Source organism: Caenimonas soli, assembly GCF_013155545.1.
Classification (GTDB): domain Bacteria; phylum Pseudomonadota; class Gammaproteobacteria; order Burkholderiales; family Burkholderiaceae_C; genus Ramlibacter; species Ramlibacter soli.
Map to the genome: position 1 here is coordinate 110,137 of NZ_JABJVV010000001.1, position 56,674 is coordinate 166,810.

Genomic DNA, 56,674 nt, shown 5'->3' on the forward strand with positions numbered 1-56,674 from the left:
TGCGGGTCGGAACGCTCGACGAGCCCGATCGACTGCCGCCGGACATCCACATCTACACCGAATCCAAGCAGCCATGGGTCATCCTTCCACCGGGCGCACCGGCAGTCCCCCAGTACTACAGGGCGTCAGAGTTCTGGCCCAAGGAAAGTCTTGAACGCCGCGCGGCGTTGGTGGCCAGGTCACAGCCTTGAGCACCGATGGAAAGAAAGCGTCAATGTGCCCCTCGACTCCCAGTCGCGCTCGTCGCAGTGTTTTGGCGCGAGTGGTGGCCGGTACGGCGCTTTTGATTACCGGGCGCCTTGCCTCGCCCTCGGAACGCTCGGACCCATTACCCAAGCCAGAGCCACGTTGGTTTGAAGCCGCTGCGTCCATGAAACGTCTCGCCGAATCGTGGGGCGACCAGCCGTATGGCGCCGTGTTGGTGGCAAATGGAGCCATCATTGGCGAAGGCCCGAGCCGAGTGGTCCAACGAGGCGATCCAACGGCCCACGCCGAAAGAGAGGCAATTCGCGATGCACAAAGACGGTTGGGCCGCACGGATCTTGCAGGCAGCGTCCTGTACTCGACCTCTCGGCCATGTCGCCAGTGCGAGGCCGCTGCCGCCGAAGCACGAGTTGCACGAATGATCCACGGCGCGGAACTGAACGACTCGGGTCAACCAAGGCCCTAGCCCCACGGTGCCCGACAGCAATCCCCAGAGAGATAATAGCCATGGACTTCCTCTTTCGACGGAGGCGACCATGGCGTTGTTCGTTGTGCGGCATCAACATGCGGCCGAGCGCTGCCCCGCTCAGGATCCCTATATGGGGGCCATGCTCCTGAATCACCTGAGCCGTCCCAATGTCAGGCAGCACGGGGTGGAGATCAAGGGCGAGGCGGTCGTGCAGGGCGAGCACACCTTGTACTTCATTGTGGAAGCTGAAGACGAGGGGTGCCTGCGCGAGTTCATGCAGCCGTTTCAGATGGCCGGCAGCCTGGACATCTACCCCGCCTCGACCTGTGCCCGCGTGGTCGCCAGTGGCGGTTGCGGCGCTGCGATGCCGGTAAGCGACTCGGTGCCGGCGCTGCATCCGGACGAGGCCTGCCAGCAGGCGATTGAAGCAGGGCTGGTGGTCCATCGCGCGCATCCGCTCAACTGCGAGACTTCCATCCCGGCGCTGCTGGGCGGCGTGGTCATGCCAAACGCCCACTTCTACGTTCGAAATCATTTCCAGATTCCCAATCTCGATCCGGCTACCTTCGAGTTGAAGGTAGCCGGGCTCGTCGAACGGCCGCTGAGCCTGAGCTTGCGCGATCTCCACACGATGCCGTCGCAATCGCGGATCGTGACCCTTGAATGCGCCGGCAACGGCCGCACGCTGTTTCAGCCACCCATCGAGGGGGAAAAATGGAACCTGGGCGCCGTCAGTACAGCGGAGTGGACCGGCGTGCCGTTGAGGGAAGTGCTGGATCGGGCGGGTGTGCGGCCGGGCGCGCTCGAGGTCCTGTTCCGGGGCGCGGACGGCGGGACCGTGGAGGGCCGCCCAGGCCCCATCCGCTTCGAGCGCAGCCTGCCGCTGGATCAGGCCCGTGAAGCCGACCTGCTTCTCGCCTATGCGATGAACGGCGAGCCACTGCCCATCCAGCATGGCTACCCCGTGCGCCTCGTCGTTCCCGGTTGGTACGCCGTGGCGTCGGTCAAATGGCTGACCGAAATCCAGCTCATCGACCGGCCCTTCACCGGGCACTACCAGGCCGACAAATACTGGTATGAATCGGAGCGCGATGGCCAGATCGTCCGCGAGCCAGTCATGCTGCAGCAGGTGCGGGCTTTGATCACCGAGCCCGCGCTTGAGCAGCAGGCCCCTCGTGGTGAACTGGCGATCCGCGGCGTGGCCTGGTCTGGGGCGGCTTCGATTGCGCGCGTGGAGATCAGCGTGGGCGGCGGAAGCTGGCAGGCGGCCCATCTCGTCGGCGAGCGCAAGCGCCATAGCTGGCAATGGTGGGAACTGATCATCCGGGTTCCGCAGCCGGGTGTTGTCACCCTGCGCGCCCGGGCCACCGACCTTGCCGGTCGCACTCAGCCCGAGCAAGCCGAGTGGAACCGATTGGGCTATGGCAACAACGCCATACAAGAGGTGCCGGTTCGGATCATATGAAGACCAAGGAGAACGATCATGGCAGTGCTAGTCACGGCGGAAGTGCAAGGGCAAACCCAGCAGGGCTACGACGGCATGTTCTCCGTTCTCGCGGACAGTCTCAAGCAAGCCCCTGGCTTCATTCTTCACACCGCATATCCCGTTGAAGGGGGGTGGCGGGTCATTGAGATGTGGGAGTCGAAGGCGGAGGCGAATCAGTACTTCGCGAAAAACGTTGCCCCCAACCTGCCACCCGGAATTCATCCCAAGCGCACGGTGCAGGAGCTTCACAGCCTGCTCATGCGCTGATCAAATCCCAAGCACCCACCAATGCTCACAGTCGCCGTCGCCTGCGTCATGCTCATCGCGTTGACGACGGTGATTCACTATGAGGTTCTCCGCGCCTTGAACGCCGGCCTGCCTTCGCTCTCCATTCCCGATCGCGCCAAGCTGCTGGTCGTTATCTTCTCGACCTTTCTTGCCCATGCGATCGAGATTGGAGTCTATGGGCTGGCGTTCTTTGCCTTGGTCGAATACACGGGGGTTGGAAGCATCGGCGGCCCCGCCGGATTCTCGCTCGCCAACTGTCTCTACCTGTCTGCCGAAACCTACACATCGCTGGGATTCGGAGACATTACGCCAGTGGGTCCCGTGCGCTTGCTTGCCGGGGCCGAAGCATTGAATGGTTTGCTATTGATTGGCTGGTCCGCATCGTTCGCCTACATCTCGATGGAACGGTTCTGGAGCGCCGGCGGATCCGGACGAAAATGATGTCTGACGCTTTGAAGTTCTTTCGAGTTCGACCATGCTTGCTGCTGGCCTCGTTTGCGTGGGCAGGCTGCGCGGCTGCGTGGGCCGGCACGCTGGAAGGTACGGCTGCCTATCGCGAGCGCGTCGCCTTGCCGCCCGACGCTGTCTTCGAAGCCGTGCTGCAGGACGTCTCGAAAGCCGACGCGCCGGCGGAATTACTCGGCCGGACGGAAATCGATCCTGCGGGGCAACTGCCATTCCGTTTCCAGATCGCATACGACGACGCGGCCGTGCGCCCGGGACGGCGCTATGTGGTGCGCGCCACGGTCCGGCACCAAGGGCAGGTACTTTTCACGACCGACCGGGCCTATCCTGTACTCCAGGGTGCTGCCAACGCGCCGCTCACGCTGCGGCTGGTATCCACAGGACGCCGTCCATCCCAGCCCGCACTCAGCGAGGCTCGCCCGGCGCTGACTGGAATGTTTGCCTACATGGCCGATGCCGCGACGATCTCTCTGTGCGCGGACGCCCAGCGGCTGCCGGTAGCGATGGAGCTGGACTACAAGGCCCTTGAGGCCGCGTACTTGAAGGAGCGCACCCAGCCGGGCCAGGAACTGCTCGTCAGCCTCGAAGGGGAGATTGCTCCGCGCGCGTCCATGGAGCCCAATCAACCGCCACGGCTCAGCCTCGTGGTGGAACGCTTCATCAACGTCTGGCCGCGTGAGAGTTGCGGCAATCCGCAGGTTGAGAGCCCGTTGCGCGGCACTTACTGGAAGCTGGTGCGCTTGGGCGAAACGCCCGTGCGGGTGGCCGAGAAACAACCTGAACCGCACCTGATCCTGGCCAACTTGGATCTGCGCATTTCCGGCAGCGGCGGCTGCAACGGCCTGCGGGGCAGCTTCGAGCTTGACGGTGACAAGCTGCGCTTCCGTGGCGTGGCCAGCACCAGGATGGCCTGCCTGGCCGGCATGGAGCAGGAGCAGCGCTTCCTGAAGTCGATGGAGAAGGCGCAGCGCTATCGCATCAGCGGCAGCCACCTCGACATGCTGGACGCGGCCGGCACGGCGATAGCGCGCTTCGAGGCCGTGGCGTTGCGCTAAACACAAGACTGCATGCCGCCCTTTCGCGTTGGCCTAATTTCAGACACGCATGGCCTGGTTCGGCCGCATGCGAAGGTGTTTCTGCAGGGGAGCGACATCATCATTCATGGCGGCGACATATGCGACGCGGGTGTGCTCGCGGAGCTTTCTTCTATCGCGCCTGTCATTGCCGTGCGCGGAAACAACGACAAGGGCGCGTGGGCTCAGGAGCTTCGGGAAACCGAGCTTGTTCAGGTGGGCGAGATCTTCATTTATGTGATTCACGATCTCGCCGAACTGGACATCGACCTGGAGGCCGCGGGCGTTCGGGCCGTAGTATCTGGCCATTCGCACAAACCGCTGATCGAGGAGAAGGGCAGGGTTCTTTACGTCAACCCGGGAAGTGCTGGCCCTCGCCGGTTTCGGCTGCCTATCAGCGTCGGTGAGATCACAATCCGGGGCATGTCGGTGTCCGCAAGTGTGATGGAGTTGGAGTAGGAGATTTGGATGACCATACAGCTTGATCACTTCATCGTCTCGTCCCGCGACAAGGCCGCTTCGGCAAAGCTTCTGGCCGAGCTCCTGGGCGTCCCGTGGGGGGAGGCTGCGGCGGGGCCGTTCACTGCCGTGTACCTCAACGATGGGTTGACGCTGGACTTCATCGACACCGACGAGGATTTCCCGGTCGAGCACTTCTGCTTTCGCGTCGACGAGCAGGAGTTCGACGCCATCCTCGCGCGCATCAAGGCCGCGGGCATCAAGTACCGAAGCACGGTGCGCGGCCCTGTCGACATGAAAGTCGATACCCAGTTCGGCGGCCGCGGGATTTACTGGAACGAGCCCGAGGGACACCAGTGGGAGATGTTGACCGTGAGCTATGCGCGGCAGCCAACTTAAAACTTCTCGAACCAAAGGCGAGCCAGATCAGTCTAAGAGCAGTCCAAGTCCGAAGGAGGGCGCCATGCGACCAACCCACTGGCTGATGACCTTGACACTCGGATTTCTGCTTTCGGGCTGCGCCGGCATCAGTACCGCGCCATCACCAGAAGAGCGACAGGCTTTGGCCCCAGCCGGTAAGCTCCGTGTTGCGCTCCAGTTAGGCAGCCCACATAACGTCGTACGTGACCCTGTGTCAGGGGAGCTGAAGGGCGTGGCGTTCGACCTGGGGAAAGAGTTGGCCCGGCGTATGGGCGTTCCGTTCGAGCCGGTCATGTACCCGTCGGTTGGGGCCCTTCTCGACAGCGGAAAGACCGGCGCTTGGGATGTCGCCTTTGTCGGGTTCAGTCCTGCGCGGGCGCAGGAGTGGGACTTCGCGCCGCGGCACCTGGAAATCGAATTCGGCTACCTCGTCCCTGGAGGTTCTTCCATCTCGACAATCGCTGATGTGGATAAGCCCGGGATTCGCGTCGCCGTGCAGGAGAGGTCCCAGCCGGATGTCTTTCTTTCTCGCACGCTGAAAAACGCCACGGTGGTCCGGGCACCCAGCCTCGCCGGCACATTGGAAACGGTGAAATCCGGGCGCGCAGACGCGATCTTCAGCATCAAGCCCAGCCTCTTCGAGGCGTCGAGCCAATTACCCGGCTCTGTGGTCCTCGACGGCCGGGCCGGACTCGATCCGCACGCCATGGCCATGCCGAAGGGACGGAACCGTGGCCTGGCCTACGCGCGGGGCTTCGTCGAAAGCGCAAAGTCCGAGGGGCTGGTCAAAGCGGCAATAGAGAGGGCTGGAATACGTGGCGCCGTTGTGGCTGCGCGTGAATAAGCTCAAAGCGGCAAGCCTACATAGTTCTCGGCCAGCACCGTTGAAGCCGCCTTGGAGCCGACCAGGTAGTCCAGCTCGGCCTCCTGCAGTCTCTGCCCGAAGTCGCCGGTTTCCGGAAACTTGTGCATGAGCGAGGTGAACCACCAGGAGAATCGTTCGGCTTTCCAGACGCGGCGCAGGCAACGCTCCGAATAGTGGTCGATGCCGGCGCTGCTGATATCGCGGTAGTGTTCGATCAGCGCCGAGGAGAGGTATTTCACGTCCGAGGCCGCCAGGTTCAGGCCCTTCGCGCCCGTAGGCGGCACGATGTGGGCGGCGTCGCCCGCCAGGAGCAGCCGGCCGAAGCGCATCGGTTCGGCCACGAAGCTGCGCAGCGGCGCGATGCTTTTTTCCAGGGAAGGGCCGGTGACCAGGTGCTCGCGGGCTTGCGGGTCCAGCCGGGCGCGCAGCTCGTTCCAGAAGGCTTCATCGGACCAATCCTCCGCCTTCTCGTTGGAGGGCACCTGTACGTAGAAGCGGCTGCGCGTGGCGCTGCGCATGGAACAAAGCGCAAAGCCGCGCTCCGTGTTGGCATAGATCAGCTCATGCGACACCGGTGGAACGTCGGCCAGGATGCCGAGCCAGCCGAAGGGGTAGACCTTCTCGTAGGTCCTGAGGGCGCCGGCGGGCACGCTGGCGCGGCTGACGCCGTGGTAGCCGTCGCACCCGGCGATGAAATCGCATTCGATTTCCTGCGCCTGGCCGTCCTTGACGTAGCGCACCTTGGGACGGGTTCCTTCGAAGTCGTGCAAGGTCACGCTGTCGCCGGCGTCATAGATCGTGGTCAAGCCTTCGGCCTTGCGCGCGTCCATGAGGTCGTGCGTCACCTCGGTCTGGCCATACACGGTCACGGTCTTGCCGCCGGTGAGGGTGCGCATGTCGATGCGATGCCGCGCGCCCTTGAACAGCAGCTCGATACCGTCGTGCACGAGGCCCTGCTGGTGCAGGCGCTTGCTGACGCCGCATTCGTCGAGCAGGTCGGTGGTGACCTGCTCCAGCACGCCGGCGCGGATGCGGGCCAGCACGTATTCGGCGCTCTGGCGCTCGATGATGATGTTGTCTATGCCGGCCTTGTAGAGCAGCTGGCCGAGCAGCAGGCCCGAGGGGCCGGCGCCGATGATGGCGACCTGGGTGCGCATGAAGTGTCTCCGGTGATCTGCCTTCAGCTTAGGCGGGCACAGGGTTTTCAGCCAGGGCGCGCGCGCGGCGCTGTGCGATGATTGCCCGAGCTGCGCGATCATCGCGCAGCCCTTCACAATGACGATCGCCAAAGCAGACTTCATCGAAGGCATGGCCAAGGGCATGGCCGTGCTGGAGAGTTTCGACACCGAGCGCCAGCGCCTGAACGCGACGCTGGCCTCGCAGCGCGCGGGCATCACGCGGGCGGCCGCCCGCCGCCACCTGCTGACGCTGACGCACCTGGGTTACCTGGAAACCGACGGCAGCTACTTCTGGCTGGCGCCCAAGGTGCTGCGCTTTTCGGGCAGCTACCTGGCGTCGGCCCGGTTGCCGCGTGTGCTGCAGCCCACGCTCAACCGCCTGGCGGCGCAAACAGCGGAGTCATTCTCGGCCGTGGTGCTCGATGGCGACCAGGTCGTCATCGTGGCGCGTAGCGGCTCCACGCGGGTGCTGGCCTACGGTTTGCATCTGGGCGCGCGATTGCCCGCCCATGCCACGTCCACCGGGAGGGTGCTGCTGGCCGCCAAGGGCAAGGCCGATTTCAATGCGTGGATGAAGGGCAGGGAACTGCCACGGCTGACCGCGCACACCACGGTGGAGCCGCGCAAGTTTCGGGCACTGATAGAAGAAGTGCGCACGCAAGACTTTTGCGTGGCGAGCGAGGAACATGAACTAGGTGTCCACGCCCTTGCGGTGCCACTGCGCAACATGCAGGGCCTGACCGTGGCTGCCTTGAATGTCGTTGCGGCGCCGCACCGGCTGGAGATGCGGGCGATGCAGCGCGATCTGCTGCCGCTGCTGCTCGAGGCGGCTCGCGAATTGCGCCCTTTGTTGTAGGTCCTTATGCGTCAATGCGCATTAATTAACAACTATATAGTCGTTGGGGTTTTAAGGCTTGGTCCCAAAATGCGTCTTTTCTCAGACAGAAAGAACAACGATGGCCACTTTGCGACTGGGCGACATTGCCCCCGACTTCGTCCAGGATTCCACCGAGGGGCCGATTCACTTCCATGAATGGGCCGGCGATTCGTGGGCGGTGCTGTTCTCGCATCCGGCCGACTTCACGCCCGTCTGCACCACCGAATTGGGGAAGACTGCGGCGCTGTCCGGCGAGTTCGCCAAGCGCGGAGTCAAGCCTATCGCCGTAAGCGTGGACCCGCTGGAATCGCACGGCAAATGGGTCAAGGACATCAATGAAACCCAGGACACGACGGTGAACTTCCCAATCCTGGCCGATCCGGACCGCAAGGTGGCCATGCTCTACGACATGATCCACCCCCATGCGCTGGCCAACGCCACGGTGCGCAGCGTTTTCATCATCGACCCCAAGAAGGTGATCCGCACGACGCTGACCTATCCGGCGAGCACCGGGCGCAATTTCGACGAGATCCTGCGCGTGATCGACTCCCTCCAGCTGACCGACAGCCACAAGGTCGCGACGCCCGCCAACTGGAAGAACGGCGACGACGTGGTCATCATCCCCAGCCTGCAGGACCCGGCTGAGCTCGCCCAGCGTTTCCCCAAGGGATTCAAGGCCGTCAGGCCCTACCTGCGCATGACGGCGCAACCGAATAAATGAGCAACCGAGCAATGAACCTCAAAATCAAGACCTTATTGGCCGGCTTCGCGCTGGCCGCCAGCGGCATCGCCGGCGCCCAGCAAACCTTGCTCAACGTCTCCTACGACGTGGCGCGCGAGTTCTACAAGGACATCAACGCGGCGTTCGTGCCGGCCTACAAGAAGGCCACGGGCAAGGACGTGAAAATCGACCAGGCCCACGGTGGCTCCAGCGCGCAGGCACGCGCAGTCGCCGACGGCCTGGATGCGGACGTGGTGACCATGAACACCACCACCGACATCGAGTTCCTGGCCGAGAAGGGCGTGGTGGCCAAGGACTGGGCCAAGCGCTTCCCCGACAATGCCGCGCCGACCACCTCGACCATGCTGTTCCTGGTGCGCAACGGCAACCCCAAGGGCATCAAGGACTGGGACGACCTGATCAAGCCGGGCGTGCAGGTGGTCGTGGTCAACCCCAAGACCGGTGGCAACGGGCGCTATACCTACCTGGCCGCCTTGGGCTACATCAAGAAGAAGGGCGGCACCGACGCCCAGGCGCAGGAATTCCTGTCCAAGCTGTACAAGAACGTGCCTATCCTGGCGCGCGGCGGCCGCGACGCGACCACCGCCTTCCTGCAGCGCAATACCGGCGACGTGCTGGTCACGTTCGAATCGGAGGTCGAGTCCGTCAACAAGGAATTCGGCAAGGACAAGGTGGACGTGATCTATCCGTCCATCAGCATCATTGCCGAGAACCCGGTTGCCATCGTCGAGCGCACGGTGGCCAAGAAGGGCACGGCGGACCTGGCCAAGGCTTATCTGCAGTTCCTGTACTCCGAAGAAGGGCAGGAAATCGCCGCCAGGCACTCGATCCGCCCGCGCAACCAGGCGATCGTGAAGAAATACGCCGACACGTTCAAGCCGATCAAGCTGTTCACGGTGCAGGAGCTGTTTGGCTCGCTGTCGGAAGCGCAGAAAGTGCACTTCAACGACGGCGGCCAGTTCGACAAGATCTACACAGTGAAGTGATGCGATGACTGCTGCGAGTTTGGGGGTGCCGCTGCCCGGCGCGGCCGTGCCCACCAGAGGCGGGAGCAAGAAAGTCTTGCCCGGCTTCAACCTGACCCTGGGCTACACCCTGCTGTACCTGAGCCTGATCGTGCTGATCCCGCTCTCGGCGCTGGTGCTCAAGACCTTCACGCTGAGCCTGGACCAGTTCTGGGCAGCCATCAGTTCGCCGCGCGTCCTGGCGTCGTATCGGCTGACGTTCGGTGCTTCGCTGATCGCTGCCTTGGTCAACGTGGTGTTCGGCCTCCTGGTGGCGTGGGTGCTGGTTCGCTACAGCTTTCCCGGCAAGAAGATCGTCGATGCCCTGGTCGACCTGCCGTTCGCGTTGCCCACTGCCGTGGCCGGTATTTCCCTCACGGCGCTGTTGGCGGGCAATGGCTGGATCGGCCAGTACCTGGAGCCGCTGGGCATCAAGCTGGCTTTCAATCCCAATGGTGTTGTCATCGCGCTGATCTTCATCGGGCTGCCGTTCGTGGTGCGGACGGTGCAGCCGGTGCTGGAAGATACCGAGAAAGAGCTGGAAGAAGCCGCGATGTGCCTGGGCGCGACGCGCTGGCAGACTTTCGCCAAGGTGATCTTTCCCTCGATCGCCCCGGCGCTGCTCACGGGCTTCGCCATGGCGTTTGCCCGGGCCATCGGTGAATACGGCTCGGTGATCTTCATCGCCGGCAACATGCCCATGGTGTCGGAGATCACGCCGCTGATCATCATCGGCAAGCTCGAGCAGTACGACTACGCGGGCGCCACCGCCGTGGCCGTGGTGATGCTGGTGGTGTCCTTCGTGCTGCTGCTCATCATCAATGCGCTGCAAGGCTGGCAGCGCCGGCGATCGGGGGGCCAATGAGCTCCCTCACCACCAAACGGGTGGTCACCACCGAAGCGCCATGGGTGCGCTACACCCTGATAGCCGTGGCGCTGGCGTTCCTGCTGTTGTTCCTGGTGCTGCCGCTGGCTGCGGTGTTCGCCGAGGCGCTCCGCAAAGGGTTCGGCGCCTACCTGGAAGGCCTGCGTGAACCCGACGCCTGGTCGGCGATCCGCCTCACGCTGATCACGGCAGCCATAGCCGTTCCCTTGAATCTGGTGTTCGGCATCGCGGCGGCCTGGTGCATTGCCAAGTTCGAGTTCCGTGGCAAGGCATTTCTCACCACGCTGATCGATCTGCCGTTCTCGGTCTCGCCAGTCGTGGCCGGCTTGATCTATGTGCTGATGTTCGGCGCGCAGGGCTGGTTCGGCCCCTGGCTGGCGGAGCACAACATCAAGATCATCTTTGCCGTGCCGGGGATCGTGCTGGCCACGATCTTCGTGACCTTTCCGTTCATCGCCCGCGAGCTGATCCCGCTGATGCAGGCGCAGGGCAACGACGAAGAGCAGGCCGCCATCGTGCTGGGCGCCACCGGCTGGCAGACCTTCTGGTACGTCACCTTGCCCAATATCAAATGGGGCCTGATCTACGGCGTCATTCTGTGCAACGCGCGGGCCATGGGCGAGTTCGGCGCCGTGTCCGTGGTATCGGGCCATATCCGCGGCCAGACCAACACCATGCCGCTGCACGTCGAAATCCTCTACAACGAGTACCAGTCGGTGGCGGCGTTCGCGGTGGCCTCGCTGCTGGCGCTGCTCGCCCTGGTCACCCTGGTCATCAAGTCGGTGGTGGAGTGGCGCCATGAGCGCGAGATGAAGGCCGCGGCGGAGATTCCGCCGGAACGGCCGCTGGCCGTCAAGGAAGCAGTATGAGCATTGAAATTCGCAACGTCAGCAAGAAGTTCGGCGATTTCCACGCCTTGCGCGACGTATCCCTGGACATCGAATCGGGCGAACTGATCGCCTTGCTGGGCCCTTCGGGTTGCGGCAAGACCACGCTGCTGCGCATCATCGCCGGCCTGGAAACGGCGGACACGGGCAGCATCCTTTTCGCGGGGGAAGACACCACCGACGTGCACGTGCGCGATCGCCAGGTGGGCTTCGTGTTCCAGCACTACGCGCTGTTTCGCCACATGACGGTGTTCGAGAACGTGGCCTTCGGCCTGCGCGTGAAGCCGCGCGGCCAGCGCCCGAGCGAAGACCAGATCAAGAAAAAGGTGCACGACCTGCTGGGCCTGGTGCAGCTCGACTGGTTAGCCGACCGTTTTCCGTCTCAGCTCTCGGGCGGCCAGCGCCAGCGTATCGCCCTGGCCCGGGCCCTGGCCGTGGAGCCCAAGGTGCTGCTGCTGGATGAACCTTTCGGCGCGCTCGATGCCAAGGTGCGCAAGGAGCTGAGGCGCTGGCTGCGTCGGTTGCACGACGAACTGCACGTCACCAGCATTTTCGTCACCCACGACCAGGAGGAGGCCCTGGAAGTCGCCGACCGCGTGGTGCTGATGAACGCGGGCAACGTGGAGCAGATAGGATCCCCGCAGGACGTCTGGGACCATCCGGCCAGCCCCTTCGTCTATGGTTTCCTGGGCGACGTGAACCTGTTCCATGGCCGCGCCCACGAAGGCGAGGTGCACCTGGAAGGGATGCAGCTGCAGTCGCCCGAACACGCCGACGCCCAGAATGCCAAGGCTTTCGCCTATGTCCGCCCGCATGACCTGGACGTTCGCCGCTATTCGCCGGGCGAAGGCGTGGATGCGTCGGGCCGGCCGCGCGGCATCGTGGTCCAATTGAGCCGGGCCATCGTGGTCGGCCCCATTGCCCGGCTGGAACTTATTCCCGCGGATGACAACAAACCAGCGGGAGACAATCAGGATTCCATCATCGAAGCGCAGATTCCTGCGCAGCAGTTCAAGGAGATGGGATTCCGCGAGGGCGAGACGCTGGTGGTGACGCCGCGCCGGGCCCGTGTGTTTGTGGAATAGGCGAGGAAAGATCTTGATCCAATGGTTTGATACCGCGCCGCGCCGCGTGCTCGCGCTTGTCAGCGTGGCCTGCGTGGGCATGCTTGCTTTCGGGCTTTATCTGCAGCACGTGGTGGGCCTCGAGCCTTGCCCCATGTGCATCGTGCAGCGCTACGCCCTGGTCCTGGTGGCGCTGATATCGGGCATCACGGCCTTTGCGCGTGGCCGCGGCGCGTTGCTGGCGGGCAGCGGGCTCATGCTGCTGGTCTCGGGTTTCGGCGCTTTCGTGGCGGCGCGCCAGAGCTGGCTGCAGTGGTATCCCCCCGAGACCGCGTCCTGCGGGCGCGACTTCTACGGGATGATCGAGACCTTCCCGCTCAAGCGCGCCATCCCCATGATCTTCAAGGGCAGCGGCGACTGCACGAAGATTGATTGGACCTTCCTGGGCGGCTCCATCGCCAACTGGTCGTTCCTGTGGTTCTGCTTTTTCGCAGTGGTGGCCTTGGTCCTGCTGCTGCGGCAGGGCCGGCGCCGTTCCGCTCAGCACTCATACGCCTGACGGGTAGGTTTCCGGCGGCTCGGGGTTGGCCCAGACGTGCCCCCTGTCCAGGGGTTCCAGGGCGCTGGTTTGGTCGAGGTGGATGACGGCATCGAACTGGTCCGCCAGCCGGGTGTGGAAGTAGTGGCTTTGGCGCTCTGTCTCCGGCCGGTAGATCACGCCGATCGCGCGTTGCAGCCTGCGTTCGGAAAGCAGTGGCCTGAGCGAGGTGTTTCCCCTCAGCGGCAACAGGAATCGAGCGGCGCCGGTCTGGTGGAAAACGTCCTCCCAGCTGCCCGCAAGACCCGCGCGCACGCGCTTGCGCTGCGGCGGTTCATCCCATTCGGCGGCAGCCGTAACCCAACCTCGATGGGTGCTGAAGCCGACCAGCACCGCATCGCCGCCGTAGTGGTCGCGGGCGAGCTGGCCTACGTTCCATTCGCCGATTTCGCCCAACTCCGTGACGCTGGCGTCGCCCAGGTGCGAGTTGTGAGCCCACACGGCGATGTGCGCGGGCGTCCCGCTCGCGCCCAGATGTCCATCCAGGGCCCGTAGCGTCTCCATCATGTGGCTGTCTCGAAGATTCCACGATGACACGCGGCCGCGGAACATGTTGCGGTAGTACACCTCGGCGTTGCGCACCAGGCGGGCGTTTTGTTGGGCGCAGAAGACTTCATCCCGCTCCAGCCCCCGTGTCGCCGGCATGTTCGCGGCCAGACGGTTCATCTCCCGCAGTTGCTCAGCGGCCTCGTCCTCGCAGCTGGCGGACAGGCCGATACTCGCGCCATTGCCATAGGCCTGGCTGTCCTCCTTCGCGTGATCGAAACAGGCGTAGCGCGCCCGTGCCCTGCGGGCGGCCTCAGGGTCGGTGCGGTCGAGATACTCCAGCACCGCCTGCATCGAGCTGAACAGACTGTACAGGTCTATGCCGTAGAAGCCCACCTGTTTTTGCCGCCCGTGACCGGCGTTGTACTCGCGCAGCCATTCGATGAAATCGCGCACCTCGGTGTTGCGCCACATCCAGGCCGGAAAGCGCTTGAAGCCGGCCAGGGCCGCTGTGGCATCCGCATCGTCGGACAAGCCCCGCACATAACGATTGACGCGCCAGGCGTCGGGCCAGTCGGCTTCCACCGCAACCGCCGTGAACCCCTTTTCGGTCATCAGGCGCTGGGTGATGCGAATGCGCTCGCGATAGAACTCCTTCGTGCCATGCGAGGCTTCTCCCAACAAGGCCAGCCGGGAGTTGCCGATCAGGTCCAGCAGGGTGTTGTAGTCGCTCGGCTCGCCCGACAAGGGTTCAAGATGCGAACGAAGGTTGTCAACCAGCTTGCCGCCGGCGCGGACGGGCTCGGACAGGCGCGGGGCCATGTGTCACTCCTCCCCCGAGAATTTCAATGGACGGAAAAAGCGTGTTCGCGCCGCGCCTCTTCCAGCAGCTCATGGACTTCATCGTCGCTGGACTGCGGGAAGTTGCGATACCACAAGCCCACGGCCCGGAATGGCGTGGGGGTTGCGCAGCAAACCACTTCGTCAGCCTCGGTGCGCAGTTGCTCGCAGGTGTCGTCGGCGCCGACGGGAACGGCCACCACCAAACGCGCGGGATGCTGCTGACGGATCGCCAGCACGGCCGCCCGCATGGTCGAGCCTGTTGCCACGCCATCATCCACCACGATCACGTTGCGACCCCGCAGGCTCACCGCCGGGCCGTCGCCGCGGTAGAGCCGCTCGCGCCGAACCAGCTCTGCCTGTTCACGTTCCACCACGACGGCCACTTCCTTGGCAGACACGGTCGCGCCGGACAGGGGATTCATCACGCGTACGCCTCCGCTGGCAATGGCGCCCATCGCGTATTCCTCGTGCCCAGGGAAACCGAGTTTTCGCACCACGAACACGTCCAGCGGGGCCTGCAACGCATGGGCCACTTCGAAGCCGACCGCCACGCCGCCGCGCGGCAAAGCCAGCACCAGCAGGTTGGGGCGGCCGCGGTAGTGCTCCAGGTGTTCGGCCAGCACCCGTCCGGCCTGCCTGCGATCCTTGAACGGAAGGCGCACTTCGTTCATTCGGAAACCTCCGCGCTACGCGCTGCGGTATTCGCCTTGGGAGCGGCCCGGCGGCTCATGACGCGTGCTCCACCGGCACCATGTGCCGGATGAACCAGGAGGCTGCCGCCTGAGCCACTTCCTCCAGGGCACCGCGCTCCTCGAACAAGTGGGTCGCGCCGGGAACGATGATGAGGTCCTTGTCGCACTGAAGGCGCTGCAAGGCCTCCTGATTGAGTTCGATCACGCCGTGGTCGGCCCCGCCAACGATCAGCAGCGTCGGCGCGGTGACCGCTGCGAGGGCCGCTGGCCCTGCAAGATCCGGCCGGCCACCGCGGGACACCACGGCCTTGATGCGCTCGCCCAGCCGCGCCGCGGCAATGATGGCAGCCGCGCTGCCGGTGCTCGCGCCGAAGTAGCCGATTGGCGCGTGGTGCAACTCAGGCTGGGCGCAGGCCCATTCGGTGGCGTCCTGCATGCGCCGGGTCAGCAAGGGGATGTCGAATCGATGTTCGCGGGTCTGCAGGTCCACCTGCTCCTCCTGGGCGGTAAGCAGGTCGAACAGCAGCGTCGCAATCCCCGCTTGCTGCAGCCTCTGCGCCACCTGCCTGTTGCGCGCGCTGTGGCGGCCGCTGCCGCTGCCATGCGCGAACAGCACCAAACCCGCGAACCCGGGCGGTGTCACCAGGTCGCCGTAAAGCCGGGCGTCGCCCGCAGCGATGCGGACCTCCCTGGCAGTCGAATCTTGCGTGGCGGTATTCATCGGACCTCAGCCAATACAAGCTAGGCGCTCACGCGGCGCTGCGCTGTCGGACCGGGTCGATTCCTGTGTAGGAGACGCCTCGCGTCAGGTGTTGGCTCGGCGGTAGAACCGCCGCAGGCACGGTCGAGCCATTTGGTGGCTGGCGCCGTCCGACGAGCAGGAAATCTTCACACCAGCTTCTTGACGAACACCATGCTCTTGCGGTCCCAGTTGTACTTGCGCTTGCGCGCCTCGGGCAGCCAGTCGGCGTCGACCTGGACGAAGCCGCGTTTCAGGAACCAGTGCATGGTGCGGGTGGTCAGCACGAAGATGCTTTCCAGTCCCATGGAGCGGGCACGCTGCTCGATGCGCTTCAGGATCTTCTCGCCATCGCCCTGGCCCTGGCTTTGGGGCGATACCGTCAAGGCTGCCATCTCGCCGGTCTTGGCTTCGGGGTACGGGTACAGCGCCGCGCAGGCGAAGATGACACCGTCGTGCTCGACGATGGTGTAGTTGGCGATGTCGCGTTCGATCTCGGTGCGGTCGCGCTTGACGAGCGTGCCGTCCTTCTCGAACGGTTCGATCAGCTGCAGGATGCCGCCCACGTCGTCGGGAGTGGCTTCGCGCAGGCTTTCCAGCTTCTCGTCGATGACCATCGTGCCGATGCCGTCATGCACATAGACTTCCAGCAGCAGCGAACCGTCGGTGGCGAACGGAATGATGTGGCTGCGCTCTACGCCGGCCTTGCAGGCCTTGACGCAATGCTGCAGGTAGAAGGCCGTGTCGGTGGGCTGCTGCGCGCCGGGCAGGCTGGCCAGCAGCTGCTCCGCGGCGGCCAGTGGCAGCTCGGTGTCGATGGGGTTGTCCTCGCCCTCGGGCTCCAGCGGCTTGACCCGCACGCCGGGAATTTCGGTCAGGAAGATCAGCTTGTCGGCCTGCAAGGCAATGGCCACGCTGGTCGCGACTTCTTCCATGGTGAGGTTGAAGGCCTCGCCGGTCGGCGAAAAGCCGAAGGGGGACAACAGCACCATGGCGCCGAAGTCCAGCGTCCGCGTGATGCCGCCCACATCGACCTTGCGCACCAGCCCCGAGTGCTGGAAGTCCACGCCGTCCAGCACCCCAACGGGCCGCGCGGTGATGAAATTACCCGAGATCACGCGCACGGTGGCGCCGGCCATGGGCGTGTTGGGCAGGCCCTGGCTGAAAGCCGCTTCGATCTCGTAGCGCAGCTGGCCGGCGGCTTCCTGGGCGCTGTCCAGCGCCACTTCGTCGGTGATGCGCATGCCGTGGGAATACTTGGCGGCGTGGCCCTTGGCCCTGAGCTGCTCGTTGACCTGCGGGCGGAAGCCGTGGACCAGCACGATCTTCACGCCCATGCTCTGGATCAGCGCCAGGTCTTGCGCGATGTGGGGCAGCTTGCCCGCCGCGATGGCCTCGCCCGCGATACCCACCACGAAGGTCTTGCCCCGGTGCATGTGGATATACGGCGCCACCGAGCGGAACCACGGTACGAAGGTGAAGTTGAAGACGGTGGACATGGCGGTGACTAAGGGTTGGCCGAAAGTGTAAGGGATAGGCCTGTGCCGCGGCGGCTGGGTTTGCCGTATCGTACGCACCCATGGACATGCTGGTCGCGGGTTTCTGGGGCGCATTCTTTGGCACCGTCGCCCTCATGTTGGCCGGCTCGCTGGCTGCGTTTGCACGCTCGCTGCAGCGCGTGGCGTTGACGGCGGCGCTGTCCTCGCTGGTATCGGCGCTCTTTGTCGTGGCGTACCTGGGCTTGCTGCCCATTGAAAATCCCGCGCACCAATCGCGTTTCCTGGCTCACGTGGCCACGTTCACTTCGGTGGTGCTGGGTCTGATGCTGCTGGCCATGCTGGGCCTGCTGCGCGACCCCGTGGTGGCGCAGCGGGTCCGCGCCGTGATGGTGGTCGTGGGCGCCCTGGTGCTGGCCTTCGGGTGGACGCTGGACGCGCCCGAATCGCTTGCGCTCAGTTCAATGCTGGCGTTCATCGTCGGTGCCGTCATGCTCGTGATCTGCATCCGGAGCGCCCGCCGCGGCGACCGCCTGGCATGGGTGGCTGTCACCGGCGTCTCGTTCATGCTCGTCGCCGTGAGCGGATTGAGCTGGATTGCGCTGGATCGCGAGGGCGCGCCCTGGCAGGTCCATGCCCTGAGCGCGCTGTCGGGCATGGCCTATCTCTCCACCATGGCCACGGCGCTGTGGATCCGCTATTCCTACCTGATCGAATTGCGCGAGGTGGTGATCCACGGGCCGAGCTACGACCCGATCACGCGTATGCGCTCCCATACCGAAACCGGTCAGATGGTCGGGCTGGCTTTTTTTCGCCAGCATGAGGATGCGACGCACCCGGTGGGCGTGATCGGCATTGCCATCGGCAACCTGTACATGCTGGAAAAAATGCACGGCCGGCCGGCGCTCAACCACGCTCTGTTCGTTTGCGCCAGCCGGCTGCGCCGCTGCATGCCCGGCGACGTGGAGATGGGCCGCCTGGGTGAGGATGGTTTCCTCCTTCTTTTGCGCGATGCGGCCGATATGCAGCGGGTGGTCCGTCTTGGCAGGCTGGTCGCGGAGCGGCTGTCGCGCCCCGTGAAGCTGAGCACCAGCGGCGCGCCCGCCGACCTCGAGGCAGGCCAGGCCCATTGGGTGGCACAGGTGGGCGTAGGCGTGCTCGCCACCACGGCGCAGGTACGGCCTTCGGCCGCTGTGAAAATGGCCCGGGCAATGGCGCGCACCGCCTGGAGTTACGCCAGCCGCGTGGCCTGGCATGATCAGGCCTTGGGGGAGATAGCGGAGCTGCCGGCTGCCGACGCGGCTTGAGCGGGGGATAATCACGGGCTTTGAGCCGCGTGTCTTGTCGTCCCTGAGCATCACCTTCCCCGAATCCCTGCCGGTCTCGGCCAAGCGCGACGAGATCGCGGCCGCGATCGAGTCCAACCAGGTCGTCATCGTCTGCGGCGAAACCGGCTCGGGCAAGACCACGCAGCTGCCCAAGATCGCCCTGGGCCTGGGCCGGGGCAAGCTGAACTACCCACAGGGCCAGGGCCGGCTGATAGGCCACACGCAGCCACGCCGCATCGCGGCCTCCAGCGTCGCCAAGCGCATTGCCGAAGAGCTGAACACGCCGCTGGGTGAGGTCGTGGGCTACAAGGTGCGGTTCCAGGACCGGCTGTCGCGCGATGCATCGGTGAAGCTGATGACCGACGGCATCCTGCTCGCCGAGACCCAGACCGACCCGCTGCTCAAGGCCTACGACACGATCATCATCGACGAGGCGCACGAACGCAGCCTGAACATCGATTTCCTGCTCGGGTATCTGCGCGAAATCCTGCCACGCCGGCCCGACCTGAAGATCATCGTCACCTCGGCCACCATCGATGCCGATCGTTTTGCCAAGCATTTCCAGTCAGCGAAGGGGCCAGCGCCCGTCATCTACGTGTCGGGGCGGATGTACCCGGTGGAGCAGCGCTGGCGGCCCTTCGAGGATTCACGCGATTACGGGTTGAACGAGGCGATTGCCGATGGCGTGGACGAGCTCTGGCAGGGCGGTGGTGGCGGCGACATCCTGGTCTTCTTGCCGGGCGAACGCGAAATCCGCGAGGCGGCGGATCATCTGCGCAAGCACCTGTCGCACCAGCCGTTGACGCGCAATGCCGAGGTGTTGCCGCTGTTCGCCCGGCTGTCGCAGGCCGAGCAGGACCGCATTTTCGACAACCACAGCGGGCGCCGCATCATTCTGGCGACCAACGTGGCCGAGACTTCGCTGACCGTTCCGGGCATTCGCTATGTGGTCGACGCCGGCACGGCTCGTGTGAAACGCTACAGCTTCCGCAGCAAGGTGGAGCAGCTGCTGGTGGAGCCGATCAGCCAGGCGGCGGCCAACCAGCGCGCCGGCCGCTGCGGGCGCGTTGCCAACGGCATTTGCATCCGCCTGTACGACGAGAAGGATTTCGCCGGCCGGCCGCGATTCACCGACCCGGAAATCCTGCGTTCGTCCTTGGCCGGCGTCATCCTGCGCATGAAAGCCTTGCACCTCGGTTCGGTCGAAGACTTCCCCTTCATCGAGGAGCCTTCGCGCCGCGCCATTGCCGACGGCTACCAGCTGCTCAACGAGCTGGGCGCGGTGGACGATACCAACGAGCTCACGGCCATGGGCCGCGAGCTGGCCAAGCTGCCGCTGGACCCGCGCGTCGGCCGCATGATCCTGGAAGGACGCGAGCGAGGCGCGCTCGACGAGGTTCTGGTCATTGCGTCGGCGCTCTCGGTGCAGGACGTGCGCGACCGCCCGATGGAGTTGCAGGCCCAGGCCGACCAGCAGCACGCGAAGTTCGACGACGAGAAGAGCGAGTTTTCCGGCTATCTGCGGTTGTGGAAATGGCTGGACGAATCGCGCGGCGGCCATGACAAGCAGCACAAACTGAGCAACCGCCAGTACGAACAGCTGCTGCGCCAGAACTTCATCAACGTGCGGCGGGTGCGCGAGTGGCGCGACATCCACAGCCAGTTGCACACCGTGGTGGCGGAGCACAAGTGGCAGCTGAACGCGGCACCGGCCAGCTATGAGGAATTGCACAAGTCGATGCTGGCGGGCCTGCTGGGCAACATCGGCTGCAAGCTGGACGAGGAGGACGTGTACCTCGGCGCGCGCGGCATCAAGTTCTATCGCCATCCCGGCGCGCACCTGAAGAAGAAACCGGGCCGCTGGATCGTCAGTGCGGAGCTGGTGGAAACCACCCGCCTGTTCGGGCGCGGCATTGCCAACATCGAGCCGCTGTGGATAGAGCAGGTGGCCGGGCACCTGCTCAAGAAGCAGCTGCTCGATCCGCACTGGGAGAAAAAGGCTGCCGAAGTGATGTCGCTGGAGCGCGCCACGTTGTACGGCCTGGTGATCTACAGCGGCCGGCGGGTGCCTTTCGCCCGCGTCGATATGCAGGGTGCACGCGAGATATTCATCCGCGAGGGCCTGGTGGCCGGCCAGTGGGAGACGAAGCTGCCGTTCCTGGCCGCCAACCAGAAGCTCGTCAAGCAGGTGGAGGAGCTGGAGCACAAGTCGCGCCGGCAGGACGTGCTGGTGGACGAAGAACTGATCTATGCGTTCTACGACAAGTTCATTCCCCGCGACGTGTTCAGTGGCGCCAGTTTCGAGCGCTGGTTCCGCGAAGCCAGCCGCGGACATCCCGATCTGTTGAAACTGACGCGCGACGAGCTGATGCGGCATGAAGCCGCGGGCATCACGACCGAGGCCTTCCCGAAGTCCATCCGCATGGGCGGCGTGGATTGCGCCGCGACTTACCTGCACGAGCCCGGCGACATCCGCGATGGCATCACCGTGACGGTGCCGCTGTTCGTGCTGAACCAGGTGAACGAGGACCGCGCCGAGTGGCTGGTGCCCGGGATGCTCAAGGACAAAGTGCAGGCCCTCCTCAAGAGCCTGCCCCAACGACCCCGTTCGCGCTTTGTCCCGCTGCCGGAATCAGCTAATCGGCTGGCAACGCAGCTGTCGCAGCCCGAGTTCTGGGCCAATGGGTCGCTGACCGATGCCTTGCTGAAGATCGTGCGTGCCGATACCAGCCTGGACGTGAAGCGCGCGGACTTCAAGCTCGACATGCTGCCTGCGCATCTGTTCATGAATTTCCGCGTGGTGGACGAGCACGGACGCCAGCTGGGCATGGGGCGCAATCTGGGAGCGCTGAAGGCGGAACTGGGCGCGCAGGCGCGTGGGGCTTTTCAGGCATTGGCCGGCATGAAGGCCTTGCCTGCCTCGCCGGCGAGCCCTCATGCCGGCGCTCATGCCGACGCTGCGCCAGTGACTGCGGCGGAGCCAACAGCCAAGCGCCTGGTGGGCGACCAGCGCTACACCGCCTGGACCTTCGGCGAACTGCCCGAGCTGATGGAAATTCGCAAAGGCGGCACCAGCCTGATCGGGTTCCCGGCGCTGATCGACCAGGGCGATGCGGTGACGATCGAGGTATTCGACGAGCCCGACGTCGCGGCGGCAAAGCACCGCGCGGGCTTGCGCCGGCTGTTTGCCCTGCAGATCAAGGACGCCCTCAAGTACCTGGAAAAGAACATCCCCGACCTGCAGAAAATGGCCGTCGCCTTCATGCCGTTGGGGACGCAGGAGGAACTGCGCGAGCAGATCATCGAGGTGGCGCTGGAACGAGCGTTCATGCTGGAGCCCTTACCCGCCGACGAGATCGCCTTCAAGCGCCGGATCGAGGAAGGCCGTGGCCGCCTTACCTTGATCGCCAATGAGGTGGCGCGGCTGGCCGGCACGGTCCTGGTGGAGTACGCCGCGGCGGTGCGAAAGATCAAGGACACGAAAAACCAGCCCGATGCGACTGCCGATGCCGCTCAGCAGTTGCAGCGCCTGATGCCCAAGCGCTTCCTGGCGGCGACGCCCTGGGCCCAGTTGCAGCATTTCCCGCGCTACCTCAAGGCCATCACGCTGCGCCTGGACAAGCTGCGCAGCGATCCCGCGCGCGATACCACGAGGATGGCTGAACTGCGACCGCAGGAGCAGCGCTACTGGCGGCTGGTGGCCGAACGCAAAGGGGCCGTGGACGACCGAATGCAGGAGTTGCGCTGGCTGCTCGAGGAACTGCGCGTGAGTTTTTTCGCGCAGGAATTACGTACGCCCCAGCCGGTGAGCGTCAAACGGCTCGACAAGCTTTGGGTGCAGCTCAACAGCTGACACCCATGGCTCAGTCGCTATATCTTGCCCATCAATAGCAAGACCAGCAGGATCAGCAGAACCAGGCCCAGGCCACCCGAAGGACCGTAGCCCCAGTTGCGGCTGTGTCCCCAGGTGGGCAGCGCGCCCACCAGCAAGAGGATCAGCACGATCAGGAGAATCATCGAAACGGACATGTGGGCTCCTTGGTTATCGCTGGGCCTCAATCCTTGCACCGCCCGCCGGGCCGGCGCGCCGGAGGCCATCCCTGCCTCGGGTCAGGCAGCTTCCTGACGCCGTGTGGGCACATGGCTACTTTGTTCTTCGGTACAAAGCCCCTTTGACAGCCGAGGTGCCCATGGTGTGTACTTCGGCCACCCATGGATCGACGCAGTTTCATAGAGTCATGCACGGCCGGGGCGGCTTGTATATCCGCCGCGGCTGCATTGCCCGTGTTCGCCGCGGACGCCAAGCCCCGGGCCTATCCGCAGGCCCTGCTGATGAACGACAAGGGCGAGCCGCTCAAGGCCTCCAGCCTGAAGCCGCTCACCAACTATGTCTTCCACTATCCCTTCGAAGCCACCCCGGTGTTCCTGCTGGAATTGGGCAAGCCCGCGCCGCCGCAGTCACTGAGCACCAAGAACCGCGACGCCTATGCCTGGCCAGGCGGCGTGGGGCCGCGGCGCAGCGTGGTGGCGTATTCGGCGATCTGCGCGCACCAGCTCGTCTATCCCACGCGGGACGTGAGTTTCATCAGCTTTCGCAAGACCCGGGCCCAGCGCGGCGTGCAGGACGAACTGATCCATTGCTGCGCGGACCACAGCCAGTACGACCCGGCGCGGGGCGCCCGGGTCCTGTCCGGGCCTGCATCGCAGCCGCTATGCGCCGTGCTGCTGGCCCACGACACAAAGGCCGATACCCTCACGGCTTACGCCACGCTGGGCGGCGAGCTGTTCGACGACTTCTTCAGGAAGTACGAGATGAAGCTGAGCCTGGAGGTGGGTCCCAAGGCCAGGAACTCCGTCACCGGAGAGGCCGTTGTGCGCGAACTCGAGAAGTTCTGCCGCAACCCGATCCAGTGCTGAGTGATTTGTCCTTGCGGGCATGACCCGCTACTGTCCGGAGATTTCAGAGCGCTGGCAATTGCTCGTGGATGAGAGCCCTGACCGGGGACCCATGGTCGCGAGCGGTTCGCTGTCCGCTGCTGTTGCAGGCTTGCGTGTGGGCGGCGAAGCCACGTGCGGGCGGGCTGTGACGCGCGGTCAGCCCGCCCACACGCGGCTTCGCTCGGACTTGGTTGGCGCGCCGCAGCCGACCGGCGCACAGCCTTGCCGCGAGGTTTTGGCGCGCAACAAATTCATGGATCCTGGATCGAGTCCGGGATGACAGCCTTTTTCCTACAACTTCGCCAGGCGCTCGAGCGCCGCATGGAGCGTCTCTTCCTTCTTGCCGAAGCAAAAACGCACCACGCGCTGGTCGAACCCGTTGCCGTAGAACGCCGATAGCGGAATGGCCGCCACGCCGATCTCGGTGGTGAGCCACTTGCAGAATTCGGCTTCTCCCAGCTTGCTCACCTCGGAGATATCGACGCACTGGAAGTAGCTGCCTTCGCTGGGTAGGATCTTGAACTTGGTCCGCTGGAGGCCCTGGCGGAAAAGGTCGCGCTTGCGCTGGTAGAAGGCAGGCAGCTGCAGGTGGGGCTGCGGGTCCGCCATATACGCGGCCAGGCCATGCTGCACCGGCGTGTTGACCGTGAACACGTTGAACTGGTGGACCTTGCGGAATTCCGCCATGAGAGGTTCGGGTGCCGCCACATAGCCGACCTTCCAGCCGGTCACGTGATAGGTCTTGCCGAAACTCGACACGATGAAGGCCCGTGCCGCCAAGCCCGGGAAACGGGCCGCGCTCTGGTGTTCCTGGCCGTCGAACACCATGTGCTCATACACCTCGTCGCTGATCAGCAGGACGTCGGTGGGCGCCAGCAGCTCCTGCAGCTTGAGCATGTCCTGGTTCGACCAGATAGTGGCGCTGGGGTTGTGCGGGCTGTTGATCAACAGGGCGCGGGTCTTGCCATTGATCGCAGCGGAAATCTTGTCGAAATCCGGTCGAAAGCTGCCGGGCGTGAGCGGGACGCGAACCACGGTTCCGCCCGCGAGCTCGATGTTGGGTACATAGCTGTCGTAGCAGGGCTCCAGCACGATCACCTCGTCGCCCGGCCGGACGACGGCGAGGATTGCGGTGATGATGGCCTGTGTGGCGCCCGCAGTGATCGTGATCTCGGAGGCGGCGTCATAGCTGTGGCCGTACATCGCCTCCATCTTGGCCGCCACTGCGGCCCGCAAGGTGGGCACGCCGGGCATGGGCGGGTACTGGTTCAGCCCCTGCGTCATGGCCTCGGTCACGGCCCGGACAAGCCGCGGGTCGCAATCGAAATCGGGAAATCCCTGGCCGAGGTTCACGGCGCCTTTTTCGGTCGCAAGGGCCGACATGACGGTGAAGATGGTGGTGCCCACGGAGGGCAGCTTGGTCTGGAGAATCGGCGTGCGTGCGAGGTTAGAGCTCATAGTCGTTTACATGGCCTGTCATGGCCTTGGCGATCAGGTTGCGGTCGAGCCGGTCTGAGAGCAGCTCGGCGAACTTATAGACGAAGTTGCGCAGGTAGGCGCTGCGCTTGAAAGCCACCCGCGCCACGTTCTGCCCGAACAAGCTGCCCAGCGGCCGGACCGCCAGGTCGCTGTTGCTGCCGTCGTCGCGCACGGCCATCTCCGCGACGATGCCGATGCCCAGTCCCAGGCGCACATAGGTCTTGATCACGTCCGAGTCGATCGCTTCCAGCGCGATGCGAGGCTCCAGCTTGCGCTGCGCGAAAGCATGGTCGATGCGTGTGCGGCCGGTGAAGGAAGGGTGATAGGTGATGATCGGTTCGGAGGCCAGGTCCTCCAGGGTGATGCGCTCCTTCTTGGCCAGCGGATGGGCCAGCGGCAGCACCAGCACATGCTGCCACTCGTAGCAGGGCAGGGTGACCAGTTCCTGGTAGTCCGACAGCGACTCGGTGGCGATGCCGATCTCGGCCACTTCGTCGATCACCATGCGCGCCACCTGGTCGGGCGAGCCCTGGTGCAGGCTGACGTTCACCTTGGGAAAGGCCTCGCGCAGTTTGGCAACGGGTACCGGCAGCACATAGCGCGCCTGGGTATGGGTGGTCGCAATCGACAGGGTGCCGCTGTCCTGGGCACTGAACTGTTCGCCTATGCGCTTGAGGTTGCCGACCTCGCGCATGATGAGTTCTATGCTTTTGAGTACGTGCTGGCCCGGCTCCGTCACGCGCTTGAGGCGTTTGCCGTGGCGGGCGAAGATTTCCACCCCCAGCTCCTCCTCCAGTTCTATGATGGCCTTGGACACCCCAGGCTGCGACGTGTGCAGCGCCTTGGCCGCCTCGGTCAGGTTCAGGTTGCGGCGCACCGCTTCCTGGACGAATCGGAATTGATGGAGATTCATACCGAATTTCTTCTAAGAGAGAAATTCATTATGCCCGAGCCGTCTATGCTATTCGAGGGCAATCGTTGCCAGCAAATCCAGCACGCGCGGGTCTTCGCCCACCGGCTGCTGCAGCTTGAATTGCACCGCCGGGTTTGCATCGCGGAGGGCCTGGACCAGGCGAGGCAAGTCTTCGCGCGCGTGCCTGCCGGCGCCGAGGAACATGGGAACAATGGTGACCTCGGTCGCACCTTGGGCGGCGAGTTGCGCCGAGGCAGCGGGCAGGTCGGGCTGGTCGAGTTCCAGGTAGGCGCAGCGCACCAGTAGTCCCGGCTGCTGCGCTGCGAGCCGGCTGGCCACCGCCTCGATGGGGCGGCGCCACAGGGGGTCGCGCGAGCCGTGCCCAAAAAGGATGATCGCCTTGCGTTCCTGCATGGGGCTACCGCCGCAACACCAGCCAGCCGAAGGCGCCCAGCGAGAACATCGAATAGATGAGCCCCGGCGCAGCCGCGGTCAGCCATGGCCACCAGTTCTGCAGGTTGCCGATATAGCCGAACACGTTGTTGAGCAGAAAGAAGCTGATGCCGATCAGCACGCCGCCAAAAACATAGCTGGTGATGCCGCCAGAGCGGAAATGCAGATAGGCGAAGGGCAGGGCGAGCACGACCATGACGATGCAGCTCAGTGGATAGAACACCTTGCGCCAGAACTCTATTTCGTAGCGCTGGGAGGTCTGGCCATTGGCTTCCAGGTGGCGGATGTAGTGAAACAGGTCGATGGTGCTCATGCGGTCGGGCTTGAGCAAGGCAACCGACACCATTTCGGGTGTGATCTCGGTCGGCCAACGCATGCTGGGAAGTTTCAACCGTTCGACCCGTGCCGCTTCGGTGCCGCCCGTGTTGAATTCGCTGCGCTCGACGTCTTGCAACAGCCAGCCGCTGTCGGTAAAGCGGGCCTTGGGGGCCTGGGAGACAGACACCAGGAACCCGCGGCTGTCTGCTTCGAAGATGCGCACGTCCTGCATGTCGCCGTCGGGCGTGAGCGCCTTCACGTTGACGTTGTACGTGTGATAAGGCTGCCGCTCCTTCAGCCACGCCCCCGTCTGGCCGATGCTGATGCGGCCCTGCAAGCGGGCTTTGAGGAGCTGGGCCGCCCGGTCGGCGACCGGCGCCAGGTAGTCGCCGGCGGCGAAGGTCAGCAGGGTGAACACCAGGCCCAGTACCAGCAGCGTGCGCAACGCCCGCCAAGGCCCCAGCCCGCTGGTGCGCAGGATGGTGTACTCCGAGCTCTGGGCCAGCCGTGCCATCACGAAGATGGTGCCTATTAGCACGGCGATCGGCAGCAGCTCATAGAGATGGCTGGGCAGCATCAGGGTGACGTGCGCCAAGGCCTGGGTCAGCCGGTAGCCAGTAACGCCCTTGCCGACGTTCGGCAGTTCGTCCACGAAATCGAAGAAGAAGAAGAGCGCCAGGAATCCGACCGTCACGAACAGGACCGAGGCAAAGACTTCCCGATAGATGAGGCGCCTGATCGTTCTCATGGGGTGTCCGGGCGCGGTGCGGCGCGGTGACGCAGCAACTGCCGTAGCGTCCAGTTGTTGTGCTGTTTGGCCAGCCACAGCCCTCCCGCCACCAATACGCCGCCATGCAGGCCCACCAGGAAGGTGCCAAAGCCGGCGCGCCCGGTGCTGATCCAGCTCTGCCCCAGGTTCAGCAGGTTGAAATAGACGACGAAGGCGAACAGGGCGAACACCAGGTTGCCGCTGCGGCCGGCGCGAGGGTTCACGCTGGACACCGCGATGGCGATCACCACGAAGTTCAGCGCCGCCAGCGCCAGGCCGAGGCGCCACGCCAGCTCGCCCAGATGGGGCCGCGTGGGTTCCATCACGAGGTCGAACGTGGAACGCGTCTTGGCCGGCAGGTTCCCGCGCGCCACCAGCTCATTGGCGCCGACGCGGTTCGCGTATTCCTCGAACTCACTGATCTTCAGCTGCCCGGCTTCGGTGGTTTCCAGCCGCTGGCCATTGGCAAGCACCAGGAACTGGTTGTCGCCCATGGTTTCGATGCGGCCGCTGCGCGCCGAGGTCACCGTTTCCTTGCCGCGCTCGTTGGTCGAGATGAATATGTTCTTGCCCGACTTGTTGTCGGGCGTGTCCTTGTCCAGGAAGAACACGCGTGTTCCGCTGGCCGACTCCTGGAACTGGCCGGGCGCGACGCGCTCCAGGTCGCCGCGCTTGCCATAGCGGTCCTTGAGTTCCTGCGTCTGCTGGTTCGACCAGGGCCATACGGCCAGCGCGAGGGCGGCGATCACCAGCAATATCGGCCAGGCGAAGCGGAACAGCGGCGTAAGGAAGGCCGACAGCCCCCGGCCGGCCGAGAACCAGATCACCATTTCGCTGTCGCGGTACATGCGCGACAAGGTGCCGACGATGGCGATGAACAGGGACAGCGTGAGCACGGGGGGGAGATAGCCCAGCACCGTGTAGCCCATCACCATCAGGACTTCCTGGGGATTGACGCTGCCGCGGCTGGCCTGGCTCAGCGTGCGGATCAGCGTCATCGTCATCACGATGGTCACCAGCACGACCAGCGTCGCGCCGAAACTGCGGGCGAGCTCCTTGCGGAGGGTCGAATGGAATAACATCGGCGCGATATTGAAGTTGCGAAAGAAAAACAGCGAATTATGGACTTTGAACTCAAGACCCTGACCCTGGCAGGCGCCGCCGCCGAGAAATGCGATGCGATCGTGGTGCTGGTCGGCGAATCCTTCAAGCCGGGGAAGGACCCCCTTTCCAGGCTGGTTGCCGACGCCATGAAGGCGCGCGACCTGGAGACCAAGCCCGGCAAGCTGCTGCAGGCGTACCGCAGTGCCGGCATTGCCGCGCCGCGCGTCGTGCTGGCCGGGGCGGGCGACGGCACGGGCAAACGCGTGCAGGCTGCCGTCCAGGCGGCCGTGGGCAGCTTGCGCACCTCGGGCGCCAAGCGCCTGGTGATCTGCCTGCCCGCCGACGCCGGGGACGACGCCGTACGCGCCGCCGTGGCTGCAACGGCCGAGGCCAGTTACGTGTATGTGGCAACCAAATCCAAGCCGGAAGGCCGCGAACTGCAGCGTGTGACCATTGCGGTGGCGGACGCTGCCCGCTATAAGGCGGGTTTCGGTGCGGCCAAAGCCGCGGCCAACGGCATCGAATTCGCCCGCGAGCTCGCGAACCTGCCCCCCAACCTGGCGACACCCACGCGCCTGGGCGACGAAGCCAAGAAGCTCGCCAAGACGCATGGCTTCCTGTGCGAAGTGCTGGGGCCCAAGGAAATCGGCAAGATCGGCATGGGTTCGTTCCTGGCGGTGGCCCAGGGCTCCGAGCAGCCCCCGCGCTTCATCGTGCTGCAGTACCAGGGCGCCGCGGCGAGCGAGCCGCCGCTGGTACTGGTCGGCAAGGGCATCACCTTCGACTCGGGCGGCATCTCCATCAAGCCCTCGCAGGACATGGACGAGATGAAATTCGACATGGGTGGCGCAGCCAGCGTGCTCGGCACCTTCCGCGCCATTGGGGAGCTGAAACCGGCACTCAACGTGGTCGGCCTCATCCCGAGCTGCGAGAACATGCCCGACGGCAAGTCGGTCAAGCCGGGCGACATCGTCACCAGCCTCAGCGGCCAGACCATCGAAATCCTCAACACCGATGCCGAGGGGCGCCTCATCCTGTGCGACGCACTGACCTATGCCGAGCGGTTCAAGCCCAGCGCGGTGATCGACATCGCCACCTTGACGGGCGCCTGCGTGGTGGCGCTGGGTGGGGTGCGCAGCGGCCTGTTCGCGACGGATGACGGGCTGGCGCAATCGTTGCAGGACGCCGGCGATGCCGCGCTCGACCCCTGCTGGCGCATGCCGCTGGATGACGAATATGCCGATGGCCTGAAGAGCAACTTTGCCGACGTGGCGAACGTCGCGGGCCGCGCCGGCGGCGCCGTCAATGCGGCCAAGTTCCTGCAGCGCTTCACGACGAAGTATCCCTGGGCCCACCTGGACATCGCCGGCACGGCATGGAAGGGCGGCGCCGCCAAAGGATCGACCGGGCGCCCGGTCGGACTGCTGGTGCAATTCCTCGTGAGCCAGCTGGGCGCCGCGCCCGCCAAGCCGGCCCGTCGTGGCGCCAAACGCAAATAGCAGGGCCATGACTGAGGTTGCCTTCCATTTCAATGCGCCCGACAAGCTTGGCTATGCATGCCGTCTGCTGCGCAAGGCCGTTGCCAACGGTGCCAAGGTGGTGGTGACGGGCGATCCCGGGCTGCTGCGCGAACTCGACACGGCACTGTGGACCTTCTCGGCGCTGGACTTCGTGCCGCACTGCTATGGGGCCGCCGCCGCACCGGCGGTCGTGGAGGCCTCGCCGGTGGTGCTGGCCGATTCCGCCCGCACGGCGCCGCATCAACAGGTGCTGGTCAACCTGGGAGCAGGGGTGCCCGAAGGCTTCGAGCGCTACGAGCGATTGATCGAGGTCGTCACCCTCGAAGAAGACGACCGGCAGCAGGCCCGCCAGCGCTGGAAGCACTATGCCGACCGGGGTTACGCCATCACGCGCCACGATCGCGCCAGGGAGGCCGGCTGATGTCCAGCCGCAACCCGCCGCGCTATGTGCCCACCCTCACCGAGGTGGTCAAGTCCTCCGCCGCCCCCGAGGCGGCGGTCTCAGTGGGCGTGTCGCAGGAGCAGCTCATTGCCCGCGTGATGCAGCGCGTCGATCTCGTCCTGGAGCGGCGGTTGCGCGAGGCCATCGCCACCACGGTGCTGGAGCAGACGCGATCCATCGCCCCCTTGCTGCGCGATGAAATCGAGTCGGTCGTTCGCGAGACCGTGTCGCAGGCGTTTGTCGACGAGCTGGCGGCCGGGCAGCACACCCGGAAATAGCGCTCGCGAGACACTGTTCATTAGCGCCGCGGCGACTGGGGTATTCCCCCTTATCGGCCCCAACCTAGACCTTTCCCTATGGTTCGGGTCCGGAAATTGCGATATGTTCGCCGCCGTTGAGCCTAAAAAGATATCTCAACCCTTTTCCCTACTCTGGAGGTTAGTTATGCAAATGAAGTTGAAATTGACGGTTGTCGCCACCATCGCCGCAGTTGCGGGCATGGTGTCCGCTCAAGAACAAGTGGTCAAGATTGGCCACGTCGCGCCCATGTCCGGTGCCCAGGCCCACTACGGCAAGGACAACGAAAATGGCGTGCGGATGGCCATCGAGGACCTGAACAAGCAGGGCGTGACCATCGGTGGGAAGAAGGTCAAGTTCGAGATCCAGGCTGAAGACGACGCAGCCGACCCGAAGCAGGGCACGGCCGTCGCACAAAAACTGTGCGACTCCAAGGTCGCCGGCGTGGTTGGCCACCTGAACTCGGGCACCACCATTCCCGCTTCCAAGGTCTACAACGACTGCGGCATCCCCCACGTCACCGGCGCGGCCACCAACCCCGACCTGACCAAACCGGGCTACAAGACCACCTACCGCATCCTTGCCAACGACAATGCGCTGGGCGCGGGCTTGGCACTCTATGCCGCCGATAAGCTCAAGCTCAAGAAAGTGGCGATCATCGACGACCGCACGGCTTATGGCCAGGGCGTTGCCGCGGTGTTCAAGAAGACCGCGGAGTCTAAGGGCCTGCAGGTCGTCGACTCGCAGTTCACGACCGACAAAGCCACCGACTTCATGGCCATCCTGACTTCCATCAAGTCGAAGGCTCCGGACGCCATCTTCTACGGCGGCATGGACGCGCAAGGCGGTGCGATGTTGCGCCAGCTGGAGCAGCTCGGCATGTCGAACGTCAAGTTCTTCGGCGGTGACGGCATCTGCACGGCTGAGATCGCCAAGATCGCGGCCGGCGCCAAGACGCTGGGCAATGTGATCTGTGCCGAAGGCGGCGCTTCGCTCGCGAAAATGCCCGGCGGTACGGCTTGGAAGAAGCGTTACGACGAAAAGTACCCGAACCAGTTCCAGGTCTACAGCCCGTACACCTATGACGCCACGTTCGTGCTGGTGGACGCGATGAAGCGCGCCAACTCGGTCGATCCGAAGGTCTACACCGCCAAGCTGCCGGAGACCAGCTACAAAGGCGTGACGACTACCATCGCCTTCGAGCCCAACGGCGAGCTGAAGAACCCGGCCATCACCCTGTACGTCTACAAGGACGGCAAGAAGGTCCCTCTGGAATAAGCGTAAAGCTTGTATGAAAAGCCGCCTTCGGGCGGCTTTTTTCATGGGCTGGAACAAAGGTAGCTGTGCCTCGGTCCCTACAGGGGCCTGTCAGGACTCTGCGATTGTTAACGTAGGTTTCGTCCTACAGAGCGCGCGGGCGCTGCGTTTGCCGGAGGCCGGTATTCCCTCCGGCTTGTGGCGCCTAGCCGAACACAGTACTCTGCTTCGACTTGTAGCCGCGTTACGGCTACTTACGTATGGGGAACAGCAATGGAAGTAGTGGCGAAATTGCCTTCGGCGGATCAGCGCGACAGCGAGCTGAAGCAGGTGTTGAAGGCGCTTGGCGCCTTCAGGCGGGGGGAAAGCGGTGTCACGCTGCCCACGGAATGGGACGGGGTGTACGGCAAGATTGCCGCTGAATTCAACGATCTCACCGCGCAGACGGCGCGCACCTCCCACAAACTCAAGGCCATCGAGACTGCGGCTCGCGGCACGGCCAAATCACGGCGTGTGACCGATGAGAAGCTGACCGGTTTCTGGCAGAACGACGTGGCCGTCGTCAATTCAGTTCTCGATGAAGTCGATGGCTTGTCCGAGCACACACGCACCTTCCTCTCCGCACTGACTGATTTGAAGAAGGGCAACGCCTCGGCCCAGCTGCCGCAGGATTGGACCGGCGTCTTCGGCAAGGTCGCCGACGCCTTCAATGACGTGGTGGCCGAGAACCTGCGCATGTCGCACGAGCTGTCGCGCCTGTCCCGCGTGGTGGGTAAGGAAGGCAAGCTCAAGGAGCGGGCCTTCGTGCCCAATGCCAGCGGCTTCTGGCGCGATTCCGCCGAGTCCATCAACTCCCTGATCGCCGACCTGGTGCACCCGACGTCTGAAGTCGCGCGAGTGATCGGTGCGGTGGCGCAGGGTGACCTGTCCAAGAGCATGGCGCTGGAGGCCGATGGCAGGCCGCTGGAAGGCGAGTTCCTGCGCACGGCCATGATCATTAACAAGATGGTGCAGCAGCTGGGCACCTTCTCCGCGGAAGTGACGCGGGTGGCGCGGGAAGTGGGTACCGAAGGCAAGCTGGGCGGCCAGGCCGATGTGCAGGGCGTGGCCGGTACCTGGAAGGACTTGACCGATTCGGTGAACTTCATGGCCTCGAACCTGACGGCCCAGGTGCGAAACATTTCCGGCGTGACCAAGGCCGTGGCGACGGGCGACTTGTCCAAGAAGATCACCGTGGACGTGAAGGGCGAGATTCTCGAACTGAAGAACACCATCAACACCATGGTGGACCAGCTGCGATCCTTCGCGTCGGAAGTGACGCGGGTGGCCCGGGAAGTGGGTACCGAAGGCAAGCTGGGCGGCCAGGCCGATGTGCAGGGCGTGGCCGGCACCTGGAAGGACTTGACCGATTCGGTGAACTCCATGGGTTCGAACTTGACGGCCCAGGTGCGAAACATCGCCGAGGTGACCAAGGCCGTGGCGGCCGGTGACCTGTCCAAGAAGATCACCGTGGACGTGAAGGGCGAAATCCTGGAACTGAAAAACACCATCAACACCATGGTGGACCAGTTGCGATCCTTCGCGTCGGAAGTGACCCGAGTGGCCCGGGAAGTGGGTACCGAAGGAAAGCTGGGCGGCCAGGCCGATGTGCAGGGCGTGGCCGGCACCTGGAAGGACTTGACCGACTCGGTGAACTCCATGGGCTCGAACCTGACGGCCCAGGTGCGAAACATCGCCGAGGTGACGACGGCCGTGGCGGCCGGTGACCTGTCCAAGAAGATCACGGTGGACGTGAAGGGCGAGATTCTCGAACTGAAGAACACCATCAACACCATGGTGGACCAGCTGCGGTCCTTCGCGTCGGAAGTGACGCGGGTGGCCCGGGAAGTGGGTACCGAAGGCAAGCTGGGTGGTCAGGCCGATGTGCAGGGCGTAGCCGGCACCTGGAAGGACTTGACCGACTCGGTGAACTTCATGGCCGGTAACCTGACGTCCCAGGTGCGGAACATCGCCGACGTGACGACGGCCGTGGCGGCCGGTGACCTGTCCAAGAAGATCACGGTGGACGTGAAGGGCGAAATCCTGGAGCTGAAGAACACCATCAACACCATGGTGGACCAGCTCTCCTCGTTCGCTTCGGAAGTGACGCGGGTGGCCCGTGAAGTGGGTACCGAAGGCAAGCTGGGCGGCCAGGCCGATGTGCAGGGCGTAGCCGGTACCTGGAAGGACTTGACCGATTCGGTGAACTCCATGGGTTCGAACCTGACGGCCCAGGTGCGAAACATCGCCGAGGTGACGACGGCCGTGGCGGCCGGTGACCTGTCCAAGAAGATCACCGTGGACGTGAAGGGCGAAATCCTGGAACTGAAAAACACCATCAACACCATGGTGGACCAGTTGCGATCCTTCGCGTCGGAAGTGACCCGGGTGGCCCGGGAAGTGGGTACCGAAGGAAAGCTGGGCGGCCAGGCCGATGTTCAAGGCGTGGCGGGTACCTGGAAGGACTTGACCGATAACGTGAACTTCATGGCCGGCAACCTGACCTCTCAGGTGCGGAACATCGCCGACGTGACCAAGGCCGTGGCGGCCGGCGACCTGTCCAAGAAGATCACGGTGGACGTGAAGGGCGAGATTCTCGAACTGAAGAACACCATCAACACCATGGTGGACCAGCTGCGGTCCTTCGCGTCGGAAGTGACGCGGGTGGCCCGGGAAGTGGGTACCGAAGGCAAGCTGGGTGGCCAGGCCGATGTGCAAGGCGTTGCCGGCACCTGGAAGGACTTGACCGACAACGTGAACTTCATGGCCGGTAACCTGACCTCCCAGGTGCGGAACATCGCCGACGTGACCAAGGCCGTGGCGGCCGGTGACCTGTCCAAGAAGATCACGGTGGACGTCAAGGGCGAAATCCTGGAGCTGAAGAACACCATCAACACCATGGTGGACCAGCTCTCCTCGTTCGCTTCGGAAGTGACGCGGGTGGCCCGTGAAGTGGGTACCGAAGGCAAGCTGGGCGGCCAGGCCGACGTGCAGGGCGTGGCCGGTACCTGGAAGGACCTGACCGACAACGTGAACTTCATGGCCGGCAACCTCACCTCCCAGGTGCGCGGTATCGCCAAGGTGGTGACCGCCGTGGCCAACGGCGACCTGGACCAGAAGCTCACCGTGGAAGCCAAGGGCGAAATCGCCGCGCTGGCCGACACCATCAACTCCGTGACCGACACGCTGGCCACCTTCGCCGACCAGGTGACGACGGTGGCGCGCGAGGTGGGCGTGGAAGGAAAGCTGGGCGGCCAGGCCAAGGTGCCGGGCGCCGCGGGCACCTGGAAGGGCCTGACGGAAAACGTGAACCAGCTGGCCGCCAACCTGACGACGCAGGTGCGAGCCATTGCCGAGGTGGCGACGGCCGTGACGCAGGGTGACTTGACGCGGTCGATCACGGTGGAAGCGCTGGGCGAGGTGGCCGCGCTGAAGGACACCATCAACGAGATGATCCGCAACCTGAAGGACACGACGCAGGTGAACACGGAGCAGGACTGGCTCAAGACCAACCTGGCCAAGTTCTCCCGGATGCTGCAGGGCCAGAAGGACCTGGTGGCCGTAGGTCACCTCATCCTGTCGGAGCTGGCCCCGGTGGTGGGCGCGCAGCAGGCCGAGTTCTACGTGCTGCGCTACACGCACGAACTGCCCAAGCTGCGCCTGATGGCCAGCTACGCCTCGGATGGCCACGGCTCCTACGGCAAGGAGGTGGACATGGGCCAGGGCCTGGTCGGCCAGTGCGCCTATGACAAGAAGAAGATCCTCTTGACTTCTTCCATTCCGGACAGCCTGAAGATCTCGTCGGGCCTCACCGAGGTGGAGCCGCTGAACGTGCTCGTGCTGCCCATCATCTTCGAGGGCCAGGTCCGCGGTGTCGTGGAGCTGGCGTCGGTGGAGCGCTTCAACCCGACCCACCAGGCCTTCCTGGACCAGCTGACCGAATCGATCGGTATCGTGATCAACACGATCGAGGCCAACATGCGCACGGAAGACCTGCTGACCCAGTCGCAGTCTCTTGCGCAGGAGTTGCAGAGCCGCCAGCAGGAACTGCAGCAGACCAACGAGGAACTGCAGGAAAAGGCCCGTCTCCTGGTGCACCAGAACCACGAGGTGGAACGCAAGAACCAGGAAGTGGAGCAGGCCCGCCAGGCCCTTGAAGACAAGGCCAAGCAGCTGGCGTTGACCTCCAAGTACAAGTCCGAGTTCCTGGCTAACATGTCGCACGAGTTGCGTACGCCCCTGAACTCGCTGTTGATCCTGTCGGACCAGCTGTCGAAGAACCCGGACGGCAACCTGTCGCCCAAGCAGGTTGAATTCGCCAAGACCATTCATTCGTCGGGTAACGACCTGCTGATGCTGATCAACGACATCCTGGACCTGTCCAAGATCGAGTCCGGCACGGTGGTCGTGGACATCAACGAACTGCGCATGTCAGACCTGCAGCTGTATGTGGAGCGCACGTTCCGTCACGTGGCCGAGGCCAAGAACGTGGACTTCATGATCCATACCGGGGTGAACCTGCCGACCTCGATGGTCACCGACGTCAAGCGCCTGCAGCAGATCCTGAAGAACCTGCTGTCCAATGCCTTCAAGTTCACCCACCAGGGCAACGTGACCCTGACGGTGGAGGAAGTGTTCACCGGCTGGACGCCGGACAACGACGACCTCAACCGCGCCCAGCAAGTGCTGGCCTTCGCTGTGTCCGACACCGGTATCGGCATCTCCAGCGACAAGCAGCAGATCATCTTCGAGGCCTTCCAGCAGGCCGATGGATCGACCAGCCGCAAATACGGCGGCACAGGGCTGGGCCTGGCCATCAGCCGCGAATTGTCCAAGCTGCTGGGCGGGGAAATCCGGCTGTCGAGCGCGCCCGGCCAGGGCAGCACGTTCACGCTGTACCTGCCCCTGGTCTATTCGGGCGCCCGCGCGACCCGCCGCGTGGCGCAGGCCTCGAACGAGTCCCGCGGCGATATGACGATGCCCGGCCTCAAGCGCATGCTGCGCCCCGAGCCGCCGCAGGTCGAAGACGCCGTGGTGGTGGGCGACGAAGGCTCGGCGTTGAACGAGGCCAGTGACGACCGCGATTCGATCCAGCAGGGCGACCTGGTGCTGCTGATCGTGGAGAACGACCTGGCTTTCGCCAGCTTCCTGCTGGACGCCGCGCGCTCGAAGGGCTTCAAGGGACTGGTTACCTCGATGGGCGCCGGCGCCTTGACGCTGGCGACCCAGTACAAGCCTTCGGCGATCACGCTGGACATGTACCTGCCCGATATGGACGGTTGGCGGGTGCTGGATCGCCTCAAGCAGGACATGGGTGCCCGTCACCTGCCGGTCTGCGTCATCTCCACCGACGATTCCAAGGACCGCGCGTTCCGCTCGGGCGCGATGGCTTTCGTGGAGAAGCCGATACAGTCCAAGGAAGTCCTGGACGCGATGCTGGACAAGCTGCAACGCTACCTGGCGCGCCCGCACAAGAGCCTGCTGGTGGCGCTGAAGGATGTCGCAGCGCGACGCGAATTCCTGGCCCAGATCGAGGAAGACGAGATCGCGTCCACGGTGGTGAAGAGCGCCGAGAAGCTGCAGGAGGCGCTGGAGGAAAGCCGCTTCGACTGCGTGGTTCTCGAGGATGGATTCCCCGGGATCGAGGGCGGCGAGTTCCGCCGCCTGCTTGCCGCGCAGGCCGAGATCGGGCCGCTGCAGTTGTTGATCTACCGCGGGGCGAGCAAGGATGCCGGCAAGTTCGCGTGGCACTCGGACGACACCATCACCGTCCAGGAAGCCCACACCGTTCCCAAGCTTTTCGACAACACGCTGCTGGCGCTTCACCACAACCTGGCCAGGTTGCCGGAGGCCAAGCGGACGCTCATCAACAATATCCATGAATCGAGCAAGCCGCTGGCCGGCAAGCGCGTCCTCATCGTCGATGACGACATGCGTAACATTTTTGCCCTGGCCACCGTGCTGGAGGAGCACGGCATGGATATTGTCTGGGCGGATAATGGCCGGGATGCGATCTCTCGCGTGGCGACGGATCCCCACATCAAAGTTGTATTGATGGATATCATGATGCCCGAGATGGACGGCATGGCGACCATGAAGGAAATACGCAAGCTACCGGCGGGGAAGAACCTGCCGATGATTGCGGTAACGGCCAAGGCCATGAAGGGCGATCGGGAAAAATGCATCGAAGCGGGCGCATGGGACTACCTGTCCAAACCAGTCAACACGCAGGACCTTCTGACGGTGCTGCGCGCCTGGCTGCACCAGTGAGTCCGGCGGTGGCTTCCAAGACGCCGCCGCTCGAGCAGGAAAAAGTCAACATCCTGGTGGTCGACGACCTCCCGGAAAAGCACGTCGTCTTCGGCAGCATCCTGGAGGAGTTGGGCCAGAACATCGTCAGCGCCCGCTCCGGGCAGGAAGCCCTGCGCCACATCCTGGAGCAGGAATTCGCCGTCATCCTGCTTGACGTCAACATGCCGGATATCGACGGCCTGGAGACGGCGAGCCTGATCCGCCAGTACAAGAAGTCGTCGCAGACTCCCATTGTGTTCATCACCGCCTACGTGGACGAGGTCCAGGCCAAGCGGGGATACGCCTTGGGCGCGGTGGACTACATCCCTTCGCCGGTCGTTCCCGAGGTGCTGCGTTCCAAGGTGAGGGTGTTCGTCGAGCTCTTCCGCATGAATCGCCAGCTGCAGCTGCAGGCGGCTGCGCGCGAAGCCCTGGCCCGTTCCGAGGCGGCGCGTGCGGCGGCGGAGGAGGCCATCCACCGGGCCGACTACCTTTCCGAAGCGGGCCAGCAGCTCTCGCGCTCGCTCCACATCGAAGACACCATCAAGGCGTTGTTCGACGTGGCCGTGCCCATGCTCGCCGACAAGGCCGTGCTGGCCCTGGCAAACGCCGACGGATCGCTGGGGCGCATGGAAGCGCATCCCGCGTCGGCCGGCGACGCAACCGAATCCTTGCCGCAGAGCCTGCGCGACGTTCTCACACGGGTACTGGAGAAAAAGCAGTTCGACCTCTGGCGCGAGGGCGACCAGGCCGCCGCCGTCTGCCCGCTGCTGGCGGGTGGCCGTGTCCTGGGGGCCTTGATCCTGCTGGCTCCCGCTGCGCGCATGGATTCGTCGCGGGTCGCCCTGGCCAAGGAGGTGGTGAGCCGCGCATCGATAGCCATGGAAAACGCGCGCCTTTATACGGCCATCCAGGATGCCGACCGGCGCAAGAACGAGTTCCTGGCAATGCTGGCTCACGAGCTTCGCAACCCGCTTGCCCCGATTCGCAATGCCGTGCACATCATGCAGGGCGGCGACGTTTCGCTGCCCACGATGAATTGGGCTCGCGATGTGATTGGCCGGCAGGCCGATCACATGGCGCGGCTGATAGACGACCTGCTCGATGTCTCGCGCATCGTCCAGGGCAAGGTCGTGGTCAGGCCCGAAAAACTCAGCCTGGCGTCGCTGGTCGAGCGCTCGGTCGAGGCCAGCGCGCCCCGGGTGGCCGCGCGGGACCAGGAGCTCAAGGTGGAGCTGCCGGAACAGCCTGTCGTCCTGAACGGCGACGCCGTCCGGCTGGCGCAGGTGCTGGCCAACCTCATCAACAACGCTTCGAAATTCTCGGGACCGAATACGCAGGTCGTCTTGAGCGCCACGTACGCCGATGGCGAGTTGAAGATCTCGGTGAAGGACCAGGGCGCGGGCATAGACCCGGCTTTCCTGCCGCACATCTTCGACCTCTTCGCGCAGGCCGACCAGTCGCTCGACCGCTCCCAAGGGGGCCTGGGCATTGGCCTCACACTGGTCAAGCACCTCGTGGAACTGCACGGGGGCAGGGTAGCTGCTCACAGCGAGGGTGTTGGGCGGGGCACGGAAGTCACGGTGTACCTGCCGGCGCGGCTGGCGGAGCCGGGCGAAACTCCCACCCCCGCTTCCGGCAGCCGCGCGCCGGTCGTGCTCGGGAAAGTGCCCGCCCGTATCCTGGTGGTCGATGACCTCGCGGCATCGGCCGAGACGCTGATGACGTTGCTGGAGATGGAAGGCTTCGAGGTGAAGGTGGCCAGCGAAGGCATGGCCGCTCTCAAGATCGCCGAGGAGTTCCGTCCCGATGTGGTGCTGCTGGACATCGGCTTGCCCGGCATGAACGGCTTCGAGGTAGCGAATCGCCTGCGCACCCAGCCCGAATCCCGCGACGCGCTGATGATCGCCCTGACGGGCTACGGAGAGGCCGAAAGCCGCTCGCGCTCGGTTCAGGCAGGCTTTGACTTCCACATGGTCAAGCCGGCCGACGTGAACCTGCTGCTGTCGATGCTGGCCAATCCCCAGAAGGCGCGCAGGTCCAAGGGGGCCTGAAAGCCAACGCCCGTAAAAAAGCCCCGCACTGCGGGGCTTTTTCCATGTGGCTTCGTGGCGGAGCAGGCGGGATTCGAACCCGCGGAGGGCTATTAACCCTCACACGCTTTCCAGGCGTGCGACTTAAACCACTCATCCACCGCTCCTGAGCCCACGATTGTAGCAGTGGCGGGAACGGCTTCTGCGCCGCGAAGCGGGCAGCGCGGGAGGCGGTCATTTTTTGTTTTCAGATGTTTGGCCCGCTCGCGCTGGCTGGGCCCGACTCCGGCGCCCGGCTTGAGGTTATGGCGCGACGGTAGCGGCGATCTCTTCAATAGCCTGAAGCAACCCGGCCACTGCGGATGCCTTAGATTGCGTGGCCTTGCAGCTTGCGATGCCATAAATTCATATGCCGCTCCGAGAAATGCTGAAACAGTCCGACGCCGTAGTGGGCGTCGTGAAGGACACACGCAGGATCCTGGGGGCATTGCGCCACAGCAGCCTCGGGCCGAACGGCAGGTTGATAAGGCGCTACCTGGAAACTCACGAGGTCAGGAAGCTGCAGATTGGTGCCGGCCCCACGGCGCTGGACGGGTGGCTCTGCACGGACATCGACCCTAAGTCCGAGACGACCGCTTACCTGGACGCCACCAAGCCATTTCCGTTCGAAGAAGGCACCTTCGACTACATCTACAGCGAACACATGATCGAGCACATCCCGTGGAGGGAAGGGCTCTTCATGCTCCGCGAATGCCGGCGCGTATTGAAGCCGGGTGGCGTGTTGCGCGTTGCGACGCCCGACCTGAAGGTCCTGCTCGACCTGTACGCAGGCCCGCACAAGCCGGTCGAGGAAAGGTACATCCATTGGATCACCGACACGTTCCTGGACGGCGTCAAGGTCTACAAGCCTTCGTTCGTGATCAACAACGCGTTCCATAACTGGGGCCACCAGTTCCTCTACGACGCAGAGCTGTTGGCCATGGCGCTTCGCGAGGCGGGCTTCACGGATATACGGCAATGGCCGACCGGCGAGTCGGATGATCCCGCCCTAAGGGGCATCGAGTCGCATGGCAGGAACATCGCCGACGACGACATGGCGGCCTTCGAGACGATGGTCTTCGAGGCGCGGCCCGCAGAATCTCACGCGCACTGAGCTTGCCCTCCGCCCTTGACTGTCCAAGATAGAGTGTGTCTGTCCAAATGGCTTTGCTAGACGTATTTAGACAGTCTTGACAAATTGAATGGACTGTCTAATAATGTAATTGGACAGACTAAATGTCGAGGCCGTCTTGTTGACCAGCAAAGAGGTATTGGAAAAGACCGGGATATCCCGGGCCACACTGAACAACTACATCAGTTGTGGAATCGTGCCCCGGCCCGATGTCCTGCCACCGGAGCCGAGTGACGGCGCCGCGCCTCGCATCGGCTATTTCCCGCCCGAGACCATAGACCGCATCGAAGAGATCCAGCGCCTGAAACGGGAAGGCTGGAGCATCACGAGGATCACGCAGCATTTCACGGGGGTGGCGGGGACGGCGCCAGACGAGACCCTGGATGAAACGACCGAGGCCCCTGTGATTTCCGCTGGCCAGAGGCCGGGCGGTGCGATGCCGAGCCTGTCCTTCGGGGAGACCGCCCATCCGGCCTACCTGGTCAACAGCCGCTTCGAAGTGGTCTGGCTGAATGAAGCCGCCGGCTCTGCGGCGTGGCCGAATTTCGTGCCGATGCCGTCCCAAGCGGTGTCACACGGCGTCTTTCCGTATCTCCTCAAGGGCCAGAGCCAAAGCCTTGCGGTCGCCGCCGAATCGCGCCAAGCCATCCTGCGCCTGCACCTGGGACTTGCCAGGCAGCGCGGCGCCAGCCTCTCCGAGCTCTGCCGGGAGGTCTCGCGTGACGACATGCTTGTCATGGAGCGCCTCTATAGCGAGGCCGAGCCCTTTGAATTCCCGCTGGTGGTCCGCACGCCTGTTATCGCTAGCCGCCCCGGCGCGGCCAACCCGCTCTTTCTGTACGCGTTGAATTTCCGCGAGGGGATCCTCTTCATCTACGTTCCAGGCGACGCCGGCCTTTTGGAAGTGTCCACGCTGTTGGCGCCATCCGTGCAATCGGTCGGCGACGCGGGGCACAGGCAGGCACCGGCCCTGACGCAGGTGGCGGTGCTGGCCGCCGAACTGCAGCAGGCATCCCGCTTGTGGTCCGAACTCCCGCCCGAGGAGTATTTCGAGCTGATCAACGAGATCTGGCTGACCGTCGATCCGATCTTCAAGCGCCACCAAGGCGCCAGCGGCAAGCACCCTGGGGAAGGGATGGTCTGCTATTTCCTGCCGCGGCCCGGCTCGAGCCATTTGTTGAATGCGCTTCTTGCGGCGCAACAGGTACGCGAGGCCATGCGGCGGGTGAGCAAGCAATGGCAGTTGCGAAAGGGCTGGACCACCGAGCTCTACATGAACATCGGGATCGATGAGGGGCAGGAGTGGCATGGCACTTTGCGGCCAGGATCGCGAGAGTTCACCGTGCTCGGCAATGCCGTGGATCAAGCTCTGGGCATCTCGAATATTGCCAAGCGTGGAGCGATCTGGGTCACCCGGAACCTGGTGGGCAGGCTGCGCGCCGACGAGCGCCGGCGCCTCCAATACGGTGTGCGCCGGCTGGACAAGGAAGGCCGCGACACCGTCGTGGCGTCGACCTTTACCAGGGTGGGGAACCTTGTCGACATGACCGAGCCGGGCAGCGAAGCCCTGGGGGCGATCGCCCGGCTGCCCATCACCGAAATTTTCGAAGTCGCTGCCCAGGCAAGCGGCGACCCTGACCGGGCGGCCGGTCCCCTGTCCGTTTGACGTCTACGAAAAGAGGCGACCTATGCGTTTCTTCAAGCCGAATCTCAGAAGCAGCATCCACGCCATATTGTCTTTGGGTCACCCCTCGGTGCCCCCGGAGACGATGGAAATGGAAATAGACATAGAGGACATCCGCCGCGCGATGCTGGATCTCATGACGGACGTCGAGGACGCCCGGTTCCCGCAGGTCCTGCGGCGTATCCGCTACGCGCCGGACGTACCGGGCCTGTGGTTCCTTCGGGGCGATCTGATGGCCGCGCTGGCAAGCAGCCACGGGGAGGCCGTCGCCCGGGAGAAGCTCGAAACCCTGAGCGAGATGTTCGAGGATCTGTTGCCTGACGGACTTCGATCGCGGCCAAGCCCCTTGAGCTCCAGTTTCCGCAACTCCGAGGGCTCGCCGCTGGCGCGGGCGGACGGCACCCCGGATTCCGGGTTCAAGCCGTCGTCCTAGCTCCCTGAACCATCCGCATCGCCGAGCCGATAAGCGCCGACACCTCGGTCATGTTGCTCGGAACGATGAGTGTGGTCGTCGAATCCGAGGCCACCTTGCTATAGGCATCGACGGCGCGCTCCGCCACCTTCAGCTGTACGGCCTGCTCGCCGCCGGGCTGGCGGATCGCCGCGGCGATACGCTCGATGGCCGAGGCCGTGGCGTCGGCAACCGCCGTGATGGCCGCCGCCTCGCCCTGCGCCTGGTTGATGGCGGCCTGTTTCTCACCCTCGGAGCGGGCGATGAAGGCCTCGCGCTCGCCGGTGGCGATGTTGATCTGCTCCTGGCGGCGGCCCTCGGAGGCGGCGATCAGGGCCCGCTTCTCGCGCTCGGCCGTGATCTGCGCCTGCATGGCATGCAGGATTTCCTTGGGCGGGGTCAGGTCCTTGATCTCGTAGCGCAGCACCTTCACGCCCCAGTTCAGCGCCGCCTCGTCGATGGCCTGGACCACCTGGGCGTTGATGATGTCGCGCTCCTCGAAGGTCTTGTCCAGTTCCAGCTTGCCGATCACGCTGCGCAGGGAGGTCTGCGCCAGCTGCGTCACGGCCACGATGTAGTTGGATGAGCCATAGCTGGCGCGCATGGGGTCGGTCACCTGGAAGTACAGGATGCCGTCCACCTGGAGCTGGGTGTTGTCGCGGGTGATGCAGACCTGGCTGGGCACGTCCAGCGGGATTTCCTTCAGGCTGTGCTTGTAGGCGACCTTATCGACGAAGGGGATGAGGAAGTTCAGGCCCGGCGTCAGCGCGGCGTGGTACTTGCCAAGCCGCTCGACCACCCAGGCGTTCTGCTGGGGGACGACCTTGATGGCCCGCACCACGAAGATGACGGCAATGACGAACAGGACGAGTGCGATTTCCATTGGGTTTTTCCTTTTGTTGTTCAGATTTGCTCGACGACCAGGCGGTTTCCGACGACTTCACAGACCCGATGCGGGCCCGTGACAAGAATGGCCCCCTCCACCGGGATGGCGGTCCAGTTGGCTCCGCGGTACTTGATCGAGGCCGTGCCATCGCGGTTCCAGGCGTCGATCTGGACGACCTCCCCGATGTCCAGGTTCACGTCGCGGTTCGCCGAAGCGACGGGCTCATCCGGGCGCTTGCCGCGCTTCAGGTGCCAGCCAGCGACCGCGCCGCCGCCGACGAGGGCCGCGGCGATCAATTGCGCAGTCAGCGGCGCCCCGGCATGGGCGGCCAGGGCGCCGGCCGCCAGCCCGATGGCGAGCATCAGAAGGTAAAAGGTGCCGGTCACCAACTCAACGGCAACCGCGGTTCCCGCCAGCAGCCACCAGATGGTCGATTCAGCCATGGCTTCTCCTCGTGGTTCGTGTTTATGTATTGAAGCCACCACATTTTGGGTGAATTACAAAGCTGCGCAAGGAGGGTGCCTCCGTATTTGCATACACTTCGCGCCTGTTTTCCCATTTTCGGCTGCCCCAGCCAAGGCCTTTGCCCATGAAATTCCGCTTTCCGATCGTCATCATCGACGAAGACTACCGCTCGGAGAACACCTCCGGTCTGGGGATCCGCGCACTGGCGCAGGCCATCGAATCCGAAGGCTTCGAAGTGCTGGGCGTGACCCGCTACGGCGACCTGTCGCAGTTTGCACAGCAGCAAAGCCGCGCCAGCGCCTTCATCCTGTCCATCGACGACGAGGAGTTCACGCCCGGCCCCGACCTGGACCCGGCGGTGGTGCTCCTGCGCACCTTCATCGAGGAGGTGCGGCGCAAGAACAGCGACGTGCCGATCTACGTGCACGGTGAAACCAAGACCTCGCGCCACATCCCCAACGACATCCTGCGCGAGCTCCACGGCTTCATCCACATGTTCGAGGACACGCCGGAGTTCGTGGCCCGCCACATCATCCGCGAGGCCAAGAGCTACCTGGAGGGCGTGCAGCCGCCGTTCTTCAAGGCGCTGCTCGACTACGCCGAGGATGGCTCGTACTCCTGGCACTGCCCGGGCCATTCGGGCGGCGTGGCGTTCCTGAAAAGCCCGGTGGGGCAGATGTTCCACCAGTTCTTCGGGGAGAACATGCTGCGCGCCGACGTGTGCAACGCGGTGGACGAACTCGGCCAGCTGCTGGACCACACCGGACCGGTGGCGGCCAGCGAGCGCAACGCCGCGCGCATCTTCAATGCCGACCATTGCTTCTTCGTCACCAATGGCACCAGCACCTCCAACAAGATGGTCTGGCACCACACGGTGGCGCCGGGCGACGTGGTGGTGGTGGACCGCAACTGCCACAAGTCCATCCTGCACGCCATCATCATGACCGGGGCCATTCCCGTGTTCATGAAGCCCACGCGCAACCACTTCGGCATCATCGGGCCCATCCCGCAAAGCGAGTTCGAGCCGGCCGCGATCAGGGAAAAGATCAGGGCCAACCCGCTGCTCAAGGGCGTGGATCCGGATAGCGTCAAGCCGCGCGTGATGACGCTGACCCAGTCCACCTACGACGGCGTGATCTACAACACCGAGACCATCAAGAAGATGCTCGACGGCTATGTGGACACGCTGCACTTCGACGAGGCCTGGCTGCCGCACGCGGCCTTCCACCCGTTCTATGGCGCCTACCACGCCATGGGCCGCAACCGGGTCCGGCCGAAAGAGTCGCTGACGTTTGCGACGCAGTCCACCCACAAGCTGCTGGCGGGCATCAGCCAGGCCAGCCACGTGCTGGTGCAGGACTCGCAGAACCGCAAGCTGGACCGGCACCTGTTCAACGAGGCCTACCTCATGCACACGTCCACCAGCCCGCAGTACGCGATCATCGCCAGCTGCGACGTGGCTGCCGCCATGATGGAGCCGCCCGGCGGCACCGCGCTGGTGGAAGAGAGCATCCTGGAAGCCCTGGATTTCCGCCGCGCCATGCGCAAGGTCGACGAGGAATACGGCAAGGACTGGTGGTTCAAGGTCTGGGGGCCGGACAAGCTGGTGGAAGAAGGGATTGGCCGCGCCGACGACTGGATCATCAAGGGCGAGGCACGCACTGCCAAGTGGCACGGCTTCGGCAACCTGGCCGAGGGCTTCAACATGCTGGACCCGATCAAGTCCACCATCGTCACGCCCGGCCTGGACCTGAACGGCAAGTTCGCCAAGACCGGCATCCCGGCCTCCATCGTGACCCGCTTCCTGGCGGAGCACGGCATCATCGTGGAGAAGACCGGCCTGTACAGCTTCTTCATCATGTTCACCATCGGCATCACCAAGGGCCGCTGGAATACGCTGTTGACGGCGTTGCAGCAGTTCAAGGACGACTACGCCCGCAACCAGCCGATGTGGCGCATCCTGCCCGAGTTCTGCCAGCAGTTCCCGCGCTACGAGCGCATGGGCCTGGCCGACCTGTGCCAGCACGTGCACGAGCTCTATGCCAAGTACGACATTGCCCGCCTCACGACGGAGATGTACCTGAGCGACCTGACGCCGGCCATGAAGCCCAGCGATGCCTTCGCCTACATCGCCCACCGCAAGACGGAGCGGGTGGCCATCGACGAACTGGAAGGCCGCATCACGACCTCACTGGTGACGCCGTACCCGCCGGGCATCCCGCTGCTGATCCCGGGCGAGGTTTTCAACAAGAAGATCGTCGACTACCTGAAGTTCTCGCGCGAATTCAATGCGCAGTGCCCGGGTTTCGAGACCGACATCCACGGCCTGGTGGAAGAGGCCGGGCCGGACGGCAAGCTGAATTACTTCGCCGACTGCGTGCGGGAGGAGTAATGTCATCCCGGACCTGATCCGGGATCCAGGGACGGATTGCGGGTCAAGCCCACTATTGTCCGGAGAGGAATTCTCATTCGATCGCTAAGTTGTTGCTGCGCTTGACCCGCAATCCACCTGTTGCGCGCCAACACCTCGCGGCAAGGCTGTGCGCCGGTCGGCTGCGGCGCGCGGACCAGCCGTTCGGCGCTGGGAGCGCCGAAACGATGCGGAGGTCGGCGAGCGGTTCGTTGCTGTTGCAGGCCTGCGTGTGGGCGGCGAAGCCGCGTGCGGGCGGGCTGTGACGCGCGGCCAGCCCGTTCCGCGCCTTTTCAAGGGGCGGAAGCGGCGCCGGGGAACGGACTTGCGGGCTTCAGACTCATCGTGGTCCCGGGGCAAGCTCACATCCACGAGCAATTGCCAGCGCCCCGCAATGACAGCCTTATTCGGCGATGCCACCCACCACGTGGCTGAAGCCGCCGTCCACGTACATGATCTCGGCCGTCACACCGGCGGCGAGGTCGCTCAGCAGAAAAGCCGCCACGTTGCCCACGTCGTCGATGGTGATGTTGCGGCGGATCGGCGAGGCCTCGGCCACGACCGAGAGGATCTTGCCGAAGCCCTTGATGCCGCTGGCGGCCAGGGTCTTGATCGGGCCGGCACTGATGCCGTTGACCCGCATTCCCTTGGGTCCCAGCGATTCGGCCAGGTAGCGCACCGAGGCCTCCAGCGAGGCCTTGGCCAGCCCCATGGTGTTGTAGTTGGGGACGGTACGGATCGCGCCCAGGTAGGTCAGGGTGACGAGGGCCGACTTGTCATTCAAGTAGGGCAGGGCGGCCTTGGCCATGGCGGGGAAGCTGTAGGCGCTGATGTCGTGGGCGATCTTGAAGCCCTCGCGCGACAAGCCCTCCAGGAAATCCCCGGCGATCGCCTCGCGCGGCGCATAGCCGATGCTGTGGACGAAGCCGTCGAACTTCGGCCAGGCGGCCGACAGGTCCTTGAAGAGCTTGTCGATCTGCGCGTCGTCGCCGACGTCGCAGTCGAAGATCAGGTTGGAGCCGAAGTCCGCCGCGAACTCGGTGATGCGCTCCTTGAAGCGCTCGCCCACATAGCTGAAGGCGAGTTCCGCGCCCTGCGCGTGGCAGGCCTTGGCGATGCCATAAGCAATGGAGCGGTTCGACAGAACGCCGGTGATCAACAATTTCTTGCCAGTGAGGAAGCCCATAAGTCTCTCGAATCGGTAAAAAGTCGGCAGAATTGTCGCATGCGAGGTTTGTTGCTTGTCCTGGCGTCGATGCTGGCTGTGCCGTCCTGGGCTGCGCACGGGTACGCGCTCTGGGGCGACCTCAAGTATCCGTCCGGCTTTGCCAATTTCGACTACGTCAACCCGGGCGCACCCAAGGGGGGCGAGCTGCGGCTGGTCAGCAACCTGCGGGTGTCGACCTTCGACAAGTACAACCCGTTCACCATCAAGGGCTCAGCCCCAGCGTACTTGGCCGCCCTCATGTTCGACAGCCTGCTGATCGGCGCCCTGGACGAGACCGGCTCGGGCTACGGCCTGCTGGCCGAGGATGTCCAGATGGCGCCCGACGGCTTGTCCGCCACCTTCCGTTTGCGCAAGGAGGCCCGGTTCCACAACGGCGACCCGGTCCTCGCGGCGGACGTGAAGCACAGCTATGACACCTTGATGGGCCCGTTCACATCCCCGGCCTACAAGACGGCGCTGGAGGATGTGGCGGGCCTGGACGTGCTGGACGAGCGAACGGTGCGTTACCGCTTCAAGCGCCTGAACCGCGAGGTGCCGCTCACCGTTGGCGGGCTGCCCGTGTTCAGCCGCAAATGGGGCATGGAGGACGGCAAAGCCAAACCCTTCGACCAGGTAGTGATGGATATTCCGATCGGCAGCGGCCCCTACAAGATCGGACCGGTTCGATTCGGCAAGGACATCACCTACGTGCGCGACCCAGCCTACTGGGCCCGCGATCTCAATGTGCGCCGCGGCAGCGCCAACTTCGAGCGCATCACAGTCAAGATCTACAAGGACAACACCGCGCGGCTCGAGGCCCTGAAAGCCGGCGAGTTCGACCTGATGCGCTTCTTCTCCGCCGGCGACTGGGCTCGCCGCGTGAACGGCAAGCGTTTCAAGACCGGCGAGCTGGTCAAGGGCGAGTTCAAGCACAAGCTGCCTTCGGGCTTTCAGAGCTACGTGCTCAACACACGCAAGGACAAGCTGAAGGATGTGCGCGTGCGCGAGGCGCTGGGGATGGCGATCGACTACGAGTGGATGAATCGCCAGATGTTCTACAACTCCTACCAGAGGGTGGTGGGCCTCTTCGGCAACACCGACTGCCAGGCCACGGGTTCGCCGGGGCCCGAGGAACTGGTCCTGCTGGAGCCCTGGCGCGGCAAGATACCTCCGGCGGTATTCGGCCCGATGTACCAGCCGGTGCGCACCGACGGCGAATCCTCCCTGCGCGACAACCTGCGGCGGGCACGCGATCTCCTGAAGGAGGCGGGCTGGGAGGTACGCGATGGCGCCTTGCGCAACGCCAAGGGCGAGCCGCTGGTGCTGGAATACCTCGACAGCAACGAGAGCGGCGCCCGGGTGGTCAGCCCCTGGATCCGCAACCTGGAGAAGCTCGGTGTGCAGCTGAACTTCCGCCCCGTGGACTTCGCGCTTTATCAGCAGCGGTTGCAGAAATTCGACTTCGAGATCACCTCGCTGGCATACCAGGGCACGCACACGCCGGGCCAGGAATTCGCAGACCTGTTCGGCAGCAAGGCGGCCGACATAGAAGACTCGGGCAACCACGCCGGGGTGAAGAGCCCGGCGGTCGATGCGATGATCTCGCGCATGACGGGCGCTCGAACCAAGGCGGAACTGTTGCCGGCCTGCCGTGCACTGGAGCGGATCATCGCGCACAGCCACTACCTGATTCCGCAGTGGACCGCGGGCACCCACCGCATTGCCTACAACGCGTGGCGCCTGGCGCTACCGCCCGCCATGCCGCCCTATGCGCAAAGCGAAGCCTGGGCCATCGACACCTGGTGGGCCAAACCGGCGGGGTCTTCCACGCCCCCCGCCGCGCAGCCCTGAAGCATGGCCTCGTACATCCTCAAACGCCTGTTGCTGATGCTGCCGACGCTGCTGGGCGTGCTGCTGGTGACCTTCGTCGTGACCCAGTTCGTGCCGGGCGGGCCGGTGGAGCAGTACCTGGCCGAAGCCAAGGCCGGTGGGGGCGGTGCCGCCGAAGGCGGGGGCCTGAGCTACCGCGGCGCCCAAGGCGTGGACCCCAAGCGCGTCGAGGAGATCAAGAAGCTATACGGTTTCGACAAGCCGCCGCATGAGCGCTTCTGGCAGATGCTGGGCCAGTACGCCCGCTTCGACCTGGGCCGCAGCTTCTTCCAGAACAAGGACGTCTGGCAGCTGATTCGAGAGAAGCTGCCCGTGTCCATCAGCCTGGGACTGTGGACGTTTTTCATCAGCTACCTGATCGCCGTACCCTTGGGGGTGGCCAAGGCCGTTCGAGCAGGGTCGCGCTTCGACCTCGTCACCACCCTGTTGGTACTGGTGGGCTACGCCATTCCCGGCTTCGTCCTGGGCGTGGCCTTGCTGGTGGTGTTTGGCGGCCAGCTGCAGTGGTTCCCGCTGCGCGGCCTGACATCGAGCAATTGGGATGAATTGAATTGGGGCGCACGCATCGTCGACTATCTGTGGCACATCACGCTGCCGGTGACGGCGATGGTGGTGGGCAGCTTCGCCGTGACCACCATGCTGACCAAGAACTCGTTCCTGGAAGAGATCCGCAAGCAATACGTGCTGACGGCGCGCGCCAAGGGCCTGGCCGAACGCCAGGTACTGTGGAAGCACGTGTTCCGCAATGCGCTGATGCCGATCATCGCGGGCTTTCCGGCGGCTTTCCTGGGCGCCTTTTTCACGGGCTCGCTGCTGATCGAAACCTTGTTCTCGCTGGATGGCCTGGGCCTGCTGAGCTATGAGAGCGTGATCCGGCGCGACTACCCGGTCGTGCTGGGCACCTTGTACCTGTTCACGCTGATCGGGCTGGTCACCAAGCTCATCAGCGACCTCGGCTACGTCTGGGTAGACCCCCGTGTCAAATTCGACTGAAGCCGCCGCACCTTTTCTCACACCGGGCGGCCTGGCCCCCGGGGCGAGCGCGCCTGTGGGTGGCACCGTGGCCACTGCCGCCGTCGGGCCCCACCTGTCGCCGGGCCGCAGAGCGTGGCTGCGCTTCAAACGCAACCGGCTGGGCTTCTGGAGCCTGGTGCTGTTTGGCGCCATACTCGTCCTGAGCCTGTTCGCCGAAGTCATCTCCAATGACCGTCCGCTGATCGTCCGCTACAACGGCTCGTTCTATTTCCCGATCACGACCACCTATTCGGAAAAGACTTTCGGCGGCGACTTCGAGACCGCCACCGACTATCTGGACCCTTTCATCCGCGAGCAGTTGTCCAAGGGCGGCAATTGGGCCGTCTACTCGCCCAACCCCTATGGGTCGAAGACCATCAACTATTTCGCCAAGGAGCCCAACCCCTCCCGGCCCACCCGCGACAACCTCTTGGGAACCGACGACCGCGGGCGCGACTTGCTGGCCCAACTCATCTACGGATTTCGCCTCAGCGTGCTGTTCGCGCTGGCCCTCACGGCCATCGGCATCCTGATCGGAGTCGTGACGGGTGCGATCCAGGGGTTCTTTGCCGGAAAGACCGACCTGGCATTCCAGCGGTTTATCGAGATCTGGGACTCGATGCCGGAGTTGTACCTGCTGATCATCTTCAGCGCCATCTTCGCGCCGAGCGTGGCCTTGCTGCTCGTGCTGCTCAGCCTGTTCGGCTGGATGGGGCTGTCGCAGTACGTGCGCGCCGAGTTCCTGCGCAACCGGCAGATGGAGTACGTGAAGGCGGCGCGCGCCCTTGGCGTGGGTAACGGCCGCATCATGTGGCGCCACATCCTGCCCAACAGCATGACGCCGGTCATCACCTTCCTGCCATTTCGCATGAGCGGTGCAATCCTGGCCCTGACATCGCTGGATTTCCTTGGCTTGGGGGTGCCACCCGGCACGCCGTCGCTGGGTGAACTGCTGAGCCAGGGCAAGAACAACATCGACGCCTGGTGGATATCGCTGTCCACCTTCGCCGTGCTGGTGATCACCTTGCTGCTGCTCACGTTCATGGGCGATGCGCTTCGAGATGCGCTCGACCCACGAAAGGCCGATGTATGACGGCGCCTCTGCTCGACGTCAAGGATTTACGCGTCTCGTTCGGTGGCAAGGAGGTCGTGCATGGCGTCGACTTCAGCATCGGTGCCGGCGAGAAGCTGGCGCTGGTGGGCGAGTCGGGCTCCGGTAAAACCGTGACTGCGCTCAGCCTGCTGCGGCTGGTCCACAACGCCCACATCACGGGCAAGGCGGAATTTGCCGGCCGCGACCTGCTTGGGCTGCCGGAACGCGAGTTGCTGGGCGTGCGCGGGCGCGAGATCGCGATGATCTTCCAGGAGCCGATGACGGCGCTCAATCCGCTGTACACCGTAGGCAACCAGATCGCCGAGGTCCTGCAGCTCAAGGAATCGCTCTCGCGGCAACAAGCGCATCAGGCGGCCATTGGCCTCCTGGCGGACACCGGCATCCCCGAGCCGGAGCGGCGCGCCGATGCTTATCCGCACCAGCTGTCGGGCGGCCAGCGGCAGCGCGCCATGATCGCCATGGCCCTGGCTTGCCGGCCCAAGCTGCTATTGGCCGACGAGCCGACCACGGCCCTGGACGTGACCTTGCGCGGGCAGATCCTGGGCCTGCTCGGCGATCTGCAGCAGCGCTACGGCATGGCGGTGCTGATGATCACGCACGACTTGAACCTGGTGCGCAAGTTCGCCGACCGCGTGGCGGTGATGGAGGATGGCTGGCTGGTGGAGCAGGGCAGCGTCGCGCATGTCTTTAGCAACCCACAGCATCCCTACACCCGCAAGCTGATCGAAAGCCGTCCGGCGCGCGAGCTCGAGGAGGCGCCGGCCAAGGGCGCCGAGCCGGTGATGCGCGCGACCGACCTGCGCGTGAAGTACGCGATCCCGATTGCGGGAATCCGGGGCTGGTTCAAGAAGGATGAATTCGTCGCCGTGAAAAATGCCGGCTTCGCCATCGCGCCGGGACGGACGCTCGGCGTGGTGGGGGAGTCGGGCTCCGGCAAATCCACCTTGGCGCTTGCCGCGCTGGGCCTGATCCCCTTTGGCGGTCAGATCGAGGTGGTCGGTCGGCGCTGGGGGCCGGACGCGGCGGGCAACAAGGCGATCCGGCGGTTGGTCCAGGTGGTTTTCCAGGACCCTTTTTCATCCCTGTCTCCCCGCATGACAGTGGAAGAGATCGTCGGAGAGGGCCTGCTGGTTCACGAGCCCGGTCTGCCGCTTCCGCAACGTCGCGAGCGCGTGATCCAGGCCCTGGCCGACGTCGGATTGCGTGAGGCGCAGTTCCCCGGCCTGCTGCAGCGCTATCCCCACGAGTTCTCCGGCGGCCAGCGCCAGCGGCTGGCGATCGCCCGGGCACTGATCGTCCAGCCCGAATTGCTGGTCCTGGACGAGCCGACCAGCGCGCTCGACGTCACGATCCAGAAGCAGGTGCTGCGCCTCTTGCAGAAGCTGCAAAAGGAAAAAAAGCTGAGCTACCTGCTGATCACCCACGACGTGGACGTGATCCGGGCAATGGCCCACGACGTGATGGTCATGAAGGATGGCGACATCGTGGAATCCGGCCCGGTGCTGCAGGTGCTGGACGCTCCGCGCGACGAGTACACCCGCACGCTGGTGGCGGCAGCGTCGTGAGGGCGGTCATGCCGACCAAGCCCGCCACGGTCATTCCCGAGTCGGAAGTAGAGCTCACGGCCATGCGGGCCCAGGGGGCCGGGGGCCAGAACGTCAACAAGGTTTCCAGCGCCATCCACCTGCGCTTCGACATTCGCAACTCATCCTTGGCAGAGGACCATAAAGAGCGGCTGTTGTCCTTGCCGGATCAGCGGATCACCCGCGACGGCGTCCTGGTCATCAAGGCGCAGACCCACCGCAGCCAGGACATGAACCGGGCCGAAGCCCTGGGCCGGTTGCAGGAGCTGGTGGACAGCGTCGCCGCTCCCCCGCGAGTGCGCCGCCCCACCAAGCCGACGCCGGGTTCGAAAAAGCGCCGGCTGGAAGCCAAGAACCTGCGTTCGCAAGTCAAGCTGCTGCGCGGCAAGGTCAGCGAATAGCGGACACGGCGCGGCGATGTCCGGGGTCACAATGCCCCGGCGACTCCTGCCGCTCCAGCGATCACCAGACTGGCGCCCCACACCAGGTCCAGATCGAACCAGGCGCGGCGCAGGAATTGCAGTCCCAGGTAGCGGTACACCGCCCAGGCCATGCCGACTCCGGCGAGCATCATCGCCAGCGTATGCACCAGCGCGACGGCCACGGCGGTGGCGACGTTGGATTGCGCCAGGTAGTTCATGACGGCGGCGTCGGCAGGCCCCGCCACGCACAGCCCCAGCATGAACGGCACCAGCATCAGCCCCGCACCCTGCGCGGTAGCCATCAGAAACGACCACCACGCAAGCTGCGTCGGGCGAATCCGCGCCAATGCCCGGGGGTGGCGCCGTTCGATGAGCTTGTAGATTCCGAACAGCAGGACCAGCGTGCCCGCTCCCAGGCGGACCGCGCGGCTCCACTCCACATACCAGCTGAGCCAGGCGAACGGCACCAGCACGACCGCCATCGCGGCGAAATGCCCGCCGCCCAATGGCAGCAGGGTGGAAAACACCGCTCCGGCACGGCGTGCCGCCATGCCGTTGGCGACCGCGATGGGCCATCCCATCGCTGGGTTGAGACCGTGATAGAACCCGATTGCGAGAATCGCGAGCCAGAGCGCCGCGGTAGCGTTCAAGCCGACGGGTAGCAGAACGAATCGGTCGAGCAGTCGCCGCCCTGCAGGCGGATCTGGTGCGCGGCGTAATCCGGCCCGAAATCGACGTGGAAATCCGGGTCGATCTTGATGCCACCGCCGGCGCCTACATTGCACATCGCTTGCACGCCGGGCACACCGTCGGGATAGAACTGCGGATCCCAGCTGCTGTAGAGCGAATTGGTGAAATACACGCGCTTGCCGTCCCGGCTGATCTCCGTCATCTGCGGGCCGCCGCCGAAGGGCCGGCCGTTCGGATGCTGCGTGTGCTGCGCGATGCCACCGATGCGCACGCTGCCGGCCAAGGCCGGCTTCATCGGATCGGTCACGTCGTACTGTCGCAGTTCGCCGGTGCCCCAGCACGCGACGTAGAGGAAGCGATCGTCAAGCGAGAGGTCGATGTCGCTGATCAGCGGCGGCACGGCGCCAAAGCCCTTCAAGAGCGGCGGAAGATTCGCTGCATCAGCTGGCTCGGGCGGGATGGTGGCCGTCTTCTTGATGTTGAATTTGCCGTTCTCGCGGTACCAGGTCCAGATCGATCCTTCCAGATTGGTGGTATCGACAACCACCCCGATAAAACCGTACTCGCGCGTGGGATCGTGCGCGGGGCGAATCTCGAGCGCCATCTGGTGGTTGGCGCCGAGGTCGATGCTCTGCACGTGGGTGCGGCCGCGCAGATCCCAGAAATGCACGGCGTGGCCATACTTGTTGGCGAGCAGGTCCTCCGCGACGATGCCGTTTTCGAACTGCGGGGGCAGGGCCCATTCGCTGGACACCATGTAATCACGCGGCAGGTTCCACCAGAAGTCGTAGTGCAGTTGTTGCGGACCGCGGTCGATCTCCCAGCGCCCCAAGAGCTCGAAGGTCTCGCAGTCCATGACGAACACGCCTGGCGGCCCCTGGGTGCCGTCCGGACCAGAGCCCCCGAGGGTGCTGACGTAGATGCCTTCGGGGCCGCAATGCACGGTATGCGGCCGCGAGTAGCCGGTCTTGTGCATCACCTCTTCCGGCTCGATCGTCTTGATGAGCTTGGGCGCGCTCGGATCGGGCTGGGTATCGACCACGTAGATGCGCGACGAGCGCATGCCGGGAATGATGAGGTAGCGGCGCTGCAGGAAGGCGTGCCCCGACATCGGCGACAGAGCTGAACTGCAGGCGTTCCAGCCGAAGTGGTGGAATTCGTCGCCGCGATTCGGCATCTCGAGCCGGTTCAGCACCTTCCCATAGGTTTTCGACGTCGGGTCGACATCGACGACCGCCAATGCGTCGGGCCGAGACCGGTCCGGTGACAAAAGCGCCGTGTAGGC

At 64.4% G+C, this 56,674-nt stretch carries 50 protein-coding genes and 1 tRNA gene (2 of these 51 running past the window's edge); 34 read left to right on the plus strand and 17 right to left on the minus strand.

Features of this window, described 5'->3' with window-relative positions; genetic code table 11:
• The 9 genes from HNE04_RS00570 to HNE04_RS00610 all read left to right on the plus strand — a co-directional run.
• Positions 1-191 carry the end of a GFA family protein gene (locus HNE04_RS00570; protein WP_172215763.1) on the plus strand. Its footprint begins 301 nt before the window's first position, so the window shows 191 of its 492 coding nt (coding positions 302-492); its start codon lies off the left edge, out of view; its stop codon occupies positions 189-191.
• 23 nt (positions 192-214) lie between these two features.
• Positions 215-670: a nucleoside deaminase gene (locus HNE04_RS00575; RefSeq protein WP_172216733.1), complete on the plus strand. Its 456-nt coding sequence runs from the start codon at positions 215-217 to the stop codon at positions 668-670.
• A gap of 70 nt (positions 671-740) precedes the next feature.
• On the plus strand, positions 741-2,138 hold the full coding sequence (locus tag HNE04_RS00580) for a sulfite oxidase (RefSeq protein WP_172215765.1): 1,398 nt from the start codon (positions 741-743) through the stop codon (positions 2,136-2,138).
• Between the two features lie 18 nt (positions 2,139-2,156).
• Entirely contained in the window at positions 2,157-2,426 is a 270-nt protein-coding gene (locus tag HNE04_RS00585) for a hypothetical protein (protein WP_172215767.1), read from the plus strand.
• A gap of 21 nt (positions 2,427-2,447) precedes the next feature.
• Positions 2,448-2,888: a two pore domain potassium channel family protein gene (locus HNE04_RS00590; RefSeq protein WP_172215769.1), complete on the plus strand. Its 441-nt coding sequence runs from the start codon at positions 2,448-2,450 to the stop codon at positions 2,886-2,888.
• A gap of 11 nt (positions 2,889-2,899) precedes the next feature.
• A complete protein-coding gene (locus tag HNE04_RS00595) occupies positions 2,900-3,967 on the plus strand; it encodes a YbaY family lipoprotein (protein ID WP_172215771.1) in 1,068 nt (355 codons plus the stop codon).
• Positions 3,968-3,979: 12 nt separating this feature from the next.
• Positions 3,980-4,444, plus strand: a complete 465-nt coding sequence (locus tag HNE04_RS00600) for a metallophosphoesterase family protein (RefSeq protein ID WP_172215773.1) — start codon at positions 3,980-3,982, stop codon at positions 4,442-4,444.
• A gap of 9 nt (positions 4,445-4,453) precedes the next feature.
• Entirely contained in the window at positions 4,454-4,843 is a 390-nt protein-coding gene (locus tag HNE04_RS00605) for a VOC family protein (RefSeq protein WP_172215775.1), read from the plus strand.
• 64 nt (positions 4,844-4,907) lie between these two features.
• Positions 4,908-5,708, plus strand: coding sequence for a transporter substrate-binding domain-containing protein (locus HNE04_RS00610; protein ID WP_172215777.1), 801 nt, complete (start codon positions 4,908-4,910; stop codon positions 5,706-5,708).
• Between the two features lie 2 nt (positions 5,709-5,710).
• On the opposite strand, the gene pobA is transcribed toward HNE04_RS00610, so the two are convergent.
• Complete coding sequence (pobA, locus tag HNE04_RS00615) at positions 5,711-6,886, minus strand: 4-hydroxybenzoate 3-monooxygenase (protein WP_172215779.1); 1,176 nt, start codon at positions 6,884-6,886, stop codon at positions 5,711-5,713.
• A 118-nt stretch (positions 6,887-7,004) separates the two neighbouring features.
• Here pobA and HNE04_RS00620 point away from each other — a divergent pair, with 118 nt between their 5' ends.
• The 7 genes from HNE04_RS00620 (at position 7,005) to HNE04_RS00650 (ending at position 12,926) form a co-directional block, all read left to right on the plus strand.
• Positions 7,005-7,763, plus strand: coding sequence for an IclR family transcriptional regulator domain-containing protein (locus tag HNE04_RS00620; RefSeq protein WP_172215781.1), 759 nt, complete (start codon positions 7,005-7,007; stop codon positions 7,761-7,763).
• 100 nt (positions 7,764-7,863) lie between these two features.
• The gene (locus HNE04_RS00625; RefSeq protein ID WP_172215783.1) at positions 7,864-8,505 is read left to right on the plus strand and encodes a peroxiredoxin; all 642 of its coding nucleotides are present in this window, start codon (positions 7,864-7,866) and stop codon (positions 8,503-8,505) included.
• An 11-nt stretch (positions 8,506-8,516) separates the two neighbouring features.
• A complete protein-coding gene (locus HNE04_RS00630; protein ID WP_172215785.1) occupies positions 8,517-9,512 on the plus strand; it encodes a sulfate ABC transporter substrate-binding protein in 996 nt (331 codons plus the stop codon).
• A 4-nt stretch (positions 9,513-9,516) separates the two neighbouring features.
• On the plus strand, positions 9,517-10,395 hold the full coding sequence (gene cysT, locus HNE04_RS00635; protein WP_172215787.1) for a sulfate ABC transporter permease subunit CysT: 879 nt from the start codon (positions 9,517-9,519) through the stop codon (positions 10,393-10,395).
• The gene (gene cysW / locus HNE04_RS00640) at positions 10,392-11,285 is read left to right on the plus strand and encodes a sulfate ABC transporter permease subunit CysW (RefSeq protein WP_172215789.1); all 894 of its coding nucleotides are present in this window, start codon (positions 10,392-10,394) and stop codon (positions 11,283-11,285) included. The genes cysT and cysW overlap by 4 nt, the downstream gene beginning before the upstream one ends.
• Entirely contained in the window at positions 11,282-12,388 is a 1,107-nt protein-coding gene (locus HNE04_RS00645; RefSeq protein WP_172215799.1) for a sulfate/molybdate ABC transporter ATP-binding protein, read from the plus strand. Before cysW ends, HNE04_RS00645 begins: the two co-directional genes overlap by 4 nt.
• Positions 12,389-12,401: 13 nt before the next feature.
• Positions 12,402-12,926 (plus strand): disulfide bond formation protein B, encoded by a 525-nt coding sequence (locus HNE04_RS00650; RefSeq protein WP_172215801.1) that lies wholly within the window; start codon positions 12,402-12,404, stop codon positions 12,924-12,926.
• Here HNE04_RS00650 and HNE04_RS00655 read toward each other — a convergent pair.
• The 4 genes from HNE04_RS00655 to argA all read right to left on the minus strand — a co-directional run bounded on the left by HNE04_RS00655 (position 12,915) and on the right by argA (position 17,224).
• Entirely contained in the window at positions 12,915-14,273 is a 1,359-nt protein-coding gene (locus HNE04_RS00655) for an erythromycin esterase family protein (RefSeq protein ID WP_172215803.1), read from the minus strand. The two genes, HNE04_RS00650 and HNE04_RS00655, sit on opposite strands and share 12 nt — an antisense overlap.
• 23 nt (positions 14,274-14,296) lie before the next feature.
• Positions 14,297-14,965, minus strand: coding sequence for a phosphoribosyltransferase (locus HNE04_RS00660; protein ID WP_172215805.1), 669 nt, complete (start codon positions 14,963-14,965; stop codon positions 14,297-14,299).
• A 55-nt stretch (positions 14,966-15,020) separates the two neighbouring features.
• Entirely contained in the window at positions 15,021-15,707 is a 687-nt protein-coding gene (locus HNE04_RS00665; RefSeq protein ID WP_172215807.1) for a dienelactone hydrolase family protein, read from the minus strand.
• 167 nt (positions 15,708-15,874) lie between these two features.
• A complete protein-coding gene (gene argA / locus HNE04_RS00670) occupies positions 15,875-17,224 on the minus strand; it encodes an amino-acid N-acetyltransferase (protein ID WP_172215809.1) in 1,350 nt (449 codons plus the stop codon).
• A gap of 80 nt (positions 17,225-17,304) precedes the next feature.
• Here argA and HNE04_RS00675 point away from each other — a divergent pair, with 80 nt between their 5' ends.
• Positions 17,305-18,528, plus strand: a complete 1,224-nt coding sequence (locus HNE04_RS00675; RefSeq protein ID WP_172215818.1) for a 7TM diverse intracellular signaling domain-containing protein — start codon at positions 17,305-17,307, stop codon at positions 18,526-18,528.
• A 43-nt stretch (positions 18,529-18,571) separates the two neighbouring features.
• Positions 18,572-22,402 carry an ATP-dependent RNA helicase HrpA gene (gene hrpA / locus HNE04_RS00680; RefSeq protein ID WP_235964736.1) on the plus strand — a complete coding sequence of 1,277 codons (3,831 nt, stop codon included), beginning with the start codon at positions 18,572-18,574 and terminating at the stop codon, positions 22,400-22,402.
• 17 nt (positions 22,403-22,419) lie between these two features.
• On the opposite strand, the gene HNE04_RS00685 is transcribed toward hrpA, so the two are convergent.
• A complete protein-coding gene (locus tag HNE04_RS00685) occupies positions 22,420-22,578 on the minus strand; it encodes a DUF3309 family protein (RefSeq protein ID WP_172215823.1) in 159 nt (52 codons plus the stop codon).
• Between the two features lie 183 nt (positions 22,579-22,761).
• Here HNE04_RS00685 and HNE04_RS00690 point away from each other — a divergent pair, with 183 nt between their 5' ends.
• Entirely contained in the window at positions 22,762-23,466 is a 705-nt protein-coding gene (locus HNE04_RS00690) for a Rieske (2Fe-2S) protein (RefSeq protein WP_172215825.1), read from the plus strand.
• A gap of 312 nt (positions 23,467-23,778) precedes the next feature.
• Here the strand turns inward: HNE04_RS00690 and HNE04_RS00695 are convergent, their stop codons facing one another.
• From HNE04_RS00695 to lptF, 5 genes are read right to left on the minus strand one after another with little or no spacing between them, the layout of a single operon-like run.
• On the minus strand, positions 23,779-24,945 hold the full coding sequence (locus tag HNE04_RS00695) for a pyridoxal phosphate-dependent aminotransferase (protein ID WP_172215827.1): 1,167 nt from the start codon (positions 24,943-24,945) through the stop codon (positions 23,779-23,781).
• Complete coding sequence (locus HNE04_RS00700; RefSeq protein ID WP_172215829.1) at positions 24,935-25,879, minus strand: CysB family HTH-type transcriptional regulator; 945 nt, start codon at positions 25,877-25,879, stop codon at positions 24,935-24,937. Before HNE04_RS00700 ends, HNE04_RS00695 begins: the two co-directional genes overlap by 11 nt.
• Before the next feature lie 48 nt (positions 25,880-25,927).
• Entirely contained in the window at positions 25,928-26,293 is a 366-nt protein-coding gene (locus HNE04_RS00705; RefSeq protein WP_172215831.1) for a sirohydrochlorin chelatase, read from the minus strand.
• A gap of 4 nt (positions 26,294-26,297) precedes the next feature.
• Entirely contained in the window at positions 26,298-27,398 is a 1,101-nt protein-coding gene (gene lptG, locus HNE04_RS00710; RefSeq protein WP_172215833.1) for an LPS export ABC transporter permease LptG, read from the minus strand.
• A complete protein-coding gene (lptF, locus tag HNE04_RS00715) occupies positions 27,395-28,501 on the minus strand; it encodes an LPS export ABC transporter permease LptF (protein ID WP_172215835.1) in 1,107 nt (368 codons plus the stop codon). Before lptF ends, lptG begins: the two co-directional genes overlap by 4 nt.
• A 39-nt stretch (positions 28,502-28,540) precedes the next feature.
• On the opposite strand from lptF, the gene HNE04_RS00720 reads away from it, so the two are divergent.
• From HNE04_RS00720 to HNE04_RS00745, 6 genes are all read left to right on the plus strand, one after another.
• A complete protein-coding gene (locus tag HNE04_RS00720; RefSeq protein WP_172215837.1) occupies positions 28,541-30,022 on the plus strand; it encodes a leucyl aminopeptidase in 1,482 nt (493 codons plus the stop codon).
• A 7-nt stretch (positions 30,023-30,029) separates the two neighbouring features.
• On the plus strand, positions 30,030-30,464 hold the full coding sequence (locus HNE04_RS00725; protein WP_172215839.1) for a DNA polymerase III subunit chi: 435 nt from the start codon (positions 30,030-30,032) through the stop codon (positions 30,462-30,464).
• Positions 30,464-30,763: a hypothetical protein gene (locus tag HNE04_RS00730; protein WP_172215841.1), complete on the plus strand. Its 300-nt coding sequence runs from the start codon at positions 30,464-30,466 to the stop codon at positions 30,761-30,763. The genes HNE04_RS00725 and HNE04_RS00730 overlap by 1 nt, the downstream gene beginning before the upstream one ends.
• Positions 30,764-30,929: 166 nt before the next feature.
• On the plus strand, positions 30,930-32,060 hold the full coding sequence (locus tag HNE04_RS00735) for a branched-chain amino acid ABC transporter substrate-binding protein (RefSeq protein WP_172215844.1): 1,131 nt from the start codon (positions 30,930-30,932) through the stop codon (positions 32,058-32,060).
• Positions 32,061-32,312: 252 nt separating this feature from the next.
• On the plus strand, positions 32,313-38,348 hold the full coding sequence (locus tag HNE04_RS00740; RefSeq protein ID WP_207717391.1) for a HAMP domain-containing protein: 6,036 nt from the start codon (positions 32,313-32,315) through the stop codon (positions 38,346-38,348).
• 8 nt (positions 38,349-38,356) lie between these two features.
• A complete protein-coding gene (locus HNE04_RS00745) occupies positions 38,357-40,423 on the plus strand; it encodes an ATP-binding response regulator (protein WP_328700236.1) in 2,067 nt (688 codons plus the stop codon).
• A 55-nt stretch (positions 40,424-40,478) separates the two neighbouring features.
• On the opposite strand, the gene HNE04_RS00750 is transcribed toward HNE04_RS00745, so the two are convergent.
• A tRNA-Ser gene (locus tag HNE04_RS00750) sits at positions 40,479-40,569 on the minus strand.
• 257 nt (positions 40,570-40,826) lie between these two features.
• On the opposite strand from HNE04_RS00750, the gene HNE04_RS00755 reads away from it, so the two are divergent.
• The 3 genes from HNE04_RS00755 to HNE04_RS00765 all read left to right on the plus strand — a co-directional run bounded on the left by HNE04_RS00755 (position 40,827) and on the right by HNE04_RS00765 (position 43,690).
• Complete coding sequence (locus HNE04_RS00755) at positions 40,827-41,555, plus strand: class I SAM-dependent methyltransferase (RefSeq protein WP_172215849.1); 729 nt, start codon at positions 40,827-40,829, stop codon at positions 41,553-41,555.
• A gap of 109 nt (positions 41,556-41,664) precedes the next feature.
• Positions 41,665-43,239 carry an adenylate/guanylate cyclase domain-containing protein gene (locus HNE04_RS00760; protein WP_172215851.1) on the plus strand — a complete coding sequence of 525 codons (1,575 nt, stop codon included), beginning with the start codon at positions 41,665-41,667 and terminating at the stop codon, positions 43,237-43,239.
• A gap of 22 nt (positions 43,240-43,261) precedes the next feature.
• The gene (locus HNE04_RS00765) at positions 43,262-43,690 is read left to right on the plus strand and encodes a hypothetical protein (protein WP_207717392.1); all 429 of its coding nucleotides are present in this window, start codon (positions 43,262-43,264) and stop codon (positions 43,688-43,690) included.
• Here the strand turns inward: HNE04_RS00765 and HNE04_RS00770 are convergent.
• A complete protein-coding gene (locus tag HNE04_RS00770) occupies positions 43,674-44,591 on the minus strand; it encodes an SPFH domain-containing protein (RefSeq protein WP_172215853.1) in 918 nt (305 codons plus the stop codon). The two genes, HNE04_RS00765 and HNE04_RS00770, sit on opposite strands and share 17 nt — an antisense overlap.
• A gap of 20 nt (positions 44,592-44,611) precedes the next feature.
• Positions 44,612-45,037, minus strand: coding sequence for an NfeD family protein (locus tag HNE04_RS00775; RefSeq protein ID WP_172215855.1), 426 nt, complete (start codon positions 45,035-45,037; stop codon positions 44,612-44,614).
• Between the two features lie 146 nt (positions 45,038-45,183).
• Here HNE04_RS00775 and HNE04_RS00780 point away from each other — a divergent pair, with 146 nt between their 5' ends.
• Complete coding sequence (locus HNE04_RS00780; protein WP_172215856.1) at positions 45,184-47,451, plus strand: arginine/lysine/ornithine decarboxylase; 2,268 nt, start codon at positions 45,184-45,186, stop codon at positions 47,449-47,451.
• 421 nt (positions 47,452-47,872) lie between these two features.
• Here the strand turns inward: HNE04_RS00780 and fabI are convergent, their stop codons facing one another.
• On the minus strand, positions 47,873-48,655 hold the full coding sequence (gene fabI / locus HNE04_RS00785) for an enoyl-ACP reductase FabI (protein ID WP_172215858.1): 783 nt from the start codon (positions 48,653-48,655) through the stop codon (positions 47,873-47,875).
• 39 nt (positions 48,656-48,694) lie between these two features.
• Between fabI and HNE04_RS00790 the strand changes: the two genes are divergently transcribed.
• From HNE04_RS00790 to arfB, 5 genes are read left to right on the plus strand one after another with little or no spacing between them, the layout of a single operon-like run.
• Positions 48,695-50,527 (plus strand): extracellular solute-binding protein, encoded by a 1,833-nt coding sequence (locus tag HNE04_RS00790; protein ID WP_172215859.1) that lies wholly within the window; start codon positions 48,695-48,697, stop codon positions 50,525-50,527.
• Between the two features lie 3 nt (positions 50,528-50,530).
• Positions 50,531-51,559, plus strand: coding sequence for a microcin C ABC transporter permease YejB (locus HNE04_RS00795; RefSeq protein WP_172215860.1), 1,029 nt, complete (start codon positions 50,531-50,533; stop codon positions 51,557-51,559).
• Between the two features lie 55 nt (positions 51,560-51,614).
• Positions 51,615-52,673, plus strand: coding sequence for an ABC transporter permease (locus HNE04_RS00800; protein ID WP_407926582.1), 1,059 nt, complete (start codon positions 51,615-51,617; stop codon positions 52,671-52,673).
• Positions 52,670-54,259, plus strand: a complete 1,590-nt coding sequence (locus tag HNE04_RS00805; RefSeq protein WP_172215861.1) for an ABC transporter ATP-binding protein — start codon at positions 52,670-52,672, stop codon at positions 54,257-54,259. The genes HNE04_RS00800 and HNE04_RS00805 overlap by 4 nt, the downstream gene beginning before the upstream one ends.
• Before the next feature lie 8 nt (positions 54,260-54,267).
• A complete protein-coding gene (arfB, locus tag HNE04_RS00810) occupies positions 54,268-54,678 on the plus strand; it encodes an alternative ribosome rescue aminoacyl-tRNA hydrolase ArfB (protein ID WP_172215862.1) in 411 nt (136 codons plus the stop codon).
• 26 nt (positions 54,679-54,704) lie between these two features.
• Here arfB and HNE04_RS00815 read toward each other — a convergent pair whose 3' ends face one another.
• Both HNE04_RS00815 and HNE04_RS00820 read right to left on the minus strand, forming a co-directional pair.
• Complete coding sequence (locus HNE04_RS00815) at positions 54,705-55,280, minus strand: hypothetical protein (protein ID WP_235964694.1); 576 nt, start codon at positions 55,278-55,280, stop codon at positions 54,705-54,707.
• Positions 55,281-55,345: 65 nt separating this feature from the next.
• Positions 55,346-56,674, minus strand: partial view of a selenium-binding protein SBP56-related protein gene (locus HNE04_RS00820; RefSeq protein WP_172215864.1) — the 3' portion only. Its footprint extends 78 nt past the window's final position; only the last 1,329 of its 1,407 coding nucleotides appear in the window; its start codon lies off the right edge, out of view — the gene reads right to left on this strand; the stop codon is at positions 55,346-55,348.

Coding starts and splice junctions, on each gene's coding strand:
- argA (WP_172215809.1), bottom strand. CDS start 17,224: ATGTCCACCGTCTTCAACTTCACCTTCGTACCGTGGTTCCGCTCGGTG.
- HNE04_RS00620 (WP_172215781.1), top strand. CDS start 7,005: ATGACGATCGCCAAAGCAGACTTCATCGAAGGCATGGCCAAGGGCATG.
- pobA (WP_172215779.1), bottom strand. CDS start 6,886: ATGCGCACCCAGGTCGCCATCATCGGCGCCGGCCCCTCGGGCCTGCTG.
- lptF (WP_172215835.1), bottom strand. CDS start 28,501: ATGTTATTCCATTCGACCCTCCGCAAGGAGCTCGCCCGCAGTTTCGGC.
- HNE04_RS00720 (WP_172215837.1), top strand. CDS start 28,541: ATGGACTTTGAACTCAAGACCCTGACCCTGGCAGGCGCCGCCGCCGAG.
- HNE04_RS00795 (WP_172215860.1), top strand. CDS start 50,531: ATGGCCTCGTACATCCTCAAACGCCTGTTGCTGATGCTGCCGACGCTG.
- HNE04_RS00700 (WP_172215829.1), bottom strand. CDS start 25,879: ATGAATCTCCATCAATTCCGATTCGTCCAGGAAGCGGTGCGCCGCAAC.
- HNE04_RS00655 (WP_172215803.1), bottom strand. CDS start 14,273: ATGGCCCCGCGCCTGTCCGAGCCCGTCCGCGCCGGCGGCAAGCTGGTT.
- HNE04_RS00695 (WP_172215827.1), bottom strand. CDS start 24,945: ATGAGCTCTAACCTCGCACGCACGCCGATTCTCCAGACCAAGCTGCCC.
- HNE04_RS00730 (WP_172215841.1), top strand. CDS start 30,464: ATGTCCAGCCGCAACCCGCCGCGCTATGTGCCCACCCTCACCGAGGTG.
- HNE04_RS00740 (WP_207717391.1), top strand. CDS start 32,313: ATGGAAGTAGTGGCGAAATTGCCTTCGGCGGATCAGCGCGACAGCGAG.
- HNE04_RS00725 (WP_172215839.1), top strand. CDS start 30,030: ATGACTGAGGTTGCCTTCCATTTCAATGCGCCCGACAAGCTTGGCTAT.
- HNE04_RS00590 (WP_172215769.1), top strand. CDS start 2,448: ATGCTCACAGTCGCCGTCGCCTGCGTCATGCTCATCGCGTTGACGACG.
- cysT (WP_172215787.1), top strand. CDS start 9,517: ATGACTGCTGCGAGTTTGGGGGTGCCGCTGCCCGGCGCGGCCGTGCCC.
- HNE04_RS00780 (WP_172215856.1), top strand. CDS start 45,184: ATGAAATTCCGCTTTCCGATCGTCATCATCGACGAAGACTACCGCTCG.
- HNE04_RS00685 (WP_172215823.1), bottom strand. CDS start 22,578: ATGTCCGTTTCGATGATTCTCCTGATCGTGCTGATCCTCTTGCTGGTG.
- arfB (WP_172215862.1), top strand. CDS start 54,268: ATGCCGACCAAGCCCGCCACGGTCATTCCCGAGTCGGAAGTAGAGCTC.
- HNE04_RS00755 (WP_172215849.1), top strand. CDS start 40,827: ATGCTGAAACAGTCCGACGCCGTAGTGGGCGTCGTGAAGGACACACGC.
- HNE04_RS00690 (WP_172215825.1), top strand. CDS start 22,762: ATGGATCGACGCAGTTTCATAGAGTCATGCACGGCCGGGGCGGCTTGT.
- HNE04_RS00735 (WP_172215844.1), top strand. CDS start 30,930: ATGCAAATGAAGTTGAAATTGACGGTTGTCGCCACCATCGCCGCAGTT.
- fabI (WP_172215858.1), bottom strand. CDS start 48,655: ATGGGCTTCCTCACTGGCAAGAAATTGTTGATCACCGGCGTTCTGTCG.
- HNE04_RS00585 (WP_172215767.1), top strand. CDS start 2,157: ATGGCAGTGCTAGTCACGGCGGAAGTGCAAGGGCAAACCCAGCAGGGC.
- HNE04_RS00815 (WP_235964694.1), bottom strand. CDS start 55,280: ATGGGATGGCCCATCGCGGTCGCCAACGGCATGGCGGCACGCCGTGCC.
- HNE04_RS00630 (WP_172215785.1), top strand. CDS start 8,517: ATGAACCTCAAAATCAAGACCTTATTGGCCGGCTTCGCGCTGGCCGCC.
- HNE04_RS00575 (WP_172216733.1), top strand. CDS start 215: ATGTGCCCCTCGACTCCCAGTCGCGCTCGTCGCAGTGTTTTGGCGCGA.
- HNE04_RS00610 (WP_172215777.1), top strand. CDS start 4,908: ATGCGACCAACCCACTGGCTGATGACCTTGACACTCGGATTTCTGCTT.
- HNE04_RS00805 (WP_172215861.1), top strand. CDS start 52,670: ATGACGGCGCCTCTGCTCGACGTCAAGGATTTACGCGTCTCGTTCGGT.
- HNE04_RS00775 (WP_172215855.1), bottom strand. CDS start 45,037: ATGGCTGAATCGACCATCTGGTGGCTGCTGGCGGGAACCGCGGTTGCC.
- HNE04_RS00605 (WP_172215775.1), top strand. CDS start 4,454: ATGACCATACAGCTTGATCACTTCATCGTCTCGTCCCGCGACAAGGCC.
- HNE04_RS00765 (WP_207717392.1), top strand. CDS start 43,262: ATGCGTTTCTTCAAGCCGAATCTCAGAAGCAGCATCCACGCCATATTG.
- HNE04_RS00665 (WP_172215807.1), bottom strand. CDS start 15,707: ATGAATACCGCCACGCAAGATTCGACTGCCAGGGAGGTCCGCATCGCT.
- HNE04_RS00645 (WP_172215799.1), top strand. CDS start 11,282: ATGAGCATTGAAATTCGCAACGTCAGCAAGAAGTTCGGCGATTTCCAC.
- HNE04_RS00790 (WP_172215859.1), top strand. CDS start 48,695: ATGCGAGGTTTGTTGCTTGTCCTGGCGTCGATGCTGGCTGTGCCGTCC.
- HNE04_RS00625 (WP_172215783.1), top strand. CDS start 7,864: ATGGCCACTTTGCGACTGGGCGACATTGCCCCCGACTTCGTCCAGGAT.
- lptG (WP_172215833.1), bottom strand. CDS start 27,398: ATGAGAACGATCAGGCGCCTCATCTATCGGGAAGTCTTTGCCTCGGTC.
- HNE04_RS00660 (WP_172215805.1), bottom strand. CDS start 14,965: ATGAACGAAGTGCGCCTTCCGTTCAAGGATCGCAGGCAGGCCGGACGG.
- HNE04_RS00600 (WP_172215773.1), top strand. CDS start 3,980: ATGCCGCCCTTTCGCGTTGGCCTAATTTCAGACACGCATGGCCTGGTT.
- HNE04_RS00675 (WP_172215818.1), top strand. CDS start 17,305: ATGGACATGCTGGTCGCGGGTTTCTGGGGCGCATTCTTTGGCACCGTC.
- cysW (WP_172215789.1), top strand. CDS start 10,392: ATGAGCTCCCTCACCACCAAACGGGTGGTCACCACCGAAGCGCCATGG.
- HNE04_RS00705 (WP_172215831.1), bottom strand. CDS start 26,293: ATGCAGGAACGCAAGGCGATCATCCTTTTTGGGCACGGCTCGCGCGAC.
- HNE04_RS00770 (WP_172215853.1), bottom strand. CDS start 44,591: ATGGAAATCGCACTCGTCCTGTTCGTCATTGCCGTCATCTTCGTGGTG.
- HNE04_RS00580 (WP_172215765.1), top strand. CDS start 741: ATGGCGTTGTTCGTTGTGCGGCATCAACATGCGGCCGAGCGCTGCCCC.